This is a genomic window from Leisingera sp. ANG59 (assembly GCF_013317235.1).
Classification (GTDB): Bacteria; Pseudomonadota; Alphaproteobacteria; order Rhodobacterales; family Rhodobacteraceae; genus Leisingera.
Map to the genome: position 1 here is coordinate 1 of NZ_WLCM01000011.1, position 52,511 is coordinate 52,511.

Below are 52,511 nucleotides of genomic sequence, written 5' to 3' on the forward strand. Positions count from 1 at the left end.
TGCCGATGCAGGGCATGGGCGCCCCGGCGCTTGGCGGCGGCGGGCCAGCTGGCACTGCCCCCCAGGGCAGCCCCGCTAGCGGCGCGCCGGTGGCCCATAGCGGCGGCGGCACGGTGGCAGCGCTGGCGCCGCAGGTCAGCTCCGCGCTGGCCCGCTACCCCAGCTTCGAACATGTGGTCGAACTGATCCGCACCAACCGCGACGTGAAACTGCTGGTCGAGGTCGAAACCGGCGTGCGCCTGGTCTCCTACCAGCCCGGGCGGATTGAATTCACCCCCTCGGCCCAGGCGCCGCGTGATCTGGCCGCACGGCTTGGCTCAGCACTGCAGAACTGGACCGGCGCCCGCTGGGTGGTCTCCATCGCGCCGGACGGTGAGGTGCCCACCATTGCCGAGATCCGCGACGCGGCTGAGAACGCTTTGCGTGAAAAAGCCACCGCGCATCCTCTGGTGCAGGCGGTTCTGGAAAGCTTCCCCAAGGCCAAGATCACCCGCATCCGCACGCCCGAGGAACTGGCCGCCGAAGTCGCCGCCGAAGCCCTGCCCGAGGTGGAAGACGAATGGGATCCGTTCGAGGACGGGTGACGGCGGGCCTGACGGCGCTCTTGCTCGCCTTGCCGGCAACCGCCTACGCCACCACTTGCTTTGCCACAGGTGAAGCACATGAAAGCGCTTGGGATGTGCTTTTGCGGCTGTCGTCCAAACCTGTTGCACTGGCCCTCTTCGCCCTTGCCGGATTCGCGCTCTACAAAAGAGAGCGCGTGCCGTTTGCAATCGCCGGCGTGCTTTGGGGCGTTCTGGCGCTCCTGATTGCCGTGGATAATCATGAGCTTTTCTTTGATGATAAGAGGGCCTTGGGCATAATCGAAGACTGCGCAGCCTCCCCCCACTTGTTCATCGGCCTCGCAATTGCGATATGTGCCGGGATGACTTACGGCGCCCTGCGCCCCCGCAATTAGGAGAAGACAGATGCTCAAAGGCCTCGGCGGTCTTGGCGACATGGCCAAGATGATGAAATCGGCACAGGAACTGCAGACTAAGATGGCGCAGATGCAGGAAGACCTGCACAACGTCATGGTGACCGGCGAGGCCGGCGCAGGCCTGGTCAAGGCAACCGCGTCTGCCAAGGGCGACCTGAAAGCCTTGGACATCGACCCGTCGATCTTCAACGGCGACGACAAGGAAGTGGTCGAGGACCTGATCCTGGCGGCGATCAAGGACGCCCAGGCCAAAGCAGCTGAAAAAGCGCAGGACGAGATGGCCAAGCTGACCGAAAGCATGGGTCTGCCCAAGGACATCAAGCTGCCGTTCTAAGAGCCGGCAAGCTGAATGCGAAAAGGCGGCCCGTCTGGTGCCGCCTTTTTCTTTGCCCGCCTCAGCCCGCCTCCAGCCGGAACTTCAGGAACCGCCGCCCGTCGTATTCCACCTCCCCGATCTGTACTGCCCCCAGCCGTTCCAGCGGCCTCAGATGCCGCCGTGTCGGCGGCAGCAGAAAGGTGACAATGGGGATGCGCGCATCCCGCCGGGCAAATTCCAGCGCCTTGCGGGCGATGGCGAGGCCAAGGCCGAAGCAGTCCGGGCGCAGCACCAGCCCGAAATCCCACTCCGCGCCTTCTTTCTGGAACCCGCCCCAGCCGAGGTAATCCTCACCGCGCAAAAACGCCCAATGGCCCAGCCCGTCGCGCTGCCAGCAGGCCTCCTTGGCCGCCACAAAATCCTTGGCCGCCGCCTCATCCCAAGCCCCTGTCAGCAGCGGCATATGCTCGGCCATCCGCGGGTCTGACATGTGGCGGGCGATCTCCTGCGGCGGAACCTCCGTCAGCCGGGCAAAGCGCAGCGGTGAGGAATTGCTTTCTTCCCGTGCCGTGCTGCCTTCCATTCCGAACCCTCCGCCATTCCAGGCAAGGCATACCCCCGGGCGCCAGAAAAACAAACCCCGAACATTTTGCCGCCCTGCCCTTGCGCTCACCTGTCCCGATCAGCCTATATGGCTGCGAAGCAAAGGGCCCAAGGCATGATCAAGAACTCCACCACCGGCATCGAAGACCTGATTGACCTGATGGCCAAGCTGCCGGGGCTGGGGCCGCGCTCGGCCCGGCGCGCGGTGCTGCATCTGATCCGCAAGCGGGCGCTGCTGCTGACGCCCTTGGCCGACGTGATGGGCGATGTGGCTGCGACAGCGCGCGAATGCCTCAACTGCGGCAATGTCGGCACCAGCGAGATCTGCCCGATCTGCACCGACGAGGTGCGCGGCAACGGCGAGCTGTGCGTGGTCGAGGATGTGGCCGACCTCTGGGCGATGGAACGCTCGGGCGTGTTCAAGGGCCGTTACCATGTGCTGGGCGGCACCCTGTCGGCGCTGGACGCGGTGGGGCCGGAGGATCTGCGCATCCCGCGGCTGGTGGACCGGGTCGCCACCGAAGGCATCAGCGAAGTCATCCTGGCGCTCAATGCCACCATCGACGGCCAGACCACCGCCCATTACATCGCCGACCAGCTGCAGGGGCAAGTGAAGCTCACCTCGCTGGCGCAGGGCGTGCCGATCGGCGGCGAGCTGGATTACCTGGACGACGGCACCATTTCCGCAGCGATGCAGGCCCGAAAGGAGATCTGACGCCGCGGCCGGGCGCAGAAAATTCTTGATAAGAATTTTGGCCGGAAAACTTAAATTTTCCGGCTTCCGCCGCTAGCCAAAGAAACTCCGAAGCCCCTGCACCGCCCGGGACAACGCTCCATCATCCACATCCTTATGCAGCACCATGCGGATGGCACCGGAACTGCCGCCACCGATCACCACGCCATCAGCCGCCAGCTGCGCCCGCAGATCATCGTTGCGTCCGTCACCCGGAGTGAAGAACACCATGTTGGTGGCCTGCGCCACCTCGCCCGCGCCTAGGCCCCGCAGCGCCCCGGCCAGTTCCGCCGCGCGCGCGTGATCCTCTGCCAGCCGTCCCGCGTTGTGCTCCAGCGCGTAAAGCCCGGCCGCCGCCAGCACGCCCGCCTGCCGCATGCCGCCGCCCAGCATCTTGCGCCAGCGCCGCGCCTTGGCGATCAGATCCGCTGGCCCGACCAGAACTGACCCCGCCGGCGTGCCCAATCCCTTGGACAGGCAGACCGACACCGTGTCGGTCAGCCCGGCCAGATCCGTTTCCGCGCACCCCAGCGCGGTGATCGCGTTGAAGAACCGCGCCCCGTCCAGATGCACGGACAGCCCTGCGGCCCGCCCGGCCTCTGCCGCTGCGGCCATATCCGCCAGCGGAACCGCCAGCCCGTTGTGGGTGTTTTCCAGCGACACCAAGCGGCTGACGGGGAAATGCGGATCATCCTCCTTTACCGCGGCCCTTATCTCAGCCGGGTCCAGCGCCCCGTCCGCGCGCACGAGCAGAGGGCACAGCGCAACGCCGCCCAGAACCGAGGCGCCGGCCGCCTCATAGGCGTTCACATGGTAGCCCTTGCCGCAGATCACTTCCTCGCCGCGCTGGCAATGCGCCAGCATGGCGGCAAAATTGCTCATCGTGCCGGTGGGCACGAACAGCGCAGCCTCCTTGCCCAGACGCTCGGCCAGCACGGCCTCCAGATGGTTCACCGAACGGTCTTCGCCATAGACATCATCGCCCAGTTCAGCCGCGGCCATTGCCTGCAGCATGCCCGCATCGGGCTGCGTCACCGTATCGCTGCGCAGATCGCAATGGGCCGCATTGCCCCCTGCCCGCGCCATGCCGGCGTATTGGTTCATTCCGTCACCTGTTCATAGGCCAGCGCCGCCACGATGTGGACGCGCCGGGTTTCGCCTCCGTTCAATGCGGTGTGATAGCCGCGGGTGTCAGTGAAATAGACAGAGCCGTCCGCTGGCAAGTGGGTGACGTGATGATTCACGATAAACAATGATCCGGGATTGGAAAGCACCGGGATATGCAGCCGTGGCTCCGGGTCGCGGTGCCAAGAGTTACAGTTGTAAAGCCCCTTGGAAAGAACCCGCGTGCGCCCGATCGGGAAGCGCTTGGCCAGCTCTGAATGCACATGCTCGAAATAGGTGCCCGCAAATTTCGGATTGAACTCGCTGAAGTCCACCTCTGGCACCAGATCCTCGCGCGGCTCCTCGACATAGCGGTCGTCGGCGCGCAGCCAGTAGCGGCCCGACAGATCATTGGCGGTCCATTCCGTCTGCCCCGGGCGCCGGGTCAGCGGCAGCGCGGCAAACCCCTGGTCCTGCATGCCGCCCATGAAATCCTCGCGGCGCAAACACTCCTCCAGCGCCTCCTGCAGCAGCTGGATGTCAAACTTCAGTTCCAGCCGCTGGATGCCCGGCCCCGGCACAAACTCCGCTACCGAGGCGGAATCGGGCATGGCTTGCATGGCCCGGGTGACGGCCTGCACATCGGCGTCCTTGATCTGCGGTACAAATGTCATGCTGCGTGCTCCCATGTTTGGCTCTGTTCACGTCGCCAGGTGTTGCATCTGAAGCCAGCATTGCAGACCGCTTCCCGCCCCAAAAGCGGCGTTTCCGCAATCCTTATTGCAAAAACTGCAACACCTGGCAGGGTGAACCCATGCGCCGCAAGATCCCGCCCATCTCCGCCCTCTTGTGTTTCGAGGCCGCCGCCCGCTCTGGCAGCTTTGCCCAGGGCGCCCGCGCCATGAACCTGTCGCAAAGCGCCTTCAGCCGCCAGATCCAGGGGCTGGAGGCGCAAACCGGCCAGACCCTCTTCAAACGTGAACGCCAGCGGGTGCAGCTGACCGGCGCCGGCGAAATGCTGCTGCAGGAGCTGGCACCGAAGCTGGAGGCGCTGGAAGCCACATTCTACCGGCTGCGCACCCGCGACAATCCCTACGGCGCGCTCAACATCGGCACCTATCCGACGCTGGGCAGCCGCTGGCTGATGCCGCGGCTTGCGGAACTTGCTCAGGCGCAGCCGCGGCTGACGGTCAACACCATCACCTACCTGGACAATGCCCAGGTGGATGCCAGCCTGGTGGATCTGGCCATCGTGCAGGGCGATCCGCCCTGGCCCGGTTTCCGTGCCGATCTCCTGATGCCGGAAACCCTGGTGGCTGTAGCGGCACCCGGCCTGCTGGAGGCACCGCTGCAGGAAGCAGTCCGCTTGCTGGACCACCCGGCACTGCAGCACACCACCCGGCCGCTCAGCTGGCAGATCTGGTTCGGCGATCTGGGTGAAACGCTGCCCGCGCAGCCCACCGGCCCGCTGTTCAGCCAGTTCGAGATGCTGATCGACGCGGTGAAATACGGCCACGGCGTGGCGATCCTGCCAGAGCTGCTGGTGCGCCGCGAACTGGACGAGGGCACCCTGATCCAGGCCCATCCGCACCGCTGCACCCCTGCCAGCGCCTATTACCTGCTGACCCCGCAGGCCAAGACGGGCACCAGCCGGATCGAACGGGTCCGGGCCTGGCTGCTGGAACAGACACCCGCCCCATAGGCACTGCCGCGCCGCGCGCCGGCGCGATGCCGGGCCCAAGGCTGCCAAGGGGCCCGCAGGGGCACCTGCAGGCGCGGGAGCCCCTGCCTGCGGGCAGCCTCTACCGGAACAGCGCCTTGTAGAGCTTTTCCTTGGTGAACGGCTTGTCCAGCACCTGCACCCCGTCCAGTTCCGGATAACCCGCTTGCGCGGCGCTGAAGGCAAAGCCGCTCATCATCACCGCGTTCAGCCCGGGCTGGACCTGCCGCAGCCGGGACAGTGTTTCCCAGCCGCCGCGCCCCGGCATGCTCATGTCGATCACCGCGCCGTCAAAAGGCCCCTGGGCCTGCAGCAGCGCCAGCGCCGCGTCATAGCCATCGGCCTTTGCGACCTCGCAGCCGCGCAGCCGCAGCAAGCCTGCGACGGCGCGGCGCACGGTGTCCTCATCATCCACCACCAGAATGCGGTGCGCCTGCCCTTTGCGCGGCGGCGCCTCAGCCGGTCCGGCGGCCTGCACTGCCGCCGCCTCGCAAACCGGAAAATAGAAGCGGAACGTGCTTCCGGCGCCCTCCCGGCTGTCAACGGCCAGCCCGCCCCGGTGGCTGCTGATGATGCCCATCACCGCCGCCAGCCCCAGGCCGCGGCCGCCGGGCTTGGTGGTGAAGAACGGATCGAAAATCCGCGCCACCGTGTCCCGCCCCATGCCGCTGCCGGTGTCGCGCACCTCCAGCATGACGCAGGGCCCCGCAGGCATCCTGCGCCCGGCCAGCAGCCGCCGCCGCGCCGCCGTGCCCAGGCTGCTGCGCCGGGTGGCCACCGTCACAGTGCCGGCTCCCGGCCCGATCGCCTCCACCGCATTCAGCACCGCCTGCATCAGCAGCTGCCCCGCCTGGGCCGGATCCATCCGCGCGGTCAACTCCCCCGTCTCCAGGTCCAGCACCACCGCCTTGCCCAGCTTGCACTCTGGTGGCACCAGCGCCAGCGTCTCGCGGACGATCCGGTTCAGATTGCAGGCCTCCGGCTGCGGCGGGACGCCGCCCCTTGCATAGCCCAGCAGCTGCCGCATCAGCCGGGCCGAATCCTGCAGCCCCGCCTTCACCGCCTGCACATCCGCCGCGGCCGGATGCGCCGCCTCCAGATGCGCCAGCGCCAGCTCGCTCTGGCCTTGCATCCCGGCCAGCAGGTTGTTGAACTCATGCGCGATGGTACCCGCCAGCAGCCCCAGGCTTTCGGCCTTGCGCCGCAGCAGCAGCGCCTGTTCCGCCTGCCGCCGCCGCCGCTCCGCCCTGCGGCGGCACAGCTCCTGCGCGGCCCGCGCGGCGCACACGCCGATCAAGCTGTTGTCCGGAAACCCCGCTGTCATCTCCCCGTCGTGCAGCAGCGCGAAATGGCCAATCATCTGCCCGTTCGCATCCTGCAGCGGCATCCCGAAATAGGAGACCAGCCCCTGCGCCCGGAACAGCTCCTGCGCCGGAAACCTCTCCTGCAACCCCTTCGGCACAAGGAACGGCTCGCCCTCGCACAGGAAGGCGCAAGGCGCGCCCACATAAGGCATCAGCCTGTCCTCGCCCGCCGCGGCATCCTGCCCGCCGTCGCAGCAGGCCAGAACCCGGAAGCGGGCGGGGCGGTCAGCCGTGCACTCGGCGATGAAGGCTTTGCGCACCCGGAAGACGCTTTGCAACTGCGCCGCCAGCTGCCGCAGGGCCGCCAGCGGCGACTGGCTGGCTGCCTCCGGTCCCCGGGCCAGCGCCGCGAGGGCCGCGGCCTCCTGCAACCGGGCAAGCTCCGCCCCCAGCCGCGGCGCAAACCGCTGCATGGCAGCGGCGGCCTCTGCCGTCAGCGCGGCCCCCGGCGGCTGCCGCCAGGCCGCCTGCACCAGTCCGGCAACCCCGCCCGCGGCATCTGTCAGGGGCACCCCCGCGTAGCCGTTGATGTTTTCTTCGATGAACATCGCGTCCTCCGGGTACAGCTGCTGCACCCGGTCCGGGAACACCTGCGGCGCGGCGCCCAGCACCACGTCCCGGCACGGCGCGCCGCGCGCGTCATATTCGAAATCCCCCAGCTGCATCCCGTCGAACCGGCTGGCCACCACCTTCAGGTGTTCCCCCTGCCTGATCCGCAATGCGCTGACGGTCACCAGATCAGCGCCGAAACCCTGCGCCAGCTGATCTGCAAATGCCTGGCAGAACCCGGCGCCGCTTGCGCCCGCCAGCTCCTCCAGATCCAAACGGCAGCTTTCCCCAAGCGCCGCGTCCCCGGATGCGTCCATAACCAATACTCCTGCCATCCCTGCACGGACCGGCCGTCCGGAGCCGGACCCCTGGCAAACTCACAAAAAACTGTCCCTCCGCGTCGCGGAGCCGCCCCTTCCCAGAGCTTTCCCCGCATCAGCCCAATTCTGCAGGCAGCCTGGAACATGGCCGCACCGCAACATCATGCTGCGCGAACCACCGGCGCGCAGTCAACATCTTGTGTGATTGAGACTCAATTCTAACAGAAAAAGCCGCAAACCCGGAGCATCGGATCTGCGGCTTTTTAGGGATTTTCCGCTTGCCGGACGGGCCGGCTGGCCTAGGCCGGACAGGCCCGGATCAGAAGCGGCTGTCCTCGTCGTCGTCCTCGTCATCGCCGCCCGCGGGCAGGTTGAAGAAGCTGTCGGCGTCCAGAACGTCCTCTTCCTTCTTCTCTTCGTCGTCATTCAGGCCGCCGCCCAGGGTGAAGGTCTCCAGGCCCTCGATCGCGGTCGGGATCTTCGGCTCCGCTTCCATCTCCAGCGACTGCTCGGTGGAGACCAGCTTGCGGCGCTCGTCGTCGCTCATCACGCCGCCTTCGGCCGCCTTCTTGGCCGCTGCCTTCTGCACTGCGGCGTCCAGCTCGGACTGTTTGCACAGGCCCAGCGCCACCGGGTCGATCGGCTGCATGTTGGCGATGTTCCAGTGGGTGCGCTCGCGGATCGACTGGATGGTCGGCTTGGTGGTGCCCACCAGCTTGGCGATCTGGCCGTCCGACAGTTCCGGGTGGAACTTGACCAGCCACAGGATCGAGTTCGGACGGTCCTGACGCTTGCTGAGCGGGGTGTAGCGCGGGCCGCGGCGCTTTTCCTCGCCGGCCGCAGCCGGGTTGAACTTGAGCTTCAGCTTGTGCAGCGGGTTGCTCTGCGCCTTGTCGATCTCGTCCTGGGTCAGCTGGTTGTTGGCGACCGGGTCAAAGCCCTTGACGCCCACTGCCACCTCGCCGTCGGCGATGCCCTGGATCTCCAGCTCGTGCATGCCCACGAAATCGGCGATCTGCTTGAAGCTGATCGTGGTATTGTCCACCAGCCACACGGCGGTTGCCTTGGCCATCAACGGTTTTGCCATGTGCTCATCTCCTTAAAACACCTTTGATCCCCGGATACATCTCTCCCGCCGCCTGAAATGGCGTCCCCGGCGATCCGGGGCAGGTTTCCGTTGTCGGGGAACTTCCGCCCTATATAGTCGGCATCGCTGCATAAGGAAAGAGGCCAATGCGCAAGTTGTTCACAGGTGTTTTTGCCGCTGTTCTGACCCTGCTGCCGGTGCTTGCCGCGGCGGACGGCGAACCTGCCGGCGACTTCGACTATTACGTGCTGTCGCTCAGCTGGTCGCCGAACTGGTGCGCGCAGGAGGGCGACGCCCGGGGCGCGGACCAATGCGACGCGCGCCATGACCACGGCTGGACACTGCATGGCCTCTGGCCCCAGTACCACCGCGGCTGGCCCAGCTACTGCCGCACCGCGGAGGCCCCGCCGAGCCGCGCCATGAGCCGGGACATGGCCGACATCATGGGCAGCGCTGGTCTCGCCTGGCACCAGTGGAAGAAACACGGCACCTGTTCCGGCCTCAGCGCCCGGGACTATTACGCCGCCATGCGCGCGGCCTACACTCGCGTCACCCGCCCCGCCGCCTTCCGCAGGCTGGACAAGCCAGTGACCCTGCCCGCCTCAGTCGTCGAACAGGCGTTTCTGCAGGAGAACCCCGACCTCACGCGTGACAGCCTGACCATCACCTGCCGCGACGGCGCCATCCAGGAGGCCCGCATCTGCCTGTCCAAGGCACTGGAGCCGGTGCCCTGCGGGCGGGACGTGATCAGGGACTGCACACTGAAGAACGCTCGTTTTGCTCCGATACGTTAACAGGCTGAACCCGGCCGCAATAACCTGCGTGGCGGTAAACGGCGTGCTGCCATGGCTGCTGAGCGCGGGTACCACATCGTTTTCACACTCTCCGCAGCGGCAGGTGGCCTATTGGCTTTCCGTTATCCTGCTTTTCACACTGAATGAAGGTGCGGCCCGCTATTGGCCGCAAATGCGCCGGGCGTTCTGGACATGCTCGGCTCTGAACCTCGCCGCAATACCTTTTGGCGCAATTGCCTTGGTCACGTTTCTCCCCAACCTTCCCAGAACCATCCGCTACCTGGCATATCTGCTCAGCAGCTAGCGCCCTCTTCATCTGGCAAAAAATATCCCCGCGCAGATGCCCGGCACGCGGCGGGCGCCTGCGCTTGCGGGCCTGGAAACCGCCTCTTCCCCGTCGCCCGGCGGTAAATAGCCTGTGAAGCAGACTTTTCCGCGTTTCGTGCTACACTAATACCACGTGCCGCGCCCGGCCCTGCCTGAACGGCACTTCCGTTTTGGTCAGCGAGAAGGAGGAAGCGCATGGCAAAAACAATCGGTAACCCGCTCAGCTGGCTTCTGCAGGGTGCAGAGACCACCGGGCACCATATCAGCGAAACAGTCAGTGAAATGGGCAGCGACGGCGTCAAGGAACTGCCCAAGGCGCGCAAGCTGAACATGGACGACATCATCCATTCTTTGGCCGCGGGCCTGGAGGATTTCGCCGCCTGCCGCAGCGACGCCATGTTCCTGGTGCTGTTCTATCCGATCATCGGCATCGCACTTGTGGTGATGAGCCTGTCGATGAACCTGCTGCCCCTGATCGTGCCGATGATCATGGGCTTTGCCATCCTCGGCCCCGTCGCCGCAGTCGGGCTTTATGAGATGTCCAAGCGCCGCGAGGCCGGGATGGAGCCCCGCTGGGTGGATGCCTTCGGGGTCATCCGCTCGCCGTCCTTTGGCGCCATTCTGGTGCTGGGGCTGTATCTGGCGGCGCTGTTCATCGTCTGGCTGGTGGCGGCCGACATGATCTACAGCCGCACGCTGGGGCCGGAACCGCCTGAATCGATCATCAGCTTCGCAACAGCCGTGGTGACCACCCGCGAAGGATGGATCATGGCAATTGCCGGCGGCGCAGTGGGGGCAGTCTTCGCCTTTGCCGCCCTGGCGATGAGCCTGGTGTCCTTCCCGCTGCTGCTGCACCGCCATGTGGGCCTGCCGGTGGCGGTGGCCACCTCGATCAAAGTGCTGCGCAAGAACCCGGTCATCTGCATGACCTGGGGCGTGATTGTCGGCGTGTCGCTGGTGGTCGGATCAATCCCCTTCCTGGCCGGGCTGATTATCGTGGTGCCGGTGCTGGGGCATGCGACCTGGCACCTTTACCGGCGCGCAGTGGACTAGACCAGTCCTCCGAACCTTCGAAGGGCCGGCAGGCATGCCGGCCCTTCGACGTGAGGCTATACTGCTGTCAGCCCACCTTGAGAACGATCTTGCCGATATGGCCGGAGCTTTCCATCCGGGCGTGCGCCGCGGCTGCCTCCTCCAGCGCAAACTCGCTGTCCATCACCGGCCCTACCTTGCCCGCCTCGATCAAGGGCCAGACCGCCTCGCGCAGGTCCCGGGCGATCTGCGCCTTGGCCAGATCGCTCTGCGGACGCAGGGTCGACCCGGTCAGCGTCAGCCGCTTGACCATCATCAGGGCAAAGTTCAGCTCCACCTTCGGCCCTTGCAGAAAGGCGATCTGCACCAGCCGCCCGTCCTCGGCCATCGCTTTGACGTTGCGCGGGATGTAATCGCCGCCGACCATGTCCAGCACCAGATCGGCGCCGCCCTCGTCCCGCAGCACCTTGACGAAATCCTCGTCGCGGTAGTTGATCGCCCGCTCCGCGCCCAGGTCCTGGCAGGCCTGGCATTTGTCATCCGATCCGGCGGTCGCAAACACCCGCGCCCCGAACGCCTTGGCCAGCTGGATCGCGGTGGTGCCGATGCCCGACGAGCCGCCGTGCACCAGGAACCGCTCCCCGGCCTTCAAGCCCCCGCGGGTGAAAACGTTGGACCAGACAGTAAAGAAGGTCTCCGGCAGGCAGGCCGCCTGTTTCAGGTCCAGCCCGGCAGGCACCGGCAGGCAATGCGCCGCCGGGGTCGCCACGTACTCCGCATAGCCGCCGCCCGGCAGCAGCGCGCAGACCTGGTCGCCCGCCGCAATACCGCTGACGCCTGCGCCCACGGCCACCACCTCGCCCGAGGCTTCCAGCCCCGGCAGGTCGCTGGCGCCCTTGGGCGGATCATAGGCACCGGCGCGCTGCAGCGCATCGGGGCGGTTCACACCGGCATAGGCCACCTTGATCACCACCTCGCCGTGGCCCGGCTGCGGCACCGGGCGCTGCGTCAGCTGCAGCACCTCCGGCCCGCCGGGTTTGCTGATCTCCACCGCGCGCATCATCTCTGTCATCGGAATATGTCCTCCTGATCCTTGCCACCTGCCTAGCATCCGGAAAGGGGGGCGCAAACAGCAAAGGCGCCGCAGTTGGCGCAGTTTGCGGACCTTCAAGATTACCCGCAAACAAAAGTTGGCGAATTGGCTCGCAGACAACTTTCATTGTCATTAGCCTGGAACGTGACAAGCCAGACAGGTTTTCTTATGCGCCTTTTCACTTACTTGATTTCCACTGTTTTCATCGCGCTAAGTCTTGCAACATCTGCCAAGAGCGACACCAGTGAGCCGACGCTTCCAAGTGTTGAGCAAATACGGAAGTACTATCAGGAAAATGCACGCCAGTGGCCCAGGATCCCAGATCCCATTTTGCAGGCTTTTGTGGCAGCGGAGGATCGCAATTTCTTTGAAAAGCAGCCCCAATTTTCGACCATAACCCGGCAAATTGGAAACTGGCATCTGCCGCCACGGTCAGGAAAACTGCAAAAAATAGCCCTATCTTTTGTGATTAGCGACACTCTCTCGCATGAAGAAATCCTGAACTGGTACGTGAACAAGATTTTTCTCGGGCAATCTTGCTTTGGCGTTGCAGATGCCGCCACGGCGTACTTCGGCAAATCTGTTGGCGAACTGAAACTTGAAGAGGCCGCCTATCTCGCGGGCTTACCCAAGGCTCCCGTAGCATTTCATCCAGTTAGATCGCGTGACCGTGCAATTGAGCGCAGAAATTTCGTGCTTTCAGAAATGTTCAAAGCAAAATTCATTTCCGAGGATGAAGCCGGCCGGGCTATCCAGACAAACTTGAGAGTAAGCGAACCACTAATACGGTGCGAACTTGAGTAGTAGCAGGCATTCGTCCCTGGAGCAGCGTTACGCACCTTAGCACACTGTTTCTACGTAAGCGGCATAGGCAACTGCTTTGGCCTGGCCCCCTCAGCGCCGCGGATCAACTGACCCCGGCAGATCATCGCGCCCTTTCGGCGGCTTGATCTGCTCGGCCAGCCAGTTCGGCCCCACCAGCAGAGGTTTCAGCAGCGGGTTCTTCTGCAATCCGGCTTTCAGCTTCTCGAAGTCCATCACATTATCGATGCGCCGGTCCAGGAAATCCCAAGTCGCCTGATGCTCCAGGCTGTCGTCGCCCAGCCAGTACAGAACGGTGGCAGAATAGACGCCGGCCAGCGACGCGCGCTTGGTGTACCAGTTCAGATCGTCGGAGCCGTCGCCCAGCGTGTCCCAGATCAGGTCGCAGGTGTTCCAGATCGCCTTGACGCCGTCGCCGGCATATTGCGGCAGCGCCAGCAGCGTGGTGCCGCGGCGCACCGCTTCCTTGTCCTCGACCGCTTGCAGCCGGAACCGCACCGCCGCCGCCACCTTGTCGCGGAACCGCATGCCTGACAGATCCTCCGCCTGCAGCCGCTCCAGCATCAGCGAATCGCCGCGGGCGTGAAATGCCAGCGCCAGATCGACGCCGCCGCGCGGGCAGACCGCATGGGCCAGCACCTCCGGCACATCCGCGTCATGGCAGGCGGCGCGGAACGTCACCTCCGACCAGCCGTCAAACGGCACATGCATCAAGGCCGCATCCAGCAGCTTTTCCTTGATGTCCTCCTGCGCGTGATCGTGGCTTTCACTCATCTCACCCTCCCGCTTTCAGCGTGCTGACACACTACTAGACAAAATTTGCGTGCTTTGCTATACGGCCACCTCCTGCAACTTCCTTGCAACTCAAAACTTAGAAAGGTGGTGAATACCACATGCAGGTTAGTGTTCGCGACAACAACGTCGATCAGGCGCTTCGTGCCCTGAAGAAAAAGCTGCAGCGTGAAGGCGTCTTCCGCGAAATGAAGCTCAAGCAACATTTCGAAAAGCCGTCCGAGAAAAAAGCGCGCGAGAAAGCTGAAGCGATCCGCCGTGCCCGTAAACTGGCACGCAAGAAAGCCCAGCGCGAAGGTCTGCTCTAAGCACACCTTGCTCTCCAGCTTTGGACAGCACTACGGCCGGTCCCCGGACTTGCCGGAACAAACGATCAGACGACCCCCGCGGCCCCGCCCGGGGGTTTGTCATTTGAGGGCCCGTTCGGCTGATCCGGCAGCACAGCAGTCTGTCTACCCCTTAAGGCTTAAGGCGCACACGTAAAAATATCAAATTGATCACAAATTCATCTTTAGGGTGTATTTCCCTGCCACCTTCTGCTACAAGGGGCACACGGCAGGGCAGATCAGTTGCGTTTCCCTAACCATTGCCCCGCCGGCCGGGCCTGGAACACCCGGTTCTCCGAAACCCTGAGCAGGCGGCGCTTCCCCCCATTACCGGCGCCGGTCTTGGTCCCTGCAAACAAGGCTCGTCTTTCAGGGTTTCCAATTATTCCGGACGCTGCCAGTTTCCCCCCGGCAGCGTCCGGTCCGTTTCCCGCCCCCTTCTCCGCGCGGCCGCTGCCCGCACCGCCCGAACCCGGCCAGCCGCCCGGGCCGGCGGCAGGCGGCAGAAATCAGCCGCGGCGGCCAAAGCGGCACGGCCTGGCAGGCGCAGGGCTCAAACACGCGAAAATCCGCGTACCCGCGGCCCGGTCCCGGGCAGAGCTTTGCCGGTAACCGCACCGGCGCGCGGCTGCCCTTTTTGCGCCGTTGAAATTCGTTAACCGATCGGGGCACCGCCGCACAGCCGGCTCACTCACGGAGCAGTTTACGATGTCACAGGCAAGCGATCTCGAGCGGCAGATGCTCGAGCTGATCAACGCAGAGCGCACGTCGCGCGGGCTCAATCCGGTGCAGCTGGAGCTGCGCCTCAACGATTCCGCCGAGGATCACAGCGAATGGATGCTGCAGCAGGATGTGTTTTCCCACACCGGCGCCGGCGGCTCCAGCGCAGGCGACCGGATGGAGGACGCAGGCTTTGTCTTTTCCGGCAGCTGGACCTGGGCAGAGAACATCGGCTGGCAAAGCGAACGCGGCGCCCCCGGCCTGGCTGACGACGTCATCGACCTTCACAACGCGCTGATGAACAGCCCCGGCCACCGCGCCAACATCCTGAACGCCAATGTCGAGGTGATCGGCATCGGCATCGAGCAGGGCAACTTCAACGGCTGGGACGCGGTGATGGTAACCCAGAACTTCGCCCGCACCAGCGCGCCGCTGCAGCTCGACACCGACGGCTCAGACGGCTCCGGCAATGGCGCCACAGCCGGCGATGACACCCTGATCCTGAGCAGCGCAGGCAGCCTGGACGGGCTGGCGGGCAATGACACTCTGACCGGCAGCAGCGGCGGTGACCGCCTCAGCGGCGATGACGGCCGCGACAAGCTGCTGGGCAAGGCCGGCAAGGACGGGCTGAACGGCGGATCGGGCAACGACATCCTGCGCGGCAACGGCGGCGCGGACGACCTGAACGGCGGCAGCGGCAATGACAAGCTGTTCGGCGGCTATGGCAAAGACACCCTGGACGGCGGCAGCGGCAACGACAGGCTGGCCGGCAAGGCCGGCGGCGATATCTTCGTGTTCAGCAGCGGCGGCGACACCGTCACCGACTTCAATCCGAATGCCAGCGGCGAGCGCATCGACCTGAGCGCAGCCACCGGCATCAGCAGTTACAGCGACCTGATGAGCAATCACTCCCGCGAGACCGCAAACGGCCTGCTGATCACCGACGACGACGGCGACAGCATGCTGCTGGCAGGCATTACCGAACAGCAGCTTCAGTCAGCCGATTTCCTGTTCTGACTTCCCCACCGGGCAAACAGCAAAGGGGTGTGCCGCGGCGCGCCCATTTCTGCATTTCCGTCAGCCCTCAGTAGATCTTCGGCACATACAGCTCATCCGGCAGCACCTGGCGCTCGTAGTCCGGATTGTACTTGCGGTCCGGCAGCTCGACCTTTTCCTGCGGCACCTCCTCATAGGGGATCTTGGTCAGCAGGTGCTCGATGCAGTTCAGCCGCTCGCGCTTCTTGTCGTTGCCCTCGACGATGTACCAGGGCGCCTCGGGGATGTTGGTGCGCTTGAACATCGCTTCCTTGGCCTTGGTGTATTGCTCCCAGCGGATCCGGCTCTCCAGATCCATCGGTGACAGCTTCCACTGCTTCATCGGATCATGGATCCGCATCATGAACCGCAGCTGCTGCTCCTCGTCGGTGATCGAGAACCAGTATTTCAGCAGGATGATTCCCGACCGCACCAGCATGCGCTCGAATTCGGGAACGTCCTGAAAGAACTGTTCCACCTGCTCGTCGCTGGCAAAGCCCATCACCCGCTCGACACCGGCCCGGTTGTACCAGGAGCGGTCGAACAGCACGATCTCGCCGCCCGCGGGCAGATGCGGCACGTAGCGCTGGAAGTACCACTGGCTCTGCTCGCGGCGGTTCGGCGCCGGCAGCGCCACAACCCGCGCCACCCGCGGGTCCAGCCGTTGGGTGATCCGCTTGATCACTCCGCCCTTGCCCGCCGCGTCGCGGCCCTCGAACAGGATACAGACCTTGGCGCCGGTGTGCTGCACCCAGTCCTGCACCTTGATCAGCTCTGCCTGCAGCCGCAGCAGATTGCGGAAATAAACCTGCCGGTCCAGCATTTCCGGGTGCTGCTCGCGGTAGATTTTGCGGATCTCCTGGCTCAGCATCGGCTCGGAGAACTCGATCTCGATGTCCTCGTCCAGCGTGTCCTGCAGCTCCGCTTCCAGCCAGTCCAGCGAGGCGGTTTCAAATTCGCGGGTCACGGGCGGGTTCCTTCCTTGTCAGGTGGCGCAAAGGCTGGCTTGTAAGGGCGGCATATAACGGCTTGATGTCACCCGCCCGCTTGCAGCTCCCTTTAAGGCAAACGGAAATCCCGGGCAGGTTCAAGCGCAAAAGCCGCAAAGCCCCTGCGCAACCGGCTGGAAAACAGGCGGATGAGCGGATTATGTGCAAGCCATGAGCTTTGTTCTGTCCACCCTGCCCCAGACCTGGCCCTGGCTGATCCTGATGGCGGCGCTTGCTGCGGGCTGGGCCGGGAACCGCGGGCTGGCCTTTGCCATGCTTGCAGCTTTTGCCGGGGCCGCGGTTGCGCTCGGGCATCTGACGCCGCTGGCGCTGACGGCGCTGGCCGCCGGCCTGCTGTTTGCCGCCTTTATCCCCCGCACCCGCGGCCCGGCCGCGCTCATCGCCCACGCGGTGCTGGTGCTGTGGTCGCTGGCGCTTGGCGCGCATCTGCTGCCAGGGGTGCAGAACCTGCTGATCCTCGATCAGGTGCAGGCAGGCCCCGCCAGCGCGCCCTACTCGCTGCACCTGAACCTCGACAAGCCGCTGGTGTTCTTCTCCCTGCTGCTCGCCTGGCCCGTCCTGCTGCAGCGCAACGCCCCGGCTGGCAAGCACGCACTGGCAGCCGGCCTGCTGCTCCTCGCTGCGCTTCTGCCGCTGGCCCTGCTGACCGGCGCGCTGCGGCTGGAACCCGGCTTGCCGGAATGGGCGCTCCTGTGGATGGCGTCGAACCTGCTGCTCACTTGCCTGGCAGAGGAAGCCTTCTTCCGCGGCTACCTGCAGCAGGGTCTCAGCCGCCGCTTCGGGCCTGCCGCGGGCATCGCCGCCGCCAGCCTGCTGTTCGGCCTCGCCCACATCGGCGCCGGCCCCGCGGTGGCCGCATTTGCGGCGCTGCTGGGGCTGGCCTGCGGGCTGGGCTATTGGGGAACAGGCCGGTTTTACGTGCCGGTGCTGATGCACTTTGCCTTCAACCTCATCCACCTCCTGCTGTTCACTTACCCCGGCCCGGCCTGAAATCTGCCGCACCGGTGCACAGGGGGTGTACAGGGGGTGCAAGCATGTCACCCCCCTGCCGGGCTTCAGACCGGTAGCGCCGTGGTCTTGAACACGGTGCGCAGGGCAAAGCTCGACTGCATCTGCGCCACCCCCGGCAGGCGTGCCAGATGCTGGCGGTGGATGCGGGCGAAATCCTCGGTGTTCTCCGCCACCACCTTGAGGATGTAATCCGCCGTGCCCGCCATCAGATGGCACTCCAGCACGTCCGGAATCCGCGACACCGCTTTCTCGAACGCGTCCAGCACCTCATCCGCCTGGCCGGACAGGGTGATCTCCACAAACACCGTCGACGGCACGTTCATCTTGCGCGCGTCCAGCAGCGCGACATAATCGCGGATATACCCCTCCGCCTCCAGCCGCTGAACGCGGCGGTGGCAGGCCGAGGCCGACAGGTTCACCCGCTCCGACAGGTCGGCGTTGGAGATGCGGCCCTGCTTTTGCAGCACCGAGAGAATGCGACGATCTGTTTCGTCCAGCGACATTTTGCGAAGATCCTTGCTGTGTTTTGCCGTTATACGCGAAGAATCTTCGAAAGCCATGTTTTTATTCCGCCCAAAAAAGAAGCACATTTCGGGCTGCCTGCGTCAAAATGACCGCAGAGAGTTTTGAGGAGATACTCACATGAAAATCGGCTGCCCCACCGAAATCAAACCGCAGGAATTCCGCGTCGGCATGACCCCGGACGCCGCCCGCGAAGCCGTGCTGCGCGGCCATGAGGTTGTCATCCAGCAAGGCGCCGGCCTGGGCGCAGGCTTCACCGACGAGGACTATGCCGCCGCCGGTGCCGTGATCCTGGACACCGCCGAGGAAATCTTTGCCACCGCCGACATGATCGTCAAGGTGAAGGAGCCGCAGGCGGTTGAGCGCAAGATGCTGCGCGAAAACCAGCTGCTGTTCACCTACCTGCACCTGGCGCCCGATCCGGAGCAGACCAAGGACCTGCTGGAATCCGGTTGCACCGCAATTGCTTACGAGACCGTCACCGACGACCGCGGCGGCCTGCCGCTGCTGGCGCCGATGTCGGAAGTGGCCGGCCGTCTGGCCCCGCAGGTCGGCAGCTGGACACTGCAGAAGGCCAACGGCGGCCGCGGCGTGCTGATGGGCGGCGTGCCCGGCGTGGCCCCGGCCAAGGTGGTGGTGATCGGCGGCGGCGTCGTCGGCACCCACGCAGCCAAGATCGCGGCCGGCATGGGCGCGGATGTCACCATCCTCGACCGCTCGCTGACCCGCCTGAAGTATCTGGACGACGTCTTCGGCCGCACCTTCAAGAACCAGTATTCCACCGCCGGCGCCACCGCTGAGCTGGTGCGCGAGGCCGACATGGTGATCGGCGCGGTACTGGTCCCCGGTGCGGCAGCCCCAAAACTGGTGTCCCGCGCGCAGCTCAGCGAGATGAAGCCTGGCGCAGTGCTGGTGGACGTCGCCATCGACCAGGGCGGCTGCTTCGAGACCTCGAAGGCAACCACCCACGCCGACCCGATCTATGAGGTCGACGGCATCATGCACTACTGCGTGGCCAACATGCCGGGCGCCGTGGCGCGCACCTCGACCCAGGCCCTGGGCAACGCCACCATGCCGTTCATGCTGAACCTGGCCAACAAAGGCTGGCGCCAGGCCTGCGAGGACGACCCGCACCTGCTGAACGGCCTGAACGTGCACGCAGGCCAGCTGACCTACTACGCGGTTGGCGAGGCCCTGGGCATCGACGTGCTGTCGCCGAAACTGGCGCTCAAGCAGTAACCCCGCACACGCGGACAGCGGAACAAACAGTAAGCCCCGCCGGACCGGCGGGGCCTTTTTCATTGTGCGGCAGCGGTCAGCGCACCCCGTAGCGGGCCAGCAATGCCGCCCGTGCGGCCCAGTCCGGCCCGCAGAGAATTTCGACGAACCCCTCTTCATAAGCCTCGCGCGGCAGATCGTCATGAATACTGAACCATGCGATCCGGCTCTCGGTGCCATAGTGGCGCTGCGGCGGAATGTCTTCGGGGTGATCCAGGCTCGCCAGCGTGACGACCATCCAATCCGACCATTCCGGAATCCGCGGCCGGTAGAACAGGTAGGTGCCGCAGCTGCCGCAGAAGCCGCGTTCCGCAATCGGCGATGACTGATAGAGCTTCGGCGCCCCCGACGTGATCCGGAACGCCTCCCTCGCCACAAAGGCCCCGGCAATTACGGGGGCGCCGCTTGCCTTCTGGCAGGTCCGGCAATGGCAGTAATGCGGATCGTACAGCGGTTCACTCACCGCAAAGCGCAGATCTCCGCATAGGCAACCGCCTGCGATTTCCTCAAACCTTCCCATGGCAAATGTCTCCCAAGGATTTTCTGTCCTGCAAGACTACAGCAATTCCCCAGAACTCAAGCATCCAGAAGCATCCCGATGGCTCCCGTTGGGCTGACACGACCCTGCGGTCATCCGGGAGCATCCACCGTTCTCCCCTTGGAGACAATCGGCCTGCATTGTTCCCGTGCAGATGATTTTTGCCCGCCCGAGATTTTGTTAAAAATAAGGCAAATTTATGAAATTGCGGCATGTCCGGACAGCAGCGGCCGGCAGGACAGGCCTGTGCAACCATTTCCGGTCATGAGTGAAAGCACTTCTTATGTCTGAAAGTTCCAAGATCTTTACCTACGCGGTGGACGGCCTTGCCTACACCGTCACCGTTTATGAGGAAAACGGCGAATTCTTTGCTGATATCACTGTCGAAGAAGGCGCCATGGACGTGAACGCCATCTATTTCGGCGATGATGACTTCTCCGGCTCCAGCGAATCCCTAAATGGCCCGCTGAACATGAATGGCGCCAGCCTGGACGGCGAGAAGGTGCAGTGGGACGAGGCCACAGAGCTGAGCCGCCCCGGCCTGGGGCCGGCGGGCGAGGACAAGGAAACCTACCTGCAGACCGGCGATACGATGACGGTCTCGCTGGATATCGAAAGCTTGGACGAGATCGGTATCTTCGGTATCCGCGCCACCTCCACCACGACGGACGCAGGTTCCATCAAGGCCGTAAGCGATGATCCAGAGGCGCCGGAAGAACCGGAGGATCCCGAAGAGCCCACCTACGAGAAGGTCTTTTTCGGTGAGGTGTTCTCGGATAGCGGCGATCCGCTGGGCGGCACCTTCATTCTGGATGAGGAACCGGACCCGAACCCCTACAGCATTCCCGCCCTGCCCGAAGGCACCGAGCCGACATTTGACAATTACCTGTCCCATTTCCTGTCGGAGGACATCGGCGGCGATCTGGCAGCCGTTCAATCCGTGGTGTTCTACAGCACCGGTGAAGATGGCGCGCAGGAAGAGCTGTTCCGCATCGACGCTCCGCAAGGCGGTTTCCAAAGCGCGGATGAGCTGCTCGCGGCCTATGACGATGTGCTTGACGGCACAGGCGATCTCTCCTGCATGGACCTGATGGCGTCGTTGAGCCTGGAAGCGAACGCCGATGCGCTGCCGGAGGCCGGAGAGGATCTGGATGCGGACGATTTCGAACTGGTCTGATGTGACCGGGGCAGCCCGGCCGCCGCCCCTATTGCCCGCCCTGCGGTTGAGGCGTTACCTGCCGGACATTCCCCGTTTACAGCCTGAAACGCCGCTCCTAGCCTGTAGCGCATAACAATGCGACAGGGATGGAAAGGAAACGGGCATGCTGGACGAGTTCAAGGCCTTCATTGCAAAGGGCAATGTGATGGACATGGCGGTGGGGATCATCATCGGTGCCGCCTTCACCGCGATCGTGAAATCCATGGTCGATGATCTGATCAACCCGATCATCGGCCTGTTCACCGGCGGGGTGGACTTCACCAACAATTTTGTGGTTCTGGGCGGCGACGGCGCCGACTACAGCTCGCTGGAGGCCGCCCGCGAGGCCGGGGCTTCGGTCTTTGCCTATGGTTCCTTCCTGATGGCAGTGCTGAACTTCCTGATCATCGCCTGGGTGGTGTTCCTGCTGGTCAAATCCGTGAACCGCGCCCGCGTCGCGATGCAACGGCAGGAGGACGCGCCGGCCGAGGAAGCCCCCGCCGGGCCGACAGAACTTGACGTGCTGCTGGAAATCCGCGACTCGCTGAAAAAATAACGCCGGGGCTCCGGCACCAAGGAATTGCTGAGGGGCGGGTTTCCGCTCCTCAGCGCGTTTGCAAGGGATAACAACGCAATGGAACAATTGATCGAACAGGCCGGCGCGCTGTGGCCGCTGCTGGTGGCGGGCGTCAAGGCGCTGGCGGTGCTGGTTCTCGGCTGGATTGCCACCGGCTGGATCAGCGGCGCGGTGCGCAGCCGCATCAACAAGACGCCGCAGATCGACCCGACTCTGGGCAACTTCGCCGCCAGCTTGATCCGCTGGGTGCTCTTGGCGGTGGTGCTGGTCGCGATCCTCGGCATCTTCGGCATTCAGGCGACCAGCCTGGTCGCGATGCTGGGCGCCGCTACCCTGGCGATCGGGCTGGCGCTGCAGGGCACGCTGAGCGATCTGGCGGCGGGTTTCATGCTGATCCTGTTCCGCCCCTACAAAATCGGTCAGTATGTCGATATCGGCGGCACCAAGGGCACCGTGAAGGACGTGAACCTGTTCGTGACCGAACTGGCAACGCCGGACAATGTGCAGATCATCGTTCCGAACGGTCAGGCCTGGGGTTCGGTCATTACCAACTTCTCTCACCACCCGACCCGCCGTGTCGACATGGTGTTCGGCATTGACTACGGCGACAGCGCAGAAGCCGCGAAGGCGATTATCCTGGCAGAGGCCAATGCGGATGCGCGGGTTCTGCAGGATCCCGAACCCTGGGTGCGGGTCACCAACCTAGGCGACAGCTCTGTCGATCTGACCGCGCGGGTCTGGTGCAAGGCAGAGGATTACTGGGAAGTGAAGTTTGCCCTCACCCAGGGCGTGAAGGAGGCCTTTGACGCCAAGGGCATCTCCATCCCCTATCCGCATTCGGTGGAAATCCAAAAAGCGGGCTGAGGCCCTGCCGCCCGCCGCTGGCACCGTGCCGGGGCCGCATCCCGCCTGTGCCCGGCGCCCCGCCTTTGGCGGGGCGTTTGCGTAATGCCGTCTCCGGCCCCTATTGCTGCCGTGCCGCCCGCACGGCACGGAGAGCTGCGTTCCGGGCTCTTACCGCGCGCCCCCGCTCCTGCACTCTGTTTTCCTGCTTGGCCGGCGGCCAGCCTGCCAGCACAGTAACGCCTTCCTCATCCGCAAACGCCCATTGCGCCGCAATCAGCTGGTAATTCTTGACCTCCCAGCCGGAAGGATCGGGCTGAAACCGGAACCGCCAGGTGCCGCGCACCTGCACCGGCAGCCGCAGCTGGCTGATCTGATTCATTGCCTCATGCCCGTTCAGCGCTGCCCGCGCGCCCTGCATCCGCAGTTTCCGCATCCGCTCCACCAGGCTGGCGGCCTCGCGCAGGCGGCGGCCGGCAAAAATGACCTCGATCTCGGCGGCGGGGCGGACGATTCCCTTCACGACCAGATCGCCGCGGTTGTTGCGGCTGAACACCGGCACCAGATCCACCGGCACATCACGCACCTCGCGCTTGAACAGGCCCGCGTCCTCGATCAGCGGGGTGACTTGCACTGGCGGGCGGCGGCGGTTCGTCATTCGGCTGTCCCAAACACCGCCCTCAGGAGAGAACGGTGCCTATGTTGTGGTCCTGTGTCGCCTTGAACCTAGACCAGGTGCGTTAAAGAAGCGTTGCACGGCGCTGCGAGCCGCAGATGCCTCAGCCCCCATCAGATCGCTGCAAAACATTGAAACAATGGGATGTTTATACCTTACCGGCCGACAGGCCGCTTCATGACCAGCGTGGGATTGCCCCGGTAAAGGGCCTCGCCGGCGGGTGCATAGCCCAGCTTGCGGGCCACTTTGTGCGACACATTGTGGGCCGGATCAAAGATGCAGGCGGTTTCCGCCCAGTCCGTCGCCTCCGCCGCCCATTGGTGGACCCGGCTCACCGCTTCGGTGGCGATCCCCTGCCCGTGCACTTCCGGCGCCAGCACCCAGCCCGCTTCCGGCACACCTGCCAGCGGCGGGTCAATGCCGCGCCGGTAGTCGGCAAAGCCCACCTCGCCGATGAACCGGCCGCTGTCGCGCAGGGTGACCGCCCAATAGCCGTAGCCCAGCGCCTGCCAATGGCCGATGTAGCGCAGCAGCCGGGTCCAGCTTTCCTCTGGCGTGGAGGGCGTGCCGGAGATGAAACGCACCACCTCCGGCTCTGCCCAGAGCGCCGCCACGGCCTCGAAGTCCTGCGCCCGGTGCGGGCGCAGGGTCAGCCGCTCTGTCTCAAGCGTTGGAGGCGTCATGCTGGCAGCTTGCCGGTCAGAACATAGGTGAGGATCTCGACCACTTGGCGCGGCTCCTCCGCCACCGCCAGCGCGGCGGCGTGGACCTCTTTCAGCGCGTGCTGATGCTCAGGCGAGCTAAGCACGATGATCGACTTGCCCAGCGCCGCTGCATAGCCCGCGTCAAAGGCCGCGTTCCACTGTTTGTACTTGTCGCCGAAGCGCACCACCACAACATCGGCATCCGCAATCCCCTTGCGGGTGCGGATCGCGTTGACCATCGCGCCCTTGTGGTCATGCCAGTATTTGTTTTCCTCGGCGCCCAGCACCGCCACGCCGCAATCGTCGCTGGCGTCGTGATCCGTCACCGGCGCGCTGAAACTTACCTCCAGCCCCTTTGCGCCTTCGATGATCTGCTCCCGCCAGTCGGTGTGGATCTCGCCCGAGAGATAAACATTCAATGCCACGTCTTGTCCTTTCCTGCGCCAGCCTCCGGGGCCGCGGCCAGAGCGGCCATGACCTCATCATCGCTGGTTTGCGTAAAATCCCTGTAATGCGCGCCGACCGCCCAGAACTCCCTGGGGCTCAGCAAACAGACCAGAGTATCCACCAAGGGGCGCAATTCGTCCACCGCTTCCGGCGGCGCTACCGGCACCGCCAGGATCACGCCAGCGGGCTGACGCTCCCGCAGCCAGAAATGTGCGGCCATGAAGGTGGCGCCAGTGGCAATCCCGTCGTCCACCACGATCACTGTGCGCCCTTCCAGCACAATCGGGGCGCGCCCTTGCAGATAGCGGGCGCGGCGGGCGGCGTTCTCTTCTCGCGCCTGGGCCACCTGAGGAGCAAAATCCTCCGGCCTCATGCCGGTGGCCTTCAGCAGAGCGCCGTTGAAAATGGGATTGCTGCCCTCAGCCAAAGCCCCTGCGGCCAGCTCCGGATTGGAGGGCATACCGATCTTGCGGATCAGGATCAGGTCCATGGGCGCGTGCAAGGCTTGCGCAATCGGCAGGGCAACAGGTGCCCCGCCCCGCGGCAGCGCCAAAACCACGGGGTCAGTCATCGGCAATTCAGCCAGTTCCTTGGCCAGCTGAAGTCCGGCAGAAATCCGGTCTTCAAACATCTCAGCCTCCACCCCGTTACCTAGCGCGGAAGCCGCAAAGGCAAAATTCAGCGCCGCCGCGCCACCAGGTAGCGCCCGGGCGTATCGGCCGGGTAGTTGCCGGTCTCGTTGATCTCGAACCCCGCCTTCTGCACTGCCGTCTCCAGCCTGCGGATGTTGATGAAATCCACATAGCTGGGCGCCTTGCCTGCCAGCCGCATCAGCGGGATGGCCGCCGAAAACAGCCAGTATTTCCAGCTGCCCCGCATCTCGCCCAAACAGGGGGTCTTGGAGATGAACAGCCCGCCGGGCTTCACCCGTTCTGCGACGCCGTCCAAAACCTCCGCCAGATCCGGCAGCAGATGCAGCAGGTTATGCGCCAGGACCGCATCAAACGGGCCCTCCGGCGCCTGCCCGGCGCTGCAGCATTGAAACTCGACGTTACCGGCGCCAGCATCCCAGGCCCGCTCGCGGCCAACCTCCAGCATAGCCTCCGACAGATCAGTTGCGACAATCCTGGAAACCCCGCCCGCCAGCTCAATGGCGGTGGAGCCGGTGCCGCAGCCCAGTTCCAGCACGGTGTGATCCGCCTTGAGATAGGACCGTGTCCGCTCCAGCGCATGGCGGTAGGCATCCATGTCGCGGATCTTGGACTTTGCGTATTTCGGGGCGATCCTGTTCCAAAAACGGGCGTCGGCGGTCATGGCACATCTCCTTGGATGCGCAAATCCTACCCATGCAGGAACCACGGATAAATTGCCGAAATGCGCAGGGTCGTTATACGTATTTGCATAATGAGCCCCGATTGGAACCATATCCGCGCCTTTCTCGCCACCGCTGAAGCCGGCTCTCTGTCAGCAGCGGCACGCAAGCTTGGCCTCACCCAGCCAACGCTGTCTCGCCAGGTCGCGGCGCTGGAGGCCGAGCTGGGCGTGCTGCTGTTCGAACGCCTTGGCCGAGCCTTGGCACTGACCGAGGCGGGACGGGAGCTGCTGGCGCACAGCCGCAGGATGGGCGAAGCGGCTGACGGGCTGGCCCTTGCGGCAACAGGACAAGCGCAAACCATCGAAGGGCTGGTCCGCATCACCGCCAGCGACGGCATCTCGGCCCATATCCTGCCCGGGGTGCTGCCGCGGCTGCGCCAGCAGGCGCCGCGGCTGCGGATTGAGATCGTCGCGGCGGACGACATCCGCGACCTGCAGCGGCGCGAAGCCGATATCGCGGTCCGCCATGTCCGCCCGGAACAGCCGGAGCTGATCGCCCGCAAGATGCAGGACACCACTGCCCGCTTCTATGCCTCCCGCAGCTACCTGGAACGCCGGGGAACGCCCCGCTGCCGCGCCGACCTCAGCACCCATGACTTTGTTTCCTTCGGCGACATTCCCCAGTTCCTGGGCTACATGGAACCGCTCGGCATCCGGCTGAGCGCAGAGAACTTCCCCGTCGGCTCCACCAGCGGCCTGGCGGCCTGGGAACTGATGCGGCAGGGCTTCGGCATCGTGCCGATGCTGGACGCCATCGCCCGCAAAAACCCGGATGTGGAACCCTTGGACCTTGAGGATCTGCCGCCGTTGGAGTTCCCGCTGTGGCTGGCCACCCACCGCGAGTTGCACACCAGCCGCCGCATCCGCCTGGTGTTCGACGTTCTGGCCGACTACCTGACCGGGCTGAAGATGCGGTTCTGAACCGCCGCCGCAAGGAAAAGGGCAGCCCCGGAACCGGGAGCCGCCCAAAAGTTTTCCTCAAAACTTTTGCCAAGGCTTTTCAGAAAAGCCGTGGACCAAATTTTACCCGCGCAGGGTGCCGCCGGTCGCCTTGGTCACCTTGGCAATGATCTTCTCGCTCACTGCCTCGATGTCCTTTTCCTTCAGCGTCTTATCGCTGGGCTGCAGCCGCACGGTGATCGCCAGCGACTTCTTGCCCTCGCCCAGGGAGCCGCCGATGAACTCGTCAAAGACGCGCACATCCTCAATCAGCGCCTTGTCGGCACCGGCGGCAGCGTTGACCAGGGTCAGTGCCTCGATGCTATCATCGACGACAAAGGCAAAGTCGCGCTCCACCGCCTGCAGGTCGCTGATCGCCAGCGCCGGGCGGGTGGCACCGGATTTGCGCGGCAGCGGCACCTCATCCGGGAAAATGGTGAAGGCGACAGCCGCACCCTTGATGCCCATCGCTTTCAGAACCTTCGGGTGCAGCTCGCCGAAGACGCCCAGGGTCTTCTTCGGCCCCAGGCAGATGCGGCCATGACGGCCCGGGTGCCACCAGGCGGCGCCTTCGCGCAGGATCTGCACCTTGGTCGGCGCGCCGATGGCGGCCAGCACCGCTTCGATGTCGGCCTTGGCATCATAGAGATCCACCGCGCGCGATGCGCCATGCACGTCCTTCGGCCCGGTGCGCCCCACCAAAAGGCCCGCGATCTGATTGACCTGCTCGCCCGGCTCGCCGCCGGTGAAGGCAGGGCCGGCCTCAAACAGCGCCAGGTCCATGTAGCCGCGCGCCTGGTTGCGGGCCGCGGCCTGCAGCAGGCCCGCCAGCAGATCGGGGCGCATGTGCGACATCTCGGACGAGATCGGGTTGGCCAGCATGGTGGCATCGTCACCGCCGCCGAACAGCGCCGCCGAGGCCTTGTCGATGAAGCTGTAGCTGACGACCTCATTATAGCCGAGGCTGGCGCAGGTGCGGCGCGCCATCTGCTGGCGGCGCTGCTGCGGGGTCATCACCGGCTTCGGGATGCCGTCGGTCAGCCGCGGCAGCGGCTTGCCCACCAGCTTGGTCAGCGAGGCAATCCGCGCCACCTCTTCCACCAGGTCGGCCTCGCCCTGCACGTCCGGGCGCCAGCTGGGCACATGCGCCATATTGCCTTCCAGGCGGAAGCCCAGGCGGGTCAGGGTCTGGCGCTGATCGCTTTCCGGGATCTCCATCCCCACCAGCGATTGTACCCGGTCCGCGTCCAGCTTGTAAGCGCGCGAATGATCCGGCACGTCGCCCGCGATCACCACCTCGGACGGCTCGCCGCCGCACAGGTCCAGGATCATCTGGGTCGCCCGGTGCAGGCCCTCGATGGTGTATTCCGGGTCCACCCCGCGCTCGAAGCGGTAGCGCGCATCCGAATTGATCTTGAGCGCCCGGCCCGCCATCGCGATCTGCACGTGATCCCAGAAGGCGCTCTCCAGGAACACATCCACGGTTTCCCCGGTACAGCCAGTCTCCTCGCCGCCCATGATGCCGCCGATGCTCTCCACACCCTTTTCGTCGGAGATCACCATGTGGCCCGCGCCAAGGGTGTATTCCTTCTCATCCAGCGCCACCAGCGTCTCGCCGCCTTGGGCGCGGTGGACCCGCAGGCTGCCCTGCACCTTGGCCGCATCGAACACATGCAGCGGGCGGTTCTGGTCGAAGGTGAAAAAGTTGGTCACATCCACCAGCGCCGAGATCGGGCGCAGGCCGATCGCCGTCAGCCGGTCCTGCAGCCACTGCGGGCTGGGGCCGTTTTTCACACCTTTGATCAGGCGGCCGGCAAACAGCGGGCAGCCGTCGAGGGTGTCCTCGTCGATGGTGACCTTGATCGGGCTTGCGAAGTCGCCCGGGATCGCCTCAAACGCACGGGTCTTCAGGGTGCCCAGGCCGCGCGCCGCCAGGTCGCGGGCAATGCCGTAGACGCCCAGCGCATCGGGGCGGTTCGGGGTGATCGCGATCTCGATGACCGGATCGACCTTGGCCGGATCGTTCTCCGCCAGCCAGTCCACAAACTTGTCGCCAACCGCGCCGGAGGGCAGCTCGATGATGCCGTCATGCTCTTCCGACAGCTCCAGCTCGCGCTCGGAGGCCATCATGCCGAAGCTCTCGATGCCGCGGATCTTGCCGACGCCGATGGTGATGTCGAGGCCGGGGATATACATGCCCGGCTTGCAGACCACCACGGTGATGCCTTCACGCGCGTTCGGCGCGCCGCAGATGATCTGCAACTCGCCCTCGTCGGTGTCCACCTTGCAGACCCGCAGCTTGTCGGCATCCGGGTGCTTCTCGGCGTGCTTCACATAGCCGAGGGTAAAGTCCTTCAGCGCGTCCGCCGGATTGACGACCCCTTCGACCTCAAGGCCCAGATCGGTCAGGGCGTCAGTGATCTCTTCCACCGAAGCGTCGGTGTCGAGGTGGTCTTTCAGCCAGGAAAGCGTGAATTTCATCGGTCGGGGACCCCTTGGCAGACATGCGTGTTTGACCCGAGGCAATGGCAAAGAATGCGCCAAGGTTCAAGGGTTCAGCACACCGTCGCCTAAGGATAGCTGGGAGTGAGGTTCAAAAGCTCATCCAATTGCCGCCCGATCCAGCCGTGCGGGATGAAATGGCCGCCGGGATGGGTGTCCAGCACCACCTGCCCTCCGGCGCAGCCCGCCCAGACCGTGCGCTCCAGTTTCAGGAACTCCACCACCTGCCACTGCCCCAGCGCCCGCGCCGCACCGCAGCCCAGCCGCGCCCGCCACAGCGCCACCGGATAGGTCCGCTCGCCGCCGGGGCCGTAGGGGAAATCCATTACCGTGTCCTTCAGCCCATGCACATGGCGCACCTCGCGCGGGGCTTCGGGACAGTTTTCACTCTGCTGGATGGTGCCCGCCACCGCCAGGAGCGCCGCCACATCATTGCCGCTGCGGCAGACATAGCGCCAGGCCATGGCCGCGCCATAGGAATAGCCGGAAACATAAATGCGTTCGCGATCAACGGGGTAACGCTTGGCGACGTCCGCCAGAACCGCGTCGGCAAAGGCAACGTCCTCGGTCTCCGCCGACCAGAAATCCCAGGTCTTGCGCCGCCCGTTAGGCGTCACCAGCAGCACGCCGCGGCGCTTGGCCGAGGTCCCCACCCGGTTGCTTTTCTGGGCATGGCGCCCGGTGCGGGACCAGCCGTGGAAATGCAAGAGCACCGGCAGCGGCGAGACTCCGTCCCAGCCCTCCGGCTCCATCACGTGATAAGAGCGGTCCCCCAGTTCGCAGGGTGTTGCGTCCTGGCACCCGGCGGGTTTCGGCGGCCCCATGGCAGCAGCGGCTGAGGCCCACAGCAGGACGGCGGAAAGGGAAAGAACAGCTCGGATCATTCGCCTTAGGGTAGCCACAACACGGCAGCTGTCACGTCACAAGTTTGTGGGCGGCAGCGACTGAGCCGCGTCATCGCCTGACCTCGGGGAGGCGAACCAGCGATGGTGTTTGGCAGTTAATTCCGGCCAAGTCCGTACGGCGTCTGGCTGGTGCGCTGGTGGCACCAAATCGCCTGCCCGTGCGGGCGATCAGGCGATGGCGCGGCGGCCTCTCGGCCTTGATTCCGCGCTAGGGACAATACTGGAAGACTGCACGTATCCCATTTTGGCGCGACCGTTGTGTTCAATCACGGAGCATCGCGCCGGACCCGAGGGTGGGCGTATCGCGCCCGCCCTGGGGGCGGGTCGGGCGCGATGCGGGGCTGCGCCCCCGCGAAAACTCACAGTTTTAACGCTTGAGGCCTTTAAGCAGCTTCTTTGTCTTAAATGCACCCGCGCGCTGATCTGCTTTGATCTGGTCCCGCCGCTGCCAAACATTCGAATGCGCATGCCAAAAAGCTGCAGCTGCTGGGCCCACTGTGATCATGTAGACCAGCGCCAGCAGCACCGGAGCTTTAACGAACATCAGCAGCCAGACCGGCACAACGGCCAGGAACAGAATTGGCAGCAGTACCCATCTCGGCTTTCTTTCGCAAAACGCAGTACACCAGTCGATGTAGCCCGCGAATATTACGCCGATCAGATACACCTACCGGCTCAACCCGCCATGCAGCGCCGGCATGTCGAGGCTCTGGAAGCCGTAGTGGCGCAGCCAGCGCAGGTCGCTGTCGAAGAAGGCGCGCAGATCGGGGATGCCGTATTTCAGCATCGCCAGACGGTCGATGCCGATGCCGAAGGCAAAGCCCTGGTAGATCTCCGGGTCGATGCCGCCCGCCGCGATCACCTTGGGGTGCACCATGCCGGAGCCGAGGATCTCCATCCAGTCGTCGCCCTCGCCGATCTTCAGCGCACCACCCTCCCAGGAGCAGCGGATGTCCACTTCAGCCGACGGCTCGGTGAAGGGGAAATGCGAGGCGCGGAAGCGCAGCTCCACATCATCCACCTCAAAGAAGGATTTGACAAACTCCTCCAGCACCCACTTGAGGTTCGCCATCGAGATGTCCTTGTCGAGCGCCAGGCCTTCGACCTGGTGGAACATCGGCGTGTGGGTCTGGTCATAGTCGGCGCGGTAGACGCCGCCCGGGCAGATGATGCGCAGCGGCGCGCCCATCTTCTCCATCGAGCGGATCTGCACCGGCGAGGTATGGGTGCGCAGCACATGCGGCGGGCGGTTGTCGCCCTCGGCACGGTGCATATAGAACGTGTCCATCTCAGCGCGTGCCGGATGGTGGCCGGGGATGTTCAGCGCATCGAAGTTGTACCAGTCGGTGTCGATCCGCGGCCCTTCGGCAACGGAAAAGCCCAGTTCGGCAAAGATCGCGGTGATCTCTTCCTGCACCTGGCTGATAGGATGCAGGCTGCCCTGACGGGTAGGGCGCGACGGCAGGGTCACGTCCAGCCATTCGGTGCGCAGGCGCTCATCCAGAGCGGCATCTTCCAGACCGGCCTTCTTGGCCGCCAGGGCCGAGTTGATCTCATCCTTCAACGCGTTCAGCGCCGGGCCCGCCGCCTGGCGCTCTTCCGGGGTCATCTTGCCCAGCTCGCGCATCTTCAGCGCCACTTCGCCCTTCTTGCCGACGGCGGCAAGGCGGATCGCCTCCAGCGCCGCCTCGTCGGCGGCCTCTGCAATCTGACCCAGGTATTTGGCTTTAAGATCGTCCATCACGGCCCCTCGAATTCTGCTTGTGCCCTGCTACCACAAGGGCCGCTGAAAGCAAGAGGGCTAGGGCCGATGCCCTGACGGTGTGTCACCACGGCGTGCGGCGACGGGCCGGCGACGGCAACCCTCAGCACCGCCAGGCCTCCTGCGGCAGCTTCAGCAGATGCTGCTGCAGCCATTGCCCGGCCTGCCCCAGCACCCGCTGCGACGTCCAGACCACGTCGATGCCGGCCAGCGCATCGCTCTGCTGAAAGCCATAGCACAGCCGTACCAGCGCGCCGCTGTCCAGATGCGGCTGCACCGCCGGCAGCGGCAGCTCGGCCCAGCCCAGCCTCTGCCGCAGCAATTCGATAATCACGCCCGGGCTTTCCGCACACCACACCATGGCGCTGTGGGGTTCGCCGATCTGCCATTTCGCGTCCCGGGCGCGGCTGCGCAGCACCAACTGGCGGTGCGCCCGCAGGTCGCGGTGGGCCAGCGGGCCAAGGGCGGCCAGCGGGTGACCCCGCCCGCAAACCGGCACCACCGCCATGTGGCCGACGCCGCGGAACTGAAACCCCTCGGGGTAAAACTCCTGCTCGGTCATCAACCCCAGATCGGCGCGGCCTTCTTTCAGCAGCGCCGCGGTGTCATTGGGGCCAGCCGACAGGATCTCCAGCGCCACGTGCGGATAGGCTTCGGCAAAACCGCCCAGCGCCTCCAGCAGCGGCGCCATGTTCAGCCCCTGCTCGACCGCCAGGCACAGGCTGTCCTCCACACCTTCAGCCATCGACGCCGCCTTGGCCGCAAACTCCCGCTGGCCCAGGAGGATCCCGCGCGCGTGGGGCAGCATCTCCTGCCCCGCCCTTGTCAGCACCGGCGAGCGCCCGCTGCGGTCGAACAGCTGCAGCCCGCAGTCAATCTCCAAATTGGCAATCGCGGTGGAAATTGCCGACTGCGCCTTGCCCATCCGCCGCGCCGCGGCCGAGAACGAGCCCAGTTCGGCGGCCAGCACAAAGGCCTGCAGGGTTTCTGGAGACATCATGGCCCACCTATCTGTCTTTCAGATACATACTGACTGGATGCATCATGAAATACCGATAGAACCAAGGCAACGCCCAGACTGCAAAAGGAGGCTCAGGATGGCAGGCAACGTTGCAATGCGGACAGCCAAGGACCGGCTGCGCTACACGATCAGTTTCGAGATCCTGCTGATGGCAGTGCTGGTGCCGGTCGGCGCCGCCTTCTTTGACAAACCGCTCAGCGATATCGGCCTCCTGGGCGTCATCCTGTCGCTGAAGGCAATGCTGCTGAACCTCCTCTACAACTGGATCTTCGACCAGGCCGACGCCAGGGCGGGACGGGTTTCCAGCGACCGCTCGCCGGTGGGCCGTATCCTGCACGCCATCGGGTTTGAGGCAACGCTGCTGATCACCTCGCTGCCCATCTACATCTGGTGGCTGAACCTCGGTCTCTGGCAGGCCCTGGCCACCGACCTGACGGTGACCTCCTTCGTGGTGGTCTACACCTACGGCTTCACTCTCGCCTACGACCGCCTGTTCCCGGTCGCCGCGGCGGAGGCTGGCTGCTCCTGACCCGCCGCCCGGCTTGGGCACCGTTTATGTGCTATACTTGCGGTGCGCGGGACAGCGCATCCCATTCAGCAGAACAACCGGAGGACAGCCATGGCAAATGTGGATTGGTATATCGAAGGCCCCAGCTTCGGGAACTGCAACTGCAACTACGGCTGCCCCTGCCAGTTCGAGGACCTGCCCACCCATGGGCATTGCACCGGATTCGAGGTGTTCCAAATCGACAAGGGCCACTTTGGCGAAACCGACCTGGCGGGCGCCCGCGCCGCCCTGCTCTATGCCTGGCCCGGCCCGGTATTCGAAGGCAAGGGCGCGATGCAGGCGATCATCGACGACCGCGCCACGGAGGCACAGCGCGCGGCGCTGGAAACCGTGCTCACGGGCGGAGAAACGGATGAAGAAGCCACCCACTGGTGGGTTTACCACGCCATGTGCGACACCGTGCATGAGACACTGACCAAGCGGATCGACTACGAGGTCGACATAGAAAACCGCACCGCCAAGCTGGACATCGAAGGGCTGGTCACTTCCAGCGGCCGCCCGATTCAGGCCCCGCATGGCGGCGGCGAGCACCGGGTCCGCATCGACATTCCCGGCGGCATCGAATTCACCCTGGCCGAGATCGGCAGCGCCTCTACCAGGTCCGATGCTGCGATCAAGCTGGACCTGAACGACAGCTATGGCCAGTGGGCCATCATCCGCCACGGCCCCCACGGGGTGGCGGCCTGAGGTTCAGCTCAGGCGCTCAGGCAAGCGGTAAATACTGCGTGTTTTTCCTTGGTAAAGACTCCGCCCGGCTGCACACCTGCGGCCTCTTCCGGCGTCATAAACTTGTAAAGATCGCCCTGGATGCCCGCTTTCTTCCAGCAGCTCTCAATCTGTGCCTTGGTAATGCTGGCGGACGCGGCCTGCGGCCTGGCGGTGAACGTTTCAGTGTTCGTGCTGCTTTGACAGCCAGCCAGCAACACAGCACCGGCAGCGCACATAATGTTAAATTTCATAAGTCCAAACCGGCTCTTCTCTTGCGAACGAAGGCGCAACTTAGACTAAAGTGCAGGCGCGTCAACACTATTGCAGCCCGATCCCGCCCCCGGAGCTGCCTGTGGAAAATTCCTGGCCAGAATAACAAGAAATACTCCGTTCAGCCCGTGCAACGCGCTTGAACGCCAAGGGAGATACACCATGAAAACCTATTCAGGCAGCTGCCATTGCGGCGCTGTCCGCTGTTCCTTCCGCGCACCGGAAATCACCAGCGCGATTCAATGCGACCGCTCGATCTGCATCCGCAAGACCGCCTGTCTGACCCCGTTCAAGGTACCAAAGGAGGCCATGACGATCGCCGCAGCCGATGGCGCGCTGAAGACCTGCAGGTTCGGCTCCATGGCTGCGAGGCATCATTTCTGCGGCACCTGCGGCATCCGCACTTTTGTGGAGCCGCGCTTGTCGCCCGGCACCTACCGCGTCAACCTGGGTTGCGTCGAAGGAGTGAATGCCCTGCTTCTGCCGTCAGAGATTTTTGATGGCAAACGGCTCTGACCTCAATCCCGGCGGTCCTCATCCGGCTGCTTCTTCCAGCGCTTCTGGTTGAACGGGTACAGGAACTGCCGCCAATAGCCGTTTGGCACCGTATCACCGGCCACCCCGTACTTTGACGGCCAGGCCTGCTCCGGCAGGTGGTGGGTGCCGAACAGCCAGTCATAGAGCGGAAAATGCGAGGCATAGTTGATGTCGATCGCCGCCCGCTCGCTGCCGTGATGCCAATGGTGATAGCGCGGGGTGACCAGGAACCGCTCCAGGAAGCCCAGCTTCCAGCCGATGTTGGCGTGGATGAAGCTTGAATAGAAGTAGACGATCAGCAGGTATCCTTGGATCGCCTCCGGCTTGAAGCCCAGCGTGAACATCGGCACCGCCGTCAGCCCGCGCAGCACCGCAATTTCGATGAAATGCATCCGCGCGCCGGCCAGCCAGTCCATCTTCTTGGCTGAATGGTGGATCGCATGGAAGTGCCACAGCGCCGGGAAACTGTGAAAGGCACGGTGCACCCAGTACTGCACGAAATCCGTCGCGGCCATGATGATCAGCACCTGCACCGCAAAGGGCAGATTGGTGATGTGGGCGCGGATCCCCTCCAGATCAAACTCGGTGTTCACATAGTACGCGGGTGCCATGGTCAGGAAAGTCAGCACCTGCACCAGCATGGAACTGACCAGATAATAGAACATGTCCTCGCGCCATTCGGTGCGGAACACGGTCTGCTCGCGCCGCGCCGGAAAGAACCGCTCCAGCGGCACAAACAGGAACCCGACCAGCAGCACGTTCACCACGAAATAGTCGAGCCCGAAATACAGGCTCTGCGGCGCCTCGCCTGCATGCTGCGGCTGCGCCGTGGCCATCAGCGAGGCCGCAACGGATAGCCCCAGCGCCGCCCAGCCCAGGCTTTTCTGGCGGCTCAGGATCAGGCTCAGCAGCGACAGCGCATAGCCCGCCAGCAGCACAAACCGCAGAAAGGCGGTGACATAGCCGCTGGAATGCACGAAGGCGATCTGCGGATAGGAGAACGTCTCAGGGTACCAGCGCAGCAGCACCAGCAGCAGCCCGGTGATGGCCGCCAGCAGCGCCATGGAGCCCGACAGCCAGCCGCTGCCCAGCGGCCGCGCCTCGCGCGGGGCTTCCAGTTGCGCGATCACATCCCGGATGAATTTCATGCTGGCCTCACTCCGTCAAAGTCCGGCGCAACCTGCCATATCGCGGCGCATTCCGCGATTCCGGAAATCACTACGATGCGGCACGGACCCGGTCAAACCACCCGCCGCATCATCGCCAGCAGCGACTGGCGGCTGGCGTAGCCCAGCTTTTGCGCAACCAGCTCCATCCGCGCGCCGCGCGCTTCGGCCCGCAGCGCGATCTGGCAGCGCAGCCGGTCGCGCCAGCGCCCGAAGCTGAGACCGGTCTGCTGCTGGAACCGGCGGGTGAAACTGCGGCGGCTCATCCCCGCCAGCGCCGCCCAATGATCAATGGTCTGCATGCTCCCGGGGCTGTCCATCAGCGCATCGCAGACCCGCTGCAGCCGGGCGTCACACGGATAAGGCAGCGACAGCGGCGACTTCGCGGCCGCGCCCAGCTCGATCAGGATCAGCCGGCTCAGATGGTGCGCCCGCGGCGGCAGCGGCCAAGGGTTGTTCATTTCGCACAGCGCCGCGATCAGACCCGCCAGCAGCGGCGCCACCGTCACCGCCCGGCACTCCGCCATCGCATCCGCCCCCGGCTCCGCCGGGTCGATATACAGCGATTGCAGCTGCACCTCCCCCGCCATCCGGATCTCATGCAGCACACCTGCCGGCACGATCAGCCCTGACCCCGCAGGCACCGCCCAGCTGGTGCCGCCGGCCTCAGCCATCATCAGCCCGGCCACGGCATAGACCAGCTGATGGCGCGGGTGGTCATGCCAGGCGGAAACATAGCCGTCCGGATAGCTGCGCGCGTAGGATACCACCCCATGCGGCAGCAACTGCACCGCATCGGACGAGGACGATCCCCACCGCCGGATGTCCGCATTCTGGCCCATTTGCGCGAAACCTGGCCCCATCGCCACGAAAGGGCAAGCTAAAACGCAACCAAGAGGAGGCCGGACCCATGCAGACACTCACCAGCACTGATGAGCTAGAGGCTATCTACGGCCCCCCGGTGCCGCAGTCTCTGACCAAGGTCGCCACCTGCTTGACACCGCTTTACCGCGACTGGATCGGCGCCTCGAAGTTCGTGATCCTGTCCTCCATCGGACCTGAAGGCACCGACGCCAGCCCGCGCGGCGATGACGGCCCGGTGGTGCATATGGCGGACGACCGCACCCTCTGGCTGCCCGACTGGCGCGGCAACAACCGAATCGACAGCTTGCGCAACATCGTCCGCGACCCGCGTGTCAGCCTGATGTTCATGGTGCCGGGCTGCAACAACGTGGTGCGGGTGAACGGCACCGCCGTGCTGACCGCGGACGAGAGCCTGCGCAGCCACTTCGCCCGCAAGTCCCTGCTGCCTGCCACCGTCGCGGTGATCACCATCCAAGAGCTCTATTTCCAGTGCGCCAAGGCGCTGATGCGTTCCCGCCTGTGGGACCCGGACGCAGACCGTCCGGCGGTCCCCACGGCCGGCCAGTTCCTGAAGGAGCAGCAAGGGGGATTCGAAGCCGAGGCTTATGACGCCGGCTATGCGGAGTATGCCAAATCCCGGATGTGGTAGGGACAGAGTCGGCCAAGAGCGCCCTGGACACCGTGAAGCAGGGAAACAGGGGGTGACAGCCAGCGGCACAGCCATGATACTGCCGTGCAATTGCACTGTCTGGTGCGCAGTTGGAAACATGACCCCAGGGGCACACTTAATGAAAAAACTTGCCGTGGCCGCCTTCGCAGCGGCCCTCGCCACAGGCTCGGCGGCGCATTCGCCGGTGGAGAGCACAACACCAGCAAACGGTGCTGCGGTAACAGAGGTTCCCGCAGAAATCAGCCTCAGCTTCGCAAACGACATCCGGCTGACGCGGGTGGAAATGGCGCATCAGGACCACGGGCCCGTTCCACTGGACCTGGACGGTCCGGCACGGTTCGACCGGACCTTCGTCCTGCCCCTCCAGGGGATGGGCGCAGGCACGTACCGTATCGAATGGCGCGGACTGGGGGCTGACGGCCACGCCATGCGGGGTGAGTTTTCGTTCCAGGTCGAGTGAACATGCCGGATCTTTGGGGACTGGCCGCGATCCTTGCGAAACTGGCGCTTTATGCCGGTTTTCTAGGGGCCGCCGGACTGGTGATTATACGTGCGGCGTTTCCTGCGCCTCTGTCACTGCTTGGCGGCCGGACCAGGAAACAAGCCATGCGCCTTGCCGTCATTGCACTGGCTGCGGCAGTCATGAGCTTTACCCTGCGCGGGGCGGCTTTAACGGGCAGCGCCCAAGGAATGGCCGACCCGGAAATTCTGGCCCTGCTGTGGCAAACCCAGGCAGGTGGAGCGCTGATCTTACGGATCGCAGCGGGTGGCCTGCTGCTAGCAGGGCTTTGCATCCCGGGTCCTGGCCAGTGGATCGCACTGGCCGGCGCAGGAGCCGGCTTGTGGTCCCTGACTCAAATCGGGCATATCTCCGGGCTGGAGCAAACCGGCGTGCGCCTGCTTCTTATGCTTCACCTTGCGGGCGCAGCTTTCTGGATCGGCATACTCAGTCCGCTTCGCAGCCTGTCGCGGCAGCCGAAGCATCTGGCAGGCGCCGCTCACTTGGGCCACCGGTTCGGGCAGGCTGCGGCAGTGATTGTGCCCGTGCTGATCCTGGCAGGTCTGCTTATGGCCTGGCTGCTGGCAGGCGGGCCTGCGGAATTGTTCAACACGGGATACGGGCAAACCCTGCTTGTCAAACTGGGTCTCGTGGGGGGGCTTCTTGGTCTGGCAGCAGTGAATAAGACTCGCTTTGTGCCCGCCATGCAGGCCGGTGATGCCCTAGCAGGCCGCCGCCTGGCGCGGTCCATCGAGGCGGAAAAGCTGATCCTCCTCGCAATTCTGGCCGCTACCGCGACCCTCACCAGCGTTCTGCCCCTGCCGCACTGAGTTCCCCCGGTCCTTTCCCATCTCCAGCCGGAAACAACCGGCTCAGACCCGCGCCCCAAATGCAAAAAGGCCGCCCCGATGGGCGGCCTTTTCTGAATTCTGATTGCGACCGGAGCCTTAGGCGGCCAGCGCGTCCTGTGCCTGACGAACGATCGCGCCGAAGGCTTCGGGCTCGTGCACGGCCAGATCGGCCAGAACCTTACGGTCCACTTCGATGCCGGCCAGGGTCAGGCCGTTAATGAAGCGGGAGTAGGTCAGCGCTTCGTCGTGCGAACGGACAGCAGCGTTGATCCGCTGGATCCACAGCGCGCGGAAGTTGCGCTTGCGGTTCTTGCGGTCGCGGGTTGCGTACTGGTTCGCCTTGTCGACGGCCTGACGGGCAACCTTGAAGGTGTTCTTGCGGCGGCCGTAGTAACCTTTGGCTGCCTTGATGACCTTCTTGTGACGGGCGTGAGTCGTGGTACCACCTTTAACGCGGGACATATCTCAGATCTCCTCTTAGCGGTCGTAGGGCATGAAGCCCTTGACGATCTTGGCGTCGGGTGCCGACAGGGTGGTGGTGCCGCGGGCGTCGCGGATGAACTTGGTGGTGCGCTTGATCATGCCGTGGCGCTTGCCGGCCTGACCCGCTTTCACCTTTCCGGTCGCGGTAATCTTGAAGCGCTTCTTGGCGCTCGACTTTGTCTTCATCTTGGGCATTTCCGTCTCCTTCAATGCGGGTTCGCTAGACGCGCGACTCGGCATGCCTAAGAAAGGCCGGCCGCGCGGAACAGAGCTGCCCTTTACGCAATGCTTGCACCGGGGGCAAGCGGATTCTCTAAAGAAACCGGCCGACAACCCGGAAAAACACGTCCGGAATCTCCTCGACGCTGTAGCCGCCGGGTTTCATCAACACCGCATAGGTAACCAGCCCGATGGCAATCAGGATGGTCAAAACCGATGCCCGCGGCGGGCGGCGTTCGCTGAGCGCGGACATGACCGACGGCACCGTGAAACCCGCAATGATCAGCCCCAGGATCAGCGCCAGATCCGTATCCATGAACCACGTCCCCCGTCAACACAGCAACACGGGAAATGGTAGGCGCAGGCAGCGGCATTTCAATCGCCGCCCCCCTGCCCCGGCTGGCCGCTTACTCCGGGTCGGTGCTGTAGATCAGCCGCTCGTCGCAGGGGGCAATGCGCAGGATGTTGGTGGTGCCCGGCACGTTGAAGGGCACGCCCGCGGTCACCACGATCTGGTCGCCCTCGCCGGCATAGCCGCCTGCGCGTGCGGCGCGCGCGGCACTGACCACTGCGCCCTTGAAGCGGTCCAGCTCCGGCGTCATCACGCAGGTGCAGCCCCAGCTGAGGCACAGCCGCCGCGCGGTGGCGCTGACCGGGGTCATCGCGATGATCGGCACGCCGGGGCGTTCCCGCGCCGTCAGCAGCGCAGTGGTGCCGGACTGGGTGAAGCAGCAGATCGCCTTGATCTCGGTCTTCTCCGCAATCTCCCGCGCCGCCGCGACGATGCCATCGGCCACGGTGGTGCCCTTGGCCGAGCGCGAGGCGGCGATGATCTGGGTATAGGTCGGGTCCGCCTCGACCTCGACCGCGACCTTGTCCATGGTCTGCACCGCCTGCACCGGGTACTGGCCCGCCGCGCTTTCGGCGCTCAGCATCACCGCATCCGCGCCCTCATAGATGGCGGTTGCCACGTCCGAGACCTCGGCGCGGGTCGGCATCGGGCTTTCGATCATGCTCTCGAGCATCTGGGTTGCCACGATCACCGGCTTGGCGGCAGCCCGGCACTTGCGCACCAGCCGCTTCTGGATCGGCGGCACCGCCGCCACCGGTAGCTCGACGCCCAGATCGCCCCGCGCAACCATGATGCCGTCGGAGGCATCCAGAATGGCCTCGAAATCCTCCACCGCCTGCGGCTTCTCGATCTTCGACAGCACCGCGGCGCGGCCGTCGGCCAGCGCGCGCGCCTCATAAACATCCTTGGCCCGCTGCACAAACGACAGCGCCAGCCAGTCAACGCCCAAGCTACAGACAAATTCCAGGTCCGCCCGGTCCTTCTCCGACAGCGCCGCCAGCGGCAGCACCACGTCGGGCACATTCACGCCCTTGCGGTTGGAAATCGTGCCGCCGGTCTCCACCGTGCAATCAGCAAAGTCCGCGCCGCAGTCATCCACCACCAGGCGGATCTTGCCGTCATTCACCAGCAGATGCGCCCCCGGCTCCAGCGCTTGGAAAATCTCCGGATGCGGCAGGCACACGCGCGCGGCGTCCCCCTCCGCTTCATCCAGGTCGAGGCGGAACTTGGCGCCTTCCTCCAGCTCCTCGGCACCGTTGGCAAATACGCCGACGCGCAGCTTCGGCCCCTGCAGGTCGGCCAGGATCGCGATCGGGCTGTCCAGATCCTGCTCCACCTGGCGGATGATCTTGTGCTTCTCGGCGATCTCCGGGTGGCTGCCGTGCGACATGTTCAGGCGGAACACATCAGCCCCCGCCTCATGCAGCGCGCGGATGGTGTCATAGGTCTCAGAGGCCGGCCCCAAAGTGGCGACAATCTTCACATTGCGCGATCGTTTCATAGGGGTCTTCTCCTCCGGACCTGAATAATGTTACCGCAAACAGCTTGGGGTGCTTATCCCCCAATTCCCATTTCCGCGCAACTCCCGTAAAGAGAATGCGGCAAAACATATCAGGCTCATGACATACACTCCCTTTTTTGTTCACGGTGCAGACCGCCCCGCCCGCTGGCTGATCACATGCGACCACGCAACCAACCATGTGCCGGAGTTTGCCGGCGGCGGCGACCTTGGCCTCCCGCGCGAGGATATGGAGCGCCACATCGCCTATGACGTCGGCGCCTACGAGGTGTCCAAGCTGCTGGGCGAGATGCTGGACGCGCCGGTGGTGGCGTCGAATTTCTCCCGCCTGGTGATCGACCCCAACCGCGGCGAAGACGACCCGACCCTGCTGATGAAGCTCTATGACGGTACCATCATCCCCGCCAACCGCCACGCGGGCGAGGCAGAGCTGAAGGAGCGGCTGGAAGGCTGCTACCGCCCCTACCACCGGGCCTTGGCGCGGCTGGCGGAACGGCCCCGCACGGTGATCGTCTCGGTGCACAGCTTCACCCGCCAGCTGCGCGGGCGGCCGCCGCGGCCCTGGGAGATCGGCATCCTGTTCCCCGCGGGTGAACGGTTCTCTCCCTTTGTCATTGACGAACTCAACCGCGAGGATGGCTTCTGCGTAGGCGTCAACGAGCCCTACACCGGCTATCTGCCCGGCGACGCGATCGAAACCCACGCCACCAAGCCGGGCCGCCCCAACACGCTGGTCGAGCTGAGGAACGATCTGATCGCCGAGCACAAGGGCCAGCACGCCTGGGCCGAACGCCTCGCCAGCATCCTGCCCAAGGCGCTGGAAGCCTCCGGTCTCTGATTCCCGCGGCACGGGAAACAGCCCCATGTTGCAGAACAGGCCGCGAATCCCCATATCTGTAACGGAAACGCGGGATTTTCCGGGAAAGGAGCAGTCATGACCCAGGAAAGCCTCTCTGCCTTTTTCGGCTGGCTGACCGTTTTGCATATCGGCCTGTTCACCCTCTCCGTTGTGCTTCTGATGCTGACGCGGGACTGGACCGCCCAACTGCACGCCCGCATGTTCGGTCTGGCGCCTGCGGATGTCAGCCTGACGGTCTACCGCTGGCTCGGCACCTACAAGATCGTTATTTTTGCCACCGCACTGGGGCCGTGGCTGGCGCTGCAGCTGGTCTGACCAGCCGCCCGCGCCCATTGCCCGCCCCCGCTGCGGCTGCTAGGCCTGCCGGGACGCAAGACAACTCCGGAGCCACCGCCATGGACAAGCAAACCGAGATCGAAATCCAGGCCGCCGCCTTCCGCCGCCTGCAACAGCACCTGATGGAAGACCGCACCGATGTGCAGAACATCGACCTGATGAACATGGCCGGCTTCTGCCGCAACTGCCTGGCCCGCTGGTACCAGGAAGCCGCCAACGAGCGCGGTATCGAGATGGACAAGACCGAGGCCCGCGAAATCTACTACGGCATGACAATGGATGAGTGGAAAGCCAACTACCAGACCGAGGCCAGCGCCGAGAAACAGGCGGCCTTCGAGGTGGCGTTCAAGGAAAACGTGACCGACAAGCAGTAAGCAGGCGGAAGGGGCGCTGCCCCTCTTGGCCGTGCGGCCAATTCACCCCGGAGTATTTGCCCAAAGGTGAAGAGCCGGGCTGGCCGCCACCTCAGCCCCTCAGCCGCAGGGAGGCGCGCGCTGGATCAACCGGCGCGCCATCCGCGTCCACCAGTGCGACCTGAAGCGGTGCGCCGGTCTCCCGGTCCACAACCCAGACCGGCGCCGCGCCACCAGTCACATGCGCCTCTCCCCATTGCGCCAGTGCCAGGAACGTCAGCGCCAATCCGCGCCCGGCTTCGGTCAGCACATAGGCCTGACGCACCCGGTCGCCCGCCTCCTGATAGGGCTGTTTCTCCAGCACCCCCCGCGCCACCAGACTGTTCAGCCGGTCCGTCAGCGTTGATCGCGGCGCCTTCAGGTCTTCGCGCATATCGTCATAGCGGCAGACGCCATAGAAAGCCTCCCGCAGGATCAGCAGCGTCCAGCGGTCGCCGAGGATTTCTGCGGCCAGCGCCATCGGGCACTGCTCCTTGGGCACCAGGGCGCGGCGGCGGACGGCGGGCAGGGTTTCACGGGAATCAGAAGCTGGGTTTGACATACGGACCCAGATAGGGGATTTCTATCTGAGTTCAAAATTGAGACTCAGATTCGCAAGCAGGAAGGACATCCCCCATGACCCAGCAGCGCCCGATGGACCAGGATGACGCGCTCGAAGATTTCGAGCCGCGCCGGATCACCCTCAACGATGCGGAGAAAATCGTGCATGTGTCCGGCCGGGGCCCGGCGGTGATCGTGATGGCGGAAATGCCGGGGATCAGCCCGCATGTGGCACGCTTTGCCCGCTGGGTGCGGGATGCCGGCTTCACCGTCTACATGCCGTCGCTGTTCGGCCGCGACGGTGCCGTGGCCACGGCAGAGGATGGTGCAGACGTGTTCCGCCGCGCCTGCGTCAGCGCCGAGTTCCGCGCCTTTGCATTCAATGGCGCCAGTCCGGTCACCCAGTGGCTGCGGGCGCTGGCGCGGCTGGCGCATCAGGAATGCGGCGGCCCCGGCACCGGTGCCATCGGCATGTGCTTCACCGGCAACTTTGCGCTGTCGATGATGCTGGAGCCTTCCATGCTTGCCCCGGTTCTGGCCCAGCCCTCGCTGCCGCTGGACAATCCTGCGGGGGTCCAAAGCCCGCCCGAGGAACTGGCCGCTGTGCGCGCTCGGCTGGAGCACGAGGACCTCACCGTCCTGGCCTACCGCTTCCAGGGCGACGCGTTCTGCCAGGCGCAGCGCTTTGCCGCCTATGCCGAGGCGCTGGGAGAGCGTTTCGACGCCCGCACCCTGCCGGACAGCGCCGCCGCCGCGGAGGTGCCACCGTTCTTTGCCAAACACGTTCCCACCCCGCACAGCGTGGTCACCGCGCATCTGGTGGATGAGGCAGGCAGCGCGACCCTGGCCGCGCGGGATGAGATCCTGGGGTTCTTCAGGCAGCGGCTGGCAGCGGGCCGCTGATCACAGGGCGGCGGCACGGCAGCTCTGGCCTGCCGCCTCAATTCTCCGGGCTTTCAAACCAGTCCAGCGCCATTTTGCTCCAGCCCTTGGGCAGGCCATGGCCGCCCTTGTGCAGGATCAGCTCCAGCCCGCCGGCTTCGCAGTCCCAGCGCTTGCGCCAGATACCATCTTCGGTCCCATGCTCTGCAGCATTTCTGCGGCAGCTGTTCTCGCGCCGCCACAGCTGCAGCCCCTCCCAGATATCTGCCTGCACGATCTCCGCCACCGAGCCCTGGATCACCCGCCCCTCCAGCGGCACGACCTTGTCGGAAAATCCGTGGATGTGCAGCAGCCGAACCGGCCCCTTGCAACCCTGCGCCATCGGCAGCCAGAACCCCCCGGCAACCGGGGCATAGGCAGCGGCGAACCCAGGCGCCTGACAGGCCACATCCCAGACCATCGATCCGCCGCGGGAAAAGCCGCTCAGCAGCAGTTGATCCGGCTCTACCCCGGCCCGGGCCGCGGCATCTGCCAGCACTTCATGCAGGAACACCAGGTCACGGCGCGGATAGGTGTTCCAGCCGTCGCGCACCGACCAGTCTGCGGGTTTGCCTTCTGCCCAGGGCAGGCCGCTGGGGGCAATCACCGCATAACCGCGCTGCGTAAAAGCCGCCACCAGCCCAGTGTTGGCGATCACCTTAGCGCCGCTGCCGCCATAGCCATGCAGGAACATCACCGCCGGCCCGCCCTGCCAGCCGTCCGGCAAGGCCAGGTGGTATGCGCCGCCGTCAACCCGGCACGGCACTTCCCCGCCGCACCGCGCGTCCTGCGCCGCCGCGGCTGCCGGCACGCCCAGCAACACTGCGGCCAGCGGCATCAAAATCCGTTTCAGCATCTGTCCCCTCTCTGTCCAGCTTGCACGCCAGCCTAGCACAACCCGCCGGCACTGCTGCCGCCAAGAAAAAGGCCGCCCGTTCTGGGCGGCCGCTCCAAAATGTCTTTCTGAAATTAACCGGACCGCAAGTCCGCGGCTGGGCGCGCCCCCCCGAAGGCGCGCCCTAACCGCGCCAGCGGCCCAGAAAACGCGCTGCCAGCGCGCCAGAGGCCGGACGCTCCCGCGCCAGGAGCTTGCCAGCCAGCCACCCCTGGCTGGCAGGCGCCTTGGCATAATCGGGGTGCTCCACCTCTTCCGCGATCAGTACCTGACGCACAGCAGCCAGGATCTCCGCGTCGCTCGGCTCTGCGGCCTCGCTGTTCACGGCTTCCCCAATCTCCGGCTGATAACACTGTTGCATACTGGCACCTCCACGGTTTGCGGCTCTGGCTGGCGGCCCCCCTGGCCGGCTTCCATCGCCTGAATTCAGAATACCGCAAGGCGCTGCTTAAGAGCGCGTTTTGTGTAAAATTAGTTAAAATCCTGAGCCGTAAGACGGGTTTCGGGAACAGTCGCCCAGCCCGGCGCCCATTGTTGCCAGAGACTGGAAAATACGCTGTTTCATCCGCTTTGAATCCAGGCTTTTGCGCTCTGCCGCACAGCCCGGAACAGCGGAATTGATTCTCTTTTGAACAAAAAAACCGCCCCGAAGGGCGGCCTTTCCGGTCTTCACAAACTGGCGCCCTCAGTGCCGGCGGAAAACCCGCTCTGCATTGGCGCCAAAGGATTTGACCAAAGACAGGCTGAACCGGGTGCTGTTGCCACCGGTACTGAAGTAGCTCCGGGCTGCAGACGCATAAAGATTGTAGCCTTTCGGCATCTTGGCACGCAGCCCCAAGGAAAACCCTTTGTTATCCTCATACACTGACCCGTATGCAGACCCCGTGGTAAAAAACTTCGTTTGACCGCCCAGGCCGGGCAGTTCGTATTCACCGTTCGCCCTGACGATCGGGTCAGACCCGCTGCCAAGGATTTCAGTCACACCGATACCCGCCTGTCCCCAATCCGCAAAATGGGAATAGTCCAGATTCACCGACTCACTTTCGCCGACTGCCGGGCCGGAATTCCAGAATTCATGCCGGTATTTGAAATAGCCAAGGCTGATTTCATGAGAGCTGCCGATATCCCAGGCCGCGCTGAGGCTGTAGCTTGTAGAGCGATCAGTCCCATCCCTCAGTTCCTTGTCCTCGACAAGCCGCTCGAAATCCCGGGATACCCCCGCCATCAGCCGGAAGCTGTCTCCCAGGAGCACACCGGCCCGGATGCCTGCGCCAGCGCTGGCAGTGTCCAAATACTGGTCACCGGTCCTTTGGTTCAGGGTGACAGATGCCTCCACCGCTGTCCGCTCCGGCAAAGATTGCGCTCCGGCGGTGGTTCCAGCAGCAAAGGTGAAGGCTCCGCAGAAAACTGCGGTTAGAAAAAGCTGTTTCAAAATCCGGCTCTTAAACTATGTGTCTTGCTGCAAGCCACATCCCGAAAGACACCATGAATTGCAAGACGATCCCGCCGCACACGCAATCAGGTTCCGCAACTAATACAAACCGGCAACAAGGTGCCAAGAAAAACGGGCTGGAAAATCCAGCCCGTTCCGCAGCTTCCAGATCCGGGGCCGAGCCTCAGACCGCTTTCTTGCGGCTTTCTTCCAGGTAGATCTCGCGCAGGCGCTTGGCGATGGGTCCGGGGGTGCCGTCGCCCAGGGTGACGCCGTCGATTTCCACCACCGGCATCACAAAGGCGCTGGCGGAGGTGGTGAAAGCCTCGTCGGCTTCCTTGGCTTCCTCGATGGTGAACAGGCGCTCCTCGATCTCCATCTGCGCTTCCGCCGCCAGACGCAGCACCGCGGCACGGGTGATGCCGTGCAGGATGTCATTGGACAGCGGCCGGGTCACGATCTTGCCGTTCTTGACGTAATAAGCGTTGTTGGAGGTGCCCTCGGTCACATAGCCGTCTTCGATCAGCCAGGCATCATCGCAGCCGGCCTTCTTGGCCATCATCTTGCCCATCGACGGGTACAGCAGCTGAACGGTCTTGATGTCGCGGCGGCCCCAGCGAATGTCCTCGATCGAGATGATCTTGGCGCCCTTCTGCGCCGCCGGGCTGTCGGCCAGGCCCGGCTTGTTCTGAGTGAACAGAACCAGCGACGGCGGAGTGTCTTCGGACGGGAACACAAAATCCCGGTCGCCGTCGGAGCCGCGGGAGACCTGCAGGTAGACCAGGCCTTCCTCGATGCCGTTCAGCTCCACCAGCTTGCGGTGGATTTCCAAGAGCTCCTCCTTGGAGCACGGGCTGGCCATGTCCAGCTCCTTCAGCGAGCGGTCCAGGCGCACCGCGTGGCCTTCGAAGTCGATCAGTTTGCCGTCGAGGACAGAAGTCACCTCATAAACCGCATCGGCAAACAGGAAGCCGCGGTCAAAGATCGAAACCTTGGCCTCACCCTCGGGCAGGTATTCGCCATTCACATAAACAGTACGGGTCATTGTTGTCTCCTCAACCCCACAGGGCAGCCTTGGGCGGGTGCACGCCCTCGGCATCAAATGTCAAAGGTTCCTCGCGGTCTTCGGCCAGAAGCAGCGGCCCGTCAAGATCCGTAACCGCCGCACCCTGCGCCACAAGCGTCGCGGGCGCCATCGCCAGCGATGAGCCGACCATGCAGCCGACCATCACCTGGTAGCCCTCGGCCAGCGCCTGCTCGCGCAGCTTCAGCGCCTCGGTCAACCCGCCGGTCTTGTCCAGCTTGATGTTGACCACGTCGTATTTGCCCTTGAGCTTGGGCAGGCTCTCGCGGTCATGGCAGCTCTCATCCGCGCAGACCGGCACTGGGCGCTCCATGCCGGTCAGGGCCTCATCCTCGCCCGCGGGCAAGGGCTGCTCCACCAGCTCGACGCCGAGGCGCACCAGATGCGGCGCCAGTTCGGCGTAAACCTCTGCCGACCAGCCCTCGTTGGCGTCGATGATGATCTTGGCATCGGGCGCGCCGGCGCGCACCGCTTCCAGGCGGGGCATGTCGTCGGGGGTGCCGAGCTTGATCTTCAACAGCGGACGGAAAGCATTCTCCGCCGCCTGCTGCTGCATCTTCTCGGGCGTGTCCAGCGACAGGGTATAGGCGGTGATTTCCGGCCCCGGCGCCGGCAGGCCTGCCAGCTCCCAAACCCGCTTGCCGGCCTGTTTCGCTTCCAGATCCCACAGCGCGCAGTCAACCGCATTGCGGGCAGCACCTGCAGGCAGCAGCGATTGCAGTTCCTCGCGGGTGAAATCGGCGGGCAGGCCCTTGATCTCTGCGGTCACGCTCTCCAGCGTCTCGTTATAGCGGGCATAGGGCACGCATTCGCCCAAACCGGTGATGCCGTCCTTTTCCACCCGCACGGTCAGCACCTTGGCCTCGGTGCGCGAGCCGCGCGAGATGGTGAAGACCTGCGCCAGTTTAAAGACGTCCGGGGTGACGGTGATGTTCATGAAACTGCCCTTTCCTGCGGCCCTGCGCGCGCCGCGGCGGGCCTTAGCACGATGCCCTTCATCCGGGGCACCTGCTCTTTCATCTTGCTAAAAATACTCCCGCCGGAGGCATCCCAGGCTGCGCCTGAACACCTCCGGCGGGGCTGTTAGATCAGACCGCGGCCAGCGCGTCCACCAGGCGTCCGGCGCCGTGGCGGTAGGGGTCAACGGCGGGCAGGCCCATGCGCTCTTCGACCTCGGCCAGGTACTTGACCGCTTCGTCTTCGGACAGGTGCTGGGTGTTCACCGAGATGCCAACGATCTGGCAGGCCGGGTTGGCGCGCTGTGCCAACGGCAGGGCGACGTCGCGCAGTTCTTCCAGGGTCGGCACGTCGTATTCCGGCAGGCCGCGCATATGGGTGCGGGTCGGCTCGTGGCACAGGATCAGCGCATCCGGCTGACCGCCGTGCACCAGCGCCATGGTGACGCCCGAGTAGGAGATGTGGAACAGCGAGCCCTGACCCTCGATCAGATCCCAGTGGTCGTCGTCATTGTCCGGGGTCAGATACTCGATCGAGCCCGCCATGAAGTCGGCGATGACCGCGTCCAGCGGCACGCCGTGGCCGGTGATCAGGATGCCGGTCTGGCCGGTGGCGCGGAAGGTCGACTTCATGCTGCGCTTCTGCATCTCGGCGTCCATCGCCAGGGCGGTGTACATCTTGCCGACCGAGCAGTCGGTGCCAACTGCCAGGCAGCGCTTGCCGGTACGGTTCTTGCCGTTGGCAATCGGGTAGCCGACGGTGGGGACGCGCACATCGTGCAGGGTGCCGCCGTGGGTCTGGGCCGCAGCCACCAGGTCGCCCTCGTCGCGCAGCAGGTTGTGCAGGCCGGACGCCAAGTCATAGCCCATTTCCAGCGCCGCGATCAGCACCTCTTTCCACGCGGGCGAGATTACGCCGCCGCGGTTGGCGACGCCGATCACCAGGGTCTTGGCGCCGGCTTCCTTGGCCTCGGCCAGTGTCATCTCTTTCAGGCCCAGGTCGGCGCCGCAGCCCGGCAGGGAGATCTGGCCGACGGCATGGTCGGGGCGCCAGTCGCGGATACCGATGGCAACTTTGGCGGCCAGCATGTCAGGCGCATCGCCCAGGAACAGCAGATAAGGGGTTTCGATCATGGCGGGTTTCCTCTTCACTCTTGCCGGTGAGTTTGCGGAGATTCCCGCACAAGTTCATGCCTATTCCGCTGCTCGTCGCGGCTGACGCGCAAGAACCTCCTGCATTTTCGCCACTTTGCAGGAGATTTCTTCGTTATGTCACTATTGCTGACATTATTTTCCTCTTCCAGCCAGGTTTCGGCCTGAAGCACCCCGGTTTGGGGTGCGCCAAGCACCGCAATCGCCTGCTGGGAGCCGGTTTCCTCCGGCGCATCGGCCTGCGTGCGCCGCAGCGCGGCAACGCCCGCAACCATAAAACACAGGGCTGCAAGCAGGATCAGCAACCCATTTCCGTCAGCAATGCTGACCATATTCGGGGCCGCCAGCGTGCCCCCGAACTGGCCAACGTTCAACAGGAACACCATCGCCCCGCTGGCAGGCACGATCTGCGCCGGTTTCAGATGGTCGTTGGCATGGGCAGAGCAGACCGCGTACATCGGCAGGCTGGCGCCCGCGAGCACCGCAAATCCGATCACCAGCGCCTGCGGCGTGGGGGTCGCCAGCATCCACAGGCAGGCCGCGGCGCCGATCACGCCCAACCCCATCAGCACCAGCCGCCGGTCGGTCTTGTCGCTGATCCAGCCGACCGGGTATTGCACCACGGCGCCGACAACCATCGCCACCACCAGCGCGCCGGAGGCCTCTGCCGGGCTCATTCCGCGCGACAGCGCATAAAGCGGCAGCGCGATGAACCAGCCGGCCACGGCGGTTGCACTCACCAGATTGCCCAGCACTGCCATCGGCGACTCCCGGTAGAGCTTGCGCACGGGCATCCGGTCCGGCACCTCATACTCCGGCGCCTTGTTGCCGGACAGCAAGAGCGGCACAATCGACAGCGAGATCAGGATCGACACCGCCCCGAACAGCAAATTGCCGCTGGGATCGGGCAAGGCCACCAGTGCGGTGCCGATGGCCGGGCCTGCCATCCAGATCATGAAATAGATCGACAGGATCTGCGCCCGGTTTGTGTTTTCCGACTTCGCCTGCAGCCAGCTTTCGGTGATCACATACATGCCGGGATAACAGACCCCGGCCAGGAACCGCATCGCCGACCAGGAATAGGGATCGGAGGTCAGCAGGTGCAGGATCGCAGAGATCGACACCAGCGATGCCAGCGCCGAAAACGCCCGGATATGGCCGACCTTGGCCACCATTCCCGGCGCCATCACGGTGCCCAGCAGGGCGCCGGCGGGATAGGCCGCCTGCATGATCGAAATGGTAAGGTCGGAGAAGCCAAGCCCCGCACCCCGGATTGTCAGCAGGGTGACCAGAAGCCCGTTGGCCACCATCAGCATCAGCATGCCCAGAAACAGGGCCCAGTTTTCAATGAATGCACGTTTCATGCCCGGTTGCTCGCACGGGTGCCCGTCGGGTGCGCGTCTGTTTGCGGCAATGTTTCCGGCGCCGCAGCGCAGCAGCACTTTCTGCGCCTGCAAAATTTCCTTGCATGAGGCCGCGCAACTTTCTAACACTTCACCCCAGCAGAATTGAAACGTCATTACCCGAAGGATTGCCCCCATGAGCTTCCGCATCCAGCCCGCCGCCCCGGCGCGCCCCAACCGCTGCCAGCTGTTCGGCCCCGGCTCCAAGGTCAAGCTGTTCGAAAAGATGGCGGCCTCGGCGGCGGATGTCATCAACCTCGACCTGGAGGATTCGGTGGCGCCGGATGACAAGGACCAGGCCCGCGCCAATGTGATCGAGGCGATCAACACTGTGGACTGGGGCAATAAATACCTGTCGGTGCGGATCAACGGACTCGACACCCCCTACTGGTACCGCGATGTGGTGGACATTCTGGAGCAGGCGGGCGAGCGGCTGGATCAGATCATGATCCCCAAGGTGGGCTGCGCCGAGGATGTCTATGCGGTGGACGCGCTGGTCACTGCGATTGAGCGCGCCAAGGGCCGCACCAAGCCGGTCTCCTTTGAGGTGATCATCGAATCCGCGGCAGGCATCGCCCATGTGGAGGAGATCGCCAAATCCTCTCCCCGGCTGCAGGCGATGTCGCTGGGTGCTGCGGATTTCGCCGCCTCGATGGGAATGCAGACCACCGGCATCGGCGGCACCCAGGAGAACTACTACATGATCCGCGAGGGCCAGAAGCACTGGTCCGACCCCTGGCACTGGGCGCAGGCGGCAATTGTCGCGGCCTGCCGCACTCACGGCATCCTGC

61 protein-coding genes and 1 pseudogene (1 of these 62 running past the window's edge) are annotated in these 52,511 nt (G+C 64.6%); 27 read left to right on the top strand and 35 right to left on the bottom strand.

Annotated elements, in window-relative coordinates; translation table 11 throughout:
- The 3 genes and pseudogenes from GKC28_RS11755 to GKC28_RS11765 all read left to right on the top strand — a co-directional run.
- Positions 1 to 584 (top strand): annotated as a pseudogene (locus tag GKC28_RS11755) (DNA polymerase III subunit gamma/tau); the annotation flags it as partial.
- Positions 581 to 958 (top strand): hypothetical protein, encoded by a 378-nt coding sequence (locus tag GKC28_RS11760; RefSeq protein WP_174147243.1) that lies wholly within the window; start codon positions 581 to 583, stop codon positions 956 to 958. The pseudogene GKC28_RS11755 and the gene GKC28_RS11760, both read left to right, overlap by 4 nt.
- A 10-nt stretch (positions 959 to 968) precedes the next feature.
- Positions 969 to 1,313 (top strand): YbaB/EbfC family nucleoid-associated protein, encoded by a 345-nt coding sequence (locus GKC28_RS11765; protein WP_019298230.1) that lies wholly within the window; start codon positions 969 to 971, stop codon positions 1,311 to 1,313.
- Positions 1,314 to 1,374: 61 nt separating this feature from the next.
- Here GKC28_RS11765 and GKC28_RS11770 read toward each other — a convergent pair whose 3' ends face one another.
- Complete coding sequence (locus tag GKC28_RS11770; protein WP_174147078.1) at positions 1,375 to 1,878, bottom strand: GNAT family N-acetyltransferase; 504 nt, start codon at positions 1,876 to 1,878, stop codon at positions 1,375 to 1,377.
- 135 nt (positions 1,879 to 2,013) lie between these two features.
- On the opposite strand from GKC28_RS11770, the gene recR reads away from it, so the two are divergent.
- Positions 2,014 to 2,613, top strand: coding sequence for a recombination mediator RecR (gene recR, locus GKC28_RS11775; RefSeq protein WP_174147079.1), 600 nt, complete (start codon positions 2,014 to 2,016; stop codon positions 2,611 to 2,613).
- A gap of 72 nt (positions 2,614 to 2,685) precedes the next feature.
- Here recR and ltaE read toward each other — a convergent pair whose 3' ends face one another.
- Together ltaE and GKC28_RS11785 are read right to left on the bottom strand one after the other, a co-directional pair.
- Positions 2,686 to 3,735, bottom strand: a complete 1,050-nt coding sequence (ltaE, locus tag GKC28_RS11780; RefSeq protein WP_174147080.1) for a low-specificity L-threonine aldolase — start codon at positions 3,733 to 3,735, stop codon at positions 2,686 to 2,688.
- Positions 3,732 to 4,409: a hypothetical protein gene (locus GKC28_RS11785; RefSeq protein ID WP_174147081.1), complete on the bottom strand. Its 678-nt coding sequence runs from the start codon at positions 4,407 to 4,409 to the stop codon at positions 3,732 to 3,734. Before GKC28_RS11785 ends, ltaE begins: the two co-directional genes overlap by 4 nt.
- Positions 4,410 to 4,549: 140 nt before the next feature.
- Here GKC28_RS11785 and GKC28_RS11790 point away from each other — a divergent pair, with 140 nt between their 5' ends.
- Entirely contained in the window at positions 4,550 to 5,437 is an 888-nt protein-coding gene (locus GKC28_RS11790) for a LysR substrate-binding domain-containing protein (protein WP_174147082.1), read from the top strand.
- A 100-nt stretch (positions 5,438 to 5,537) separates the two neighbouring features.
- Here GKC28_RS11790 and GKC28_RS11795 read toward each other — a convergent pair whose 3' ends face one another.
- Both GKC28_RS11795 and GKC28_RS11800 read right to left on the bottom strand, forming a co-directional pair.
- A complete protein-coding gene (locus tag GKC28_RS11795) occupies positions 5,538 to 7,685 on the bottom strand; it encodes a response regulator (protein WP_174147083.1) in 2,148 nt (715 codons plus the stop codon).
- A 322-nt stretch (positions 7,686 to 8,007) separates the two neighbouring features.
- A complete protein-coding gene (locus GKC28_RS11800) occupies positions 8,008 to 8,775 on the bottom strand; it encodes a DUF1013 domain-containing protein (protein WP_174147084.1) in 768 nt (255 codons plus the stop codon).
- A gap of 146 nt (positions 8,776 to 8,921) precedes the next feature.
- Between GKC28_RS11800 and GKC28_RS11805 the strand changes: the two genes are divergently transcribed.
- Positions 8,922 to 9,569, top strand: coding sequence for a ribonuclease T2 (locus tag GKC28_RS11805; protein ID WP_174147085.1), 648 nt, complete (start codon positions 8,922 to 8,924; stop codon positions 9,567 to 9,569).
- A gap of 522 nt (positions 9,570 to 10,091) precedes the next feature.
- Positions 10,092 to 10,949, top strand: coding sequence for a DUF2189 domain-containing protein (locus GKC28_RS11810; RefSeq protein WP_174147086.1), 858 nt, complete (start codon positions 10,092 to 10,094; stop codon positions 10,947 to 10,949).
- A 67-nt stretch (positions 10,950 to 11,016) separates the two neighbouring features.
- Here the strand turns inward: GKC28_RS11810 and GKC28_RS11815 are convergent, their stop codons facing one another.
- Positions 11,017 to 12,000: an NAD(P)H-quinone oxidoreductase gene (locus GKC28_RS11815; RefSeq protein ID WP_174147087.1), complete on the bottom strand. Its 984-nt coding sequence runs from the start codon at positions 11,998 to 12,000 to the stop codon at positions 11,017 to 11,019.
- A gap of 75 nt (positions 12,001 to 12,075) precedes the next feature.
- Between GKC28_RS11815 and GKC28_RS11820 the strand changes: the two genes are divergently transcribed.
- Positions 12,076 to 12,825, top strand: coding sequence for a transglycosylase domain-containing protein (locus tag GKC28_RS11820; RefSeq protein ID WP_174147088.1), 750 nt, complete (start codon positions 12,076 to 12,078; stop codon positions 12,823 to 12,825).
- 90 nt (positions 12,826 to 12,915) lie between these two features.
- On the opposite strand, the gene GKC28_RS11825 is transcribed toward GKC28_RS11820, so the two are convergent.
- A complete protein-coding gene (locus tag GKC28_RS11825) occupies positions 12,916 to 13,617 on the bottom strand; it encodes a COQ9 family protein (protein WP_174147089.1) in 702 nt (233 codons plus the stop codon).
- 119 nt (positions 13,618 to 13,736) lie between these two features.
- On the opposite strand from GKC28_RS11825, the gene rpsU reads away from it, so the two are divergent.
- Together rpsU and GKC28_RS11835 are read left to right on the top strand one after the other, a co-directional pair.
- A complete protein-coding gene (gene rpsU, locus GKC28_RS11830; protein ID WP_005614280.1) occupies positions 13,737 to 13,943 on the top strand; it encodes a 30S ribosomal protein S21 in 207 nt (68 codons plus the stop codon).
- 726 nt (positions 13,944 to 14,669) lie between these two features.
- Entirely contained in the window at positions 14,670 to 15,698 is a 1,029-nt protein-coding gene (locus GKC28_RS11835; RefSeq protein WP_174147090.1) for a CAP domain-containing protein, read from the top strand.
- 67 nt (positions 15,699 to 15,765) lie between these two features.
- Here GKC28_RS11835 and ppk2 read toward each other — a convergent pair whose 3' ends face one another.
- Positions 15,766 to 16,683, bottom strand: coding sequence for a polyphosphate kinase 2 (ppk2, locus tag GKC28_RS11840; protein WP_174147091.1), 918 nt, complete (start codon positions 16,681 to 16,683; stop codon positions 15,766 to 15,768).
- A 193-nt stretch (positions 16,684 to 16,876) separates the two neighbouring features.
- Between ppk2 and GKC28_RS11845 the strand changes: the two genes are divergently transcribed.
- Complete coding sequence (locus GKC28_RS11845; RefSeq protein WP_217434059.1) at positions 16,877 to 17,716, top strand: CPBP family intramembrane glutamic endopeptidase; 840 nt, start codon at positions 16,877 to 16,879, stop codon at positions 17,714 to 17,716.
- Between the two features lie 65 nt (positions 17,717 to 17,781).
- Here the strand turns inward: GKC28_RS11845 and GKC28_RS11850 are convergent, their stop codons facing one another.
- A complete protein-coding gene (locus GKC28_RS11850; protein WP_008556791.1) occupies positions 17,782 to 18,240 on the bottom strand; it encodes an Lrp/AsnC family transcriptional regulator in 459 nt (152 codons plus the stop codon).
- A gap of 139 nt (positions 18,241 to 18,379) precedes the next feature.
- Between GKC28_RS11850 and ald the strand changes: the two genes are divergently transcribed.
- Positions 18,380 to 19,498 carry an alanine dehydrogenase gene (gene ald, locus GKC28_RS11855; RefSeq protein ID WP_174147092.1) on the top strand — a complete coding sequence of 373 codons (1,119 nt, stop codon included), beginning with the start codon at positions 18,380 to 18,382 and terminating at the stop codon, positions 19,496 to 19,498.
- Positions 19,499 to 19,574: 76 nt separating this feature from the next.
- On the opposite strand, the gene GKC28_RS11860 is transcribed toward ald, so the two are convergent.
- The gene (locus tag GKC28_RS11860; protein ID WP_174147093.1) at positions 19,575 to 20,057 is read right to left on the bottom strand and encodes a GFA family protein; all 483 of its coding nucleotides are present in this window, start codon (positions 20,055 to 20,057) and stop codon (positions 19,575 to 19,577) included.
- 301 nt (positions 20,058 to 20,358) lie between these two features.
- Between GKC28_RS11860 and GKC28_RS11865 the strand changes: the two genes are divergently transcribed.
- The 3 genes from GKC28_RS11865 (at position 20,359) to GKC28_RS11875 (ending at position 22,714) form a co-directional block, all read left to right on the top strand.
- Entirely contained in the window at positions 20,359 to 21,252 is an 894-nt protein-coding gene (locus GKC28_RS11865) for a hypothetical protein (protein ID WP_174147094.1), read from the top strand.
- A gap of 145 nt (positions 21,253 to 21,397) precedes the next feature.
- Positions 21,398 to 21,829 carry a large conductance mechanosensitive channel protein MscL gene (gene mscL / locus GKC28_RS11870; RefSeq protein WP_174147095.1) on the top strand — a complete coding sequence of 144 codons (432 nt, stop codon included), beginning with the start codon at positions 21,398 to 21,400 and terminating at the stop codon, positions 21,827 to 21,829.
- A gap of 78 nt (positions 21,830 to 21,907) precedes the next feature.
- Positions 21,908 to 22,714 (top strand): mechanosensitive ion channel family protein, encoded by an 807-nt coding sequence (locus GKC28_RS11875; protein WP_174147096.1) that lies wholly within the window; start codon positions 21,908 to 21,910, stop codon positions 22,712 to 22,714.
- Between the two features lie 100 nt (positions 22,715 to 22,814).
- Here GKC28_RS11875 and GKC28_RS11880 read toward each other — a convergent pair whose 3' ends face one another.
- The 5 genes from GKC28_RS11880 to GKC28_RS11900 form a co-directional block, all read right to left on the bottom strand.
- Positions 22,815 to 23,351 carry a hypothetical protein gene (locus tag GKC28_RS11880; RefSeq protein ID WP_174147097.1) on the bottom strand — a complete coding sequence of 179 codons (537 nt, stop codon included), beginning with the start codon at positions 23,349 to 23,351 and terminating at the stop codon, positions 22,815 to 22,817.
- Positions 23,352 to 23,524: 173 nt separating this feature from the next.
- Positions 23,525 to 24,052 (bottom strand): GNAT family N-acetyltransferase, encoded by a 528-nt coding sequence (locus GKC28_RS11885; RefSeq protein WP_174147098.1) that lies wholly within the window; start codon positions 24,050 to 24,052, stop codon positions 23,525 to 23,527.
- The gene (locus GKC28_RS11890; RefSeq protein WP_174147099.1) at positions 24,049 to 24,498 is read right to left on the bottom strand and encodes a YtoQ family protein; all 450 of its coding nucleotides are present in this window, start codon (positions 24,496 to 24,498) and stop codon (positions 24,049 to 24,051) included. Before GKC28_RS11890 ends, GKC28_RS11885 begins: the two co-directional genes overlap by 4 nt.
- Positions 24,489 to 25,151, bottom strand: a complete 663-nt coding sequence (locus GKC28_RS11895) for a phosphoribosyltransferase (protein WP_174147100.1) — start codon at positions 25,149 to 25,151, stop codon at positions 24,489 to 24,491. The genes GKC28_RS11890 and GKC28_RS11895 overlap by 10 nt, the downstream gene beginning before the upstream one ends.
- A 47-nt stretch (positions 25,152 to 25,198) precedes the next feature.
- On the bottom strand, positions 25,199 to 25,834 hold the full coding sequence (locus GKC28_RS11900; RefSeq protein ID WP_174147101.1) for a class I SAM-dependent methyltransferase: 636 nt from the start codon (positions 25,832 to 25,834) through the stop codon (positions 25,199 to 25,201).
- Positions 25,835 to 25,921: 87 nt separating this feature from the next.
- Between GKC28_RS11900 and GKC28_RS11905 the strand changes: the two genes are divergently transcribed.
- Positions 25,922 to 26,815 carry a LysR family transcriptional regulator gene (locus tag GKC28_RS11905; RefSeq protein WP_174147245.1) on the top strand — a complete coding sequence of 298 codons (894 nt, stop codon included), beginning with the start codon at positions 25,922 to 25,924 and terminating at the stop codon, positions 26,813 to 26,815.
- A gap of 102 nt (positions 26,816 to 26,917) precedes the next feature.
- Here GKC28_RS11905 and pheT read toward each other — a convergent pair whose 3' ends face one another.
- From pheT to GKC28_RS11930, 5 genes are all read right to left on the bottom strand, one after another.
- Positions 26,918 to 29,314 carry a phenylalanine--tRNA ligase subunit beta gene (pheT, locus tag GKC28_RS11910; protein WP_174147102.1) on the bottom strand — a complete coding sequence of 799 codons (2,397 nt, stop codon included), beginning with the start codon at positions 29,312 to 29,314 and terminating at the stop codon, positions 26,918 to 26,920.
- An 89-nt stretch (positions 29,315 to 29,403) separates the two neighbouring features.
- Positions 29,404 to 30,219 (bottom strand): PHB depolymerase family esterase, encoded by an 816-nt coding sequence (locus GKC28_RS11915; protein WP_174147103.1) that lies wholly within the window; start codon positions 30,217 to 30,219, stop codon positions 29,404 to 29,406.
- Positions 30,220 to 30,607: 388 nt separating this feature from the next.
- On the bottom strand, positions 30,608 to 30,907 hold the full coding sequence (locus tag GKC28_RS11920; RefSeq protein WP_174147104.1) for a hypothetical protein: 300 nt from the start codon (positions 30,905 to 30,907) through the stop codon (positions 30,608 to 30,610).
- Positions 30,908 to 31,981: a phenylalanine--tRNA ligase subunit alpha gene (pheS, locus tag GKC28_RS11925; RefSeq protein ID WP_174147105.1), complete on the bottom strand. Its 1,074-nt coding sequence runs from the start codon at positions 31,979 to 31,981 to the stop codon at positions 30,908 to 30,910. It lies immediately after the preceding gene.
- A gap of 124 nt (positions 31,982 to 32,105) precedes the next feature.
- A complete protein-coding gene (locus tag GKC28_RS11930) occupies positions 32,106 to 32,999 on the bottom strand; it encodes a LysR family transcriptional regulator (protein ID WP_217434061.1) in 894 nt (297 codons plus the stop codon).
- A 100-nt stretch (positions 33,000 to 33,099) separates the two neighbouring features.
- Between GKC28_RS11930 and GKC28_RS11935 the strand changes: the two genes are divergently transcribed.
- A complete protein-coding gene (locus tag GKC28_RS11935) occupies positions 33,100 to 33,552 on the top strand; it encodes a PACE efflux transporter (RefSeq protein WP_174147107.1) in 453 nt (150 codons plus the stop codon).
- A gap of 90 nt (positions 33,553 to 33,642) precedes the next feature.
- Positions 33,643 to 34,278: a DUF1326 domain-containing protein gene (locus GKC28_RS11940; RefSeq protein WP_174147108.1), complete on the top strand. Its 636-nt coding sequence runs from the start codon at positions 33,643 to 33,645 to the stop codon at positions 34,276 to 34,278.
- Positions 34,279 to 34,286: 8 nt separating this feature from the next.
- Here the strand turns inward: GKC28_RS11940 and GKC28_RS11945 are convergent, their stop codons facing one another.
- Positions 34,287 to 34,550, bottom strand: a complete 264-nt coding sequence (locus GKC28_RS11945) for a 50S ribosomal protein L20 (protein WP_174147110.1) — start codon at positions 34,548 to 34,550, stop codon at positions 34,287 to 34,289.
- A 181-nt stretch (positions 34,551 to 34,731) separates the two neighbouring features.
- On the opposite strand from GKC28_RS11945, the gene GKC28_RS11950 reads away from it, so the two are divergent.
- A complete protein-coding gene (locus tag GKC28_RS11950; RefSeq protein ID WP_174147112.1) occupies positions 34,732 to 35,085 on the top strand; it encodes a GFA family protein in 354 nt (117 codons plus the stop codon).
- Between the two features lie 2 nt (positions 35,086 to 35,087).
- Here GKC28_RS11950 and GKC28_RS11955 read toward each other — a convergent pair whose 3' ends face one another.
- Both GKC28_RS11955 and GKC28_RS11960 read right to left on the bottom strand, forming a co-directional pair.
- The gene (locus GKC28_RS11955) at positions 35,088 to 36,254 is read right to left on the bottom strand and encodes a sterol desaturase family protein (protein ID WP_174147114.1); all 1,167 of its coding nucleotides are present in this window, start codon (positions 36,252 to 36,254) and stop codon (positions 35,088 to 35,090) included.
- 92 nt (positions 36,255 to 36,346) lie between these two features.
- The gene (locus tag GKC28_RS11960; protein ID WP_174147115.1) at positions 36,347 to 37,114 is read right to left on the bottom strand and encodes a helix-turn-helix domain-containing protein; all 768 of its coding nucleotides are present in this window, start codon (positions 37,112 to 37,114) and stop codon (positions 36,347 to 36,349) included.
- 68 nt (positions 37,115 to 37,182) lie between these two features.
- Between GKC28_RS11960 and GKC28_RS11965 the strand changes: the two genes are divergently transcribed.
- The 3 genes from GKC28_RS11965 to GKC28_RS11975 all read left to right on the top strand — a co-directional run bounded on the left by GKC28_RS11965 (position 37,183) and on the right by GKC28_RS11975 (position 39,135).
- The gene (locus tag GKC28_RS11965) at positions 37,183 to 37,785 is read left to right on the top strand and encodes a pyridoxamine 5'-phosphate oxidase family protein (protein ID WP_174147117.1); all 603 of its coding nucleotides are present in this window, start codon (positions 37,183 to 37,185) and stop codon (positions 37,783 to 37,785) included.
- Positions 37,786 to 37,924: 139 nt separating this feature from the next.
- The gene (locus tag GKC28_RS11970) at positions 37,925 to 38,266 is read left to right on the top strand and encodes a copper resistance CopC family protein (RefSeq protein WP_174147119.1); all 342 of its coding nucleotides are present in this window, start codon (positions 37,925 to 37,927) and stop codon (positions 38,264 to 38,266) included.
- Between the two features lie 146 nt (positions 38,267 to 38,412).
- Complete coding sequence (locus tag GKC28_RS11975; protein WP_254604212.1) at positions 38,413 to 39,135, top strand: copper resistance D family protein; 723 nt, start codon at positions 38,413 to 38,415, stop codon at positions 39,133 to 39,135.
- A 117-nt stretch (positions 39,136 to 39,252) separates the two neighbouring features.
- Here GKC28_RS11975 and rplT read toward each other — a convergent pair whose 3' ends face one another.
- The 4 genes from rplT to pyk all read right to left on the bottom strand — a co-directional run bounded on the left by rplT (position 39,253) and on the right by pyk (position 41,711).
- Positions 39,253 to 39,618, bottom strand: a complete 366-nt coding sequence (rplT, locus tag GKC28_RS11980; RefSeq protein ID WP_008557989.1) for a 50S ribosomal protein L20 — start codon at positions 39,616 to 39,618, stop codon at positions 39,253 to 39,255.
- A 15-nt stretch (positions 39,619 to 39,633) separates the two neighbouring features.
- Positions 39,634 to 39,834 carry a 50S ribosomal protein L35 gene (gene rpmI, locus GKC28_RS11985; RefSeq protein ID WP_019298273.1) on the bottom strand — a complete coding sequence of 67 codons (201 nt, stop codon included), beginning with the start codon at positions 39,832 to 39,834 and terminating at the stop codon, positions 39,634 to 39,636.
- Positions 39,835 to 39,952: 118 nt separating this feature from the next.
- On the bottom strand, positions 39,953 to 40,174 hold the full coding sequence (locus tag GKC28_RS11990) for a hypothetical protein (protein WP_174147123.1): 222 nt from the start codon (positions 40,172 to 40,174) through the stop codon (positions 39,953 to 39,955).
- A gap of 91 nt (positions 40,175 to 40,265) precedes the next feature.
- Positions 40,266 to 41,711: a pyruvate kinase gene (pyk, locus tag GKC28_RS11995; RefSeq protein WP_174147124.1), complete on the bottom strand. Its 1,446-nt coding sequence runs from the start codon at positions 41,709 to 41,711 to the stop codon at positions 40,266 to 40,268.
- A 118-nt stretch (positions 41,712 to 41,829) separates the two neighbouring features.
- On the opposite strand from pyk, the gene GKC28_RS12000 reads away from it, so the two are divergent.
- From GKC28_RS12000 to GKC28_RS12010, 3 genes are all read left to right on the top strand, one after another.
- Positions 41,830 to 42,567 carry an N-formylglutamate amidohydrolase gene (locus tag GKC28_RS12000; protein WP_174147126.1) on the top strand — a complete coding sequence of 246 codons (738 nt, stop codon included), beginning with the start codon at positions 41,830 to 41,832 and terminating at the stop codon, positions 42,565 to 42,567.
- A 96-nt stretch (positions 42,568 to 42,663) separates the two neighbouring features.
- On the top strand, positions 42,664 to 42,903 hold the full coding sequence (locus tag GKC28_RS12005; protein ID WP_174147127.1) for a DUF6868 family protein: 240 nt from the start codon (positions 42,664 to 42,666) through the stop codon (positions 42,901 to 42,903).
- An 80-nt stretch (positions 42,904 to 42,983) separates the two neighbouring features.
- Complete coding sequence (locus GKC28_RS12010; protein ID WP_174147129.1) at positions 42,984 to 43,298, top strand: DUF1244 domain-containing protein; 315 nt, start codon at positions 42,984 to 42,986, stop codon at positions 43,296 to 43,298.
- A 91-nt stretch (positions 43,299 to 43,389) separates the two neighbouring features.
- Here the strand turns inward: GKC28_RS12010 and GKC28_RS12015 are convergent, their stop codons facing one another.
- Positions 43,390 to 43,797, bottom strand: coding sequence for a helix-turn-helix domain-containing protein (locus GKC28_RS12015; protein WP_174147131.1), 408 nt, complete (start codon positions 43,795 to 43,797; stop codon positions 43,390 to 43,392).
- A 155-nt stretch (positions 43,798 to 43,952) separates the two neighbouring features.
- On the opposite strand from GKC28_RS12015, the gene GKC28_RS12020 reads away from it, so the two are divergent.
- Positions 43,953 to 44,780, top strand: a complete 828-nt coding sequence (locus GKC28_RS12020; RefSeq protein WP_174147133.1) for a dienelactone hydrolase family protein — start codon at positions 43,953 to 43,955, stop codon at positions 44,778 to 44,780.
- Between the two features lie 37 nt (positions 44,781 to 44,817).
- Here the strand turns inward: GKC28_RS12020 and GKC28_RS12025 are convergent, their stop codons facing one another.
- The 7 genes from GKC28_RS12025 to GKC28_RS12055 form a co-directional block, all read right to left on the bottom strand.
- Positions 44,818 to 45,654, bottom strand: coding sequence for a PHB depolymerase family esterase (locus tag GKC28_RS12025; RefSeq protein WP_174147135.1), 837 nt, complete (start codon positions 45,652 to 45,654; stop codon positions 44,818 to 44,820).
- Positions 45,655 to 45,817: 163 nt separating this feature from the next.
- Entirely contained in the window at positions 45,818 to 46,054 is a 237-nt protein-coding gene (locus tag GKC28_RS12030) for a hypothetical protein (RefSeq protein ID WP_174147137.1), read from the bottom strand.
- A 324-nt stretch (positions 46,055 to 46,378) separates the two neighbouring features.
- Positions 46,379 to 46,918 carry a hypothetical protein gene (locus GKC28_RS12035; protein ID WP_174147139.1) on the bottom strand — a complete coding sequence of 180 codons (540 nt, stop codon included), beginning with the start codon at positions 46,916 to 46,918 and terminating at the stop codon, positions 46,379 to 46,381.
- Between the two features lie 391 nt (positions 46,919 to 47,309).
- Positions 47,310 to 48,170, bottom strand: coding sequence for a D-amino-acid transaminase (locus GKC28_RS12040; protein WP_039170459.1), 861 nt, complete (start codon positions 48,168 to 48,170; stop codon positions 47,310 to 47,312).
- A gap of 10 nt (positions 48,171 to 48,180) precedes the next feature.
- The gene (gene dgcA / locus GKC28_RS12045; protein ID WP_174147141.1) at positions 48,181 to 49,146 is read right to left on the bottom strand and encodes an N-acetyl-D-Glu racemase DgcA; all 966 of its coding nucleotides are present in this window, start codon (positions 49,144 to 49,146) and stop codon (positions 48,181 to 48,183) included.
- Between the two features lie 151 nt (positions 49,147 to 49,297).
- Positions 49,298 to 50,299, bottom strand: a complete 1,002-nt coding sequence (gene dgcN / locus GKC28_RS12050; protein WP_174147142.1) for an N-acetyltransferase DgcN — start codon at positions 50,297 to 50,299, stop codon at positions 49,298 to 49,300.
- A 14-nt stretch (positions 50,300 to 50,313) separates the two neighbouring features.
- Positions 50,314 to 51,681 (bottom strand): MFS transporter, encoded by a 1,368-nt coding sequence (locus GKC28_RS12055; protein WP_254604213.1) that lies wholly within the window; start codon positions 51,679 to 51,681, stop codon positions 50,314 to 50,316.
- Between the two features lie 175 nt (positions 51,682 to 51,856).
- On the opposite strand from GKC28_RS12055, the gene GKC28_RS12060 reads away from it, so the two are divergent.
- A protein-coding gene (locus tag GKC28_RS12060) for an L-malyl-CoA/beta-methylmalyl-CoA lyase (RefSeq protein ID WP_174147144.1) crosses the window boundary here: on the top strand, positions 51,857 to 52,511 show its 5' portion. It continues 305 nt past the right edge of the window; 655 of the gene's 960 nt are visible here — the first part of the coding sequence; it begins with the start codon at positions 51,857 to 51,859; its stop codon lies beyond the right edge, outside the window.

Excerpts from the sequence above, each read along its gene's own strand:
- GKC28_RS11895 (WP_174147100.1), bottom strand. The coding sequence starts at position 25,151 with ATGTTTGAAGACCGGATTTCTGCCGGACTTCAGCTGGCCAAGGAACTG.
- GKC28_RS11765 (WP_019298230.1), top strand. The coding sequence starts at position 969 with ATGCTCAAAGGCCTCGGCGGTCTTGGCGACATGGCCAAGATGATGAAA.
- GKC28_RS12000 (WP_174147126.1), top strand. The coding sequence starts at position 41,830 with ATGACATACACTCCCTTTTTTGTTCACGGTGCAGACCGCCCCGCCCGC.
- GKC28_RS12025 (WP_174147135.1), bottom strand. The coding sequence starts at position 45,654 with ATGCTGAAACGGATTTTGATGCCGCTGGCCGCAGTGTTGCTGGGCGTG.
- GKC28_RS12055 (WP_254604213.1), bottom strand. The coding sequence starts at position 51,681 with ATGAAACGTGCATTCATTGAAAACTGGGCCCTGTTTCTGGGCATGCTG.
- GKC28_RS11875 (WP_174147096.1), top strand. The coding sequence starts at position 21,908 with ATGGAACAATTGATCGAACAGGCCGGCGCGCTGTGGCCGCTGCTGGTG.
- pheS (WP_174147105.1), bottom strand. The coding sequence starts at position 31,981 with ATGGACGATCTTAAAGCCAAATACCTGGGTCAGATTGCAGAGGCCGCC.
- ltaE (WP_174147080.1), bottom strand. The coding sequence starts at position 3,735 with ATGAACCAATACGCCGGCATGGCGCGGGCAGGGGGCAATGCGGCCCAT.
- GKC28_RS11885 (WP_174147098.1), bottom strand. The coding sequence starts at position 24,052 with ATGACGCCTCCAACGCTTGAGACAGAGCGGCTGACCCTGCGCCCGCAC.
- GKC28_RS11950 (WP_174147112.1), top strand. The coding sequence starts at position 34,732 with ATGAAAACCTATTCAGGCAGCTGCCATTGCGGCGCTGTCCGCTGTTCC.
- GKC28_RS11770 (WP_174147078.1), bottom strand. The coding sequence starts at position 1,878 with ATGGAAGGCAGCACGGCACGGGAAGAAAGCAATTCCTCACCGCTGCGC.
- GKC28_RS11965 (WP_174147117.1), top strand. The coding sequence starts at position 37,183 with ATGCAGACACTCACCAGCACTGATGAGCTAGAGGCTATCTACGGCCCC.
- GKC28_RS11940 (WP_174147108.1), top strand. The coding sequence starts at position 33,643 with ATGGCAAATGTGGATTGGTATATCGAAGGCCCCAGCTTCGGGAACTGC.
- GKC28_RS11880 (WP_174147097.1), bottom strand. The coding sequence starts at position 23,351 with ATGACGAACCGCCGCCGCCCGCCAGTGCAAGTCACCCCGCTGATCGAG.
- rpmI (WP_019298273.1), bottom strand. The coding sequence starts at position 39,834 with ATGCCCAAGATGAAGACAAAGTCGAGCGCCAAGAAGCGCTTCAAGATT.
- GKC28_RS11800 (WP_174147084.1), bottom strand. The coding sequence starts at position 8,775 with ATGGCAAAACCGTTGATGGCCAAGGCAACCGCCGTGTGGCTGGTGGAC.
- pyk (WP_174147124.1), bottom strand. The coding sequence starts at position 41,711 with ATGAAACGATCGCGCAATGTGAAGATTGTCGCCACTTTGGGGCCGGCC.
- GKC28_RS11835 (WP_174147090.1), top strand. The coding sequence starts at position 14,670 with ATGTCACAGGCAAGCGATCTCGAGCGGCAGATGCTCGAGCTGATCAAC.
- GKC28_RS11935 (WP_174147107.1), top strand. The coding sequence starts at position 33,100 with ATGGCAGGCAACGTTGCAATGCGGACAGCCAAGGACCGGCTGCGCTAC.
- pheT (WP_174147102.1), bottom strand. The coding sequence starts at position 29,314 with ATGAAATTCACGCTTTCCTGGCTGAAAGACCACCTCGACACCGACGCT.
- GKC28_RS12015 (WP_174147131.1), bottom strand. The coding sequence starts at position 43,797 with ATGGCGCTGGCCGCAGAAATCCTCGGCGACCGCTGGACGCTGCTGATC.
- GKC28_RS12010 (WP_174147129.1), top strand. The coding sequence starts at position 42,984 with ATGGACAAGCAAACCGAGATCGAAATCCAGGCCGCCGCCTTCCGCCGC.
- GKC28_RS12035 (WP_174147139.1), bottom strand. The coding sequence starts at position 46,918 with ATGGCGGGGGTATCCCGGGATTTCGAGCGGCTTGTCGAGGACAAGGAA.
- recR (WP_174147079.1), top strand. The coding sequence starts at position 2,014 with ATGATCAAGAACTCCACCACCGGCATCGAAGACCTGATTGACCTGATG.
- mscL (WP_174147095.1), top strand. The coding sequence starts at position 21,398 with ATGCTGGACGAGTTCAAGGCCTTCATTGCAAAGGGCAATGTGATGGAC.
- GKC28_RS11915 (WP_174147103.1), bottom strand. The coding sequence starts at position 30,219 with ATGATCCGAGCTGTTCTTTCCCTTTCCGCCGTCCTGCTGTGGGCCTCA.
- GKC28_RS11810 (WP_174147086.1), top strand. The coding sequence starts at position 10,092 with ATGGCAAAAACAATCGGTAACCCGCTCAGCTGGCTTCTGCAGGGTGCA.
- dgcA (WP_174147141.1), bottom strand. The coding sequence starts at position 49,146 with ATGAACATCACCGTCACCCCGGACGTCTTTAAACTGGCGCAGGTCTTC.
- GKC28_RS12030 (WP_174147137.1), bottom strand. The coding sequence starts at position 46,054 with ATGCAACAGTGTTATCAGCCGGAGATTGGGGAAGCCGTGAACAGCGAG.
- rplT (WP_008557989.1), bottom strand. The coding sequence starts at position 39,618 with ATGTCCCGCGTTAAAGGTGGTACCACGACTCACGCCCGTCACAAGAAG.
- GKC28_RS11930 (WP_217434061.1), bottom strand. The coding sequence starts at position 32,999 with ATGTCTCCAGAAACCCTGCAGGCCTTTGTGCTGGCCGCCGAACTGGGC.
- GKC28_RS11990 (WP_174147123.1), bottom strand. The coding sequence starts at position 40,174 with ATGGATACGGATCTGGCGCTGATCCTGGGGCTGATCATTGCGGGTTTC.
- GKC28_RS11960 (WP_174147115.1), bottom strand. The coding sequence starts at position 37,114 with ATGGGCCAGAATGCGGACATCCGGCGGTGGGGATCGTCCTCGTCCGAT.
- GKC28_RS11825 (WP_174147089.1), bottom strand. The coding sequence starts at position 13,617 with ATGAGTGAAAGCCACGATCACGCGCAGGAGGACATCAAGGAAAAGCTG.
- GKC28_RS11795 (WP_174147083.1), bottom strand. The coding sequence starts at position 7,685 with ATGGACGCATCCGGGGACGCGGCGCTTGGGGAAAGCTGCCGTTTGGAT.
- GKC28_RS11975 (WP_254604212.1), top strand. The coding sequence starts at position 38,413 with ATGCGCCTTGCCGTCATTGCACTGGCTGCGGCAGTCATGAGCTTTACC.
- GKC28_RS11805 (WP_174147085.1), top strand. The coding sequence starts at position 8,922 with ATGCGCAAGTTGTTCACAGGTGTTTTTGCCGCTGTTCTGACCCTGCTG.
- GKC28_RS11815 (WP_174147087.1), bottom strand. The coding sequence starts at position 12,000 with ATGACAGAGATGATGCGCGCGGTGGAGATCAGCAAACCCGGCGGGCCG.
- GKC28_RS11860 (WP_174147093.1), bottom strand. The coding sequence starts at position 20,057 with ATGGGAAGGTTTGAGGAAATCGCAGGCGGTTGCCTATGCGGAGATCTG.
- GKC28_RS11865 (WP_174147094.1), top strand. The coding sequence starts at position 20,359 with ATGTCTGAAAGTTCCAAGATCTTTACCTACGCGGTGGACGGCCTTGCC.
- ald (WP_174147092.1), top strand. The coding sequence starts at position 18,380 with ATGAAAATCGGCTGCCCCACCGAAATCAAACCGCAGGAATTCCGCGTC.
- GKC28_RS12020 (WP_174147133.1), top strand. The coding sequence starts at position 43,953 with ATGACCCAGCAGCGCCCGATGGACCAGGATGACGCGCTCGAAGATTTC.
- rpsU (WP_005614280.1), top strand. The coding sequence starts at position 13,737 with ATGCAGGTTAGTGTTCGCGACAACAACGTCGATCAGGCGCTTCGTGCC.
- GKC28_RS11785 (WP_174147081.1), bottom strand. The coding sequence starts at position 4,409 with ATGACATTTGTACCGCAGATCAAGGACGCCGATGTGCAGGCCGTCACC.
- GKC28_RS11945 (WP_174147110.1), bottom strand. The coding sequence starts at position 34,550 with ATGAAATTTAACATTATGTGCGCTGCCGGTGCTGTGTTGCTGGCTGGC.
- GKC28_RS12040 (WP_039170459.1), bottom strand. The coding sequence starts at position 48,170 with ATGACCCGTACTGTTTATGTGAATGGCGAATACCTGCCCGAGGGTGAG.
- GKC28_RS11850 (WP_008556791.1), bottom strand. The coding sequence starts at position 18,240 with ATGTCGCTGGACGAAACAGATCGTCGCATTCTCTCGGTGCTGCAAAAG.
- GKC28_RS11900 (WP_174147101.1), bottom strand. The coding sequence starts at position 25,834 with ATGACCGCCGACGCCCGTTTTTGGAACAGGATCGCCCCGAAATACGCA.
- GKC28_RS11790 (WP_174147082.1), top strand. The coding sequence starts at position 4,550 with ATGCGCCGCAAGATCCCGCCCATCTCCGCCCTCTTGTGTTTCGAGGCC.
- GKC28_RS11955 (WP_174147114.1), bottom strand. The coding sequence starts at position 36,254 with ATGAAATTCATCCGGGATGTGATCGCGCAACTGGAAGCCCCGCGCGAG.
- GKC28_RS12005 (WP_174147127.1), top strand. The coding sequence starts at position 42,664 with ATGACCCAGGAAAGCCTCTCTGCCTTTTTCGGCTGGCTGACCGTTTTG.
- GKC28_RS11845 (WP_217434059.1), top strand. The coding sequence starts at position 16,877 with ATGAGCTTTGTTCTGTCCACCCTGCCCCAGACCTGGCCCTGGCTGATC.
- dgcN (WP_174147142.1), bottom strand. The coding sequence starts at position 50,299 with ATGATCGAAACCCCTTATCTGCTGTTCCTGGGCGATGCGCCTGACATG.
- GKC28_RS11970 (WP_174147119.1), top strand. The coding sequence starts at position 37,925 with ATGAAAAAACTTGCCGTGGCCGCCTTCGCAGCGGCCCTCGCCACAGGC.